56 protein-coding genes (2 of these 56 cut by a window edge) are annotated in these 57,671 nt (G+C 38.8%); 32 read left to right on the top strand and 24 right to left on the bottom strand.

Features of this window, described 5'->3' with window-relative positions; genetic code table 11:
- The 8 genes from nosZ to CWD91_RS08785 all read left to right on the top strand — a co-directional run.
- A protein-coding gene (nosZ, locus tag CWD91_RS08820; protein WP_103440626.1) for a Sec-dependent nitrous-oxide reductase crosses the window boundary here: on the top strand, positions 1-261 show its 3' end. 1,701 nt of this gene lie to the left of the window's left edge; 261 of the gene's 1,962 nt are visible here — the last part of the coding sequence; its start codon lies beyond the left edge, outside the window; it ends in the stop codon at positions 259-261.
- Between the two features lie 132 nt (positions 262-393).
- On the top strand, positions 394-1,038 hold the full coding sequence (locus CWD91_RS08815; RefSeq protein WP_103440625.1) for a hypothetical protein: 645 nt from the start codon (positions 394-396) through the stop codon (positions 1,036-1,038).
- A 17-nt stretch (positions 1,039-1,055) separates the two neighbouring features.
- Complete coding sequence (locus tag CWD91_RS08810; RefSeq protein ID WP_103440624.1) at positions 1,056-1,490, top strand: nitrous oxide reductase accessory protein NosL; 435 nt, start codon at positions 1,056-1,058, stop codon at positions 1,488-1,490.
- Positions 1,491-1,618: 128 nt separating this feature from the next.
- Positions 1,619-1,912, top strand: a complete 294-nt coding sequence (locus CWD91_RS08805) for a cupin domain-containing protein (RefSeq protein WP_103440623.1) — start codon at positions 1,619-1,621, stop codon at positions 1,910-1,912.
- Positions 1,912-3,150, top strand: a complete 1,239-nt coding sequence (locus tag CWD91_RS08800) for a nitrous oxide reductase family maturation protein NosD (RefSeq protein WP_103440622.1) — start codon at positions 1,912-1,914, stop codon at positions 3,148-3,150. The genes CWD91_RS08805 and CWD91_RS08800 overlap by 1 nt, the downstream gene beginning before the upstream one ends.
- Entirely contained in the window at positions 3,147-3,857 is a 711-nt protein-coding gene (locus CWD91_RS08795) for an ABC transporter ATP-binding protein (protein ID WP_103440621.1), read from the top strand. The genes CWD91_RS08800 and CWD91_RS08795 overlap by 4 nt, the downstream gene beginning before the upstream one ends.
- Positions 3,850-4,632, top strand: coding sequence for an ABC transporter permease (locus CWD91_RS08790; RefSeq protein ID WP_103440620.1), 783 nt, complete (start codon positions 3,850-3,852; stop codon positions 4,630-4,632). The genes CWD91_RS08795 and CWD91_RS08790 overlap by 8 nt, the downstream gene beginning before the upstream one ends.
- Before the next feature lie 29 nt (positions 4,633-4,661).
- Entirely contained in the window at positions 4,662-5,879 is a 1,218-nt protein-coding gene (locus CWD91_RS08785) for a hypothetical protein (RefSeq protein WP_103440619.1), read from the top strand.
- Here the strand turns inward: CWD91_RS08785 and CWD91_RS08780 are convergent.
- The 9 genes from CWD91_RS08780 to CWD91_RS08740 all read right to left on the bottom strand — a co-directional run bounded on the left by CWD91_RS08780 (position 5,876) and on the right by CWD91_RS08740 (position 10,725).
- Complete coding sequence (locus CWD91_RS08780) at positions 5,876-6,274, bottom strand: group III truncated hemoglobin (protein ID WP_103440618.1); 399 nt, start codon at positions 6,272-6,274, stop codon at positions 5,876-5,878. The genes CWD91_RS08785 and CWD91_RS08780 overlap by 4 nt on opposite strands.
- A 287-nt stretch (positions 6,275-6,561) precedes the next feature.
- Positions 6,562-6,903: a 2Fe-2S iron-sulfur cluster-binding protein gene (locus tag CWD91_RS08775; protein ID WP_103440617.1), complete on the bottom strand. Its 342-nt coding sequence runs from the start codon at positions 6,901-6,903 to the stop codon at positions 6,562-6,564.
- A 5-nt stretch (positions 6,904-6,908) separates the two neighbouring features.
- Positions 6,909-7,193, bottom strand: a complete 285-nt coding sequence (locus CWD91_RS08770; protein WP_103440956.1) for a hypothetical protein — start codon at positions 7,191-7,193, stop codon at positions 6,909-6,911.
- Between the two features lie 18 nt (positions 7,194-7,211).
- Complete coding sequence (locus CWD91_RS08765; protein WP_103440616.1) at positions 7,212-7,673, bottom strand: cation-binding protein; 462 nt, start codon at positions 7,671-7,673, stop codon at positions 7,212-7,214.
- A 189-nt stretch (positions 7,674-7,862) separates the two neighbouring features.
- Positions 7,863-8,588, bottom strand: a complete 726-nt coding sequence (gene ric, locus CWD91_RS08760) for an iron-sulfur cluster repair di-iron protein (RefSeq protein ID WP_103440615.1) — start codon at positions 8,586-8,588, stop codon at positions 7,863-7,865.
- A 5-nt stretch (positions 8,589-8,593) separates the two neighbouring features.
- Complete coding sequence (locus tag CWD91_RS08755; protein ID WP_103440614.1) at positions 8,594-8,890, bottom strand: cupin domain-containing protein; 297 nt, start codon at positions 8,888-8,890, stop codon at positions 8,594-8,596.
- Positions 8,844-9,806 carry a tryptophan 2,3-dioxygenase family protein gene (locus tag CWD91_RS08750; protein WP_103440613.1) on the bottom strand — a complete coding sequence of 321 codons (963 nt, stop codon included), beginning with the start codon at positions 9,804-9,806 and terminating at the stop codon, positions 8,844-8,846. The genes CWD91_RS08755 and CWD91_RS08750 overlap by 47 nt, the downstream gene beginning before the upstream one ends.
- A 3-nt stretch (positions 9,807-9,809) precedes the next feature.
- Entirely contained in the window at positions 9,810-10,247 is a 438-nt protein-coding gene (locus tag CWD91_RS08745; protein ID WP_103440612.1) for a hypothetical protein, read from the bottom strand.
- Between the two features lie 43 nt (positions 10,248-10,290).
- Positions 10,291-10,725 carry an RrF2 family transcriptional regulator gene (locus CWD91_RS08740; RefSeq protein WP_103440611.1) on the bottom strand — a complete coding sequence of 145 codons (435 nt, stop codon included), beginning with the start codon at positions 10,723-10,725 and terminating at the stop codon, positions 10,291-10,293.
- A gap of 277 nt (positions 10,726-11,002) precedes the next feature.
- Here CWD91_RS08740 and CWD91_RS08735 point away from each other — a divergent pair, with 277 nt between their 5' ends.
- The 3 genes from CWD91_RS08735 to CWD91_RS08725 all read left to right on the top strand — a co-directional run bounded on the left by CWD91_RS08735 (position 11,003) and on the right by CWD91_RS08725 (position 14,547).
- Positions 11,003-11,377: a hypothetical protein gene (locus CWD91_RS08735; RefSeq protein ID WP_103440610.1), complete on the top strand. Its 375-nt coding sequence runs from the start codon at positions 11,003-11,005 to the stop codon at positions 11,375-11,377.
- A gap of 225 nt (positions 11,378-11,602) precedes the next feature.
- Positions 11,603-13,666, top strand: a complete 2,064-nt coding sequence (locus CWD91_RS08730) for a TonB-copper family protein (protein ID WP_239985713.1) — start codon at positions 11,603-11,605, stop codon at positions 13,664-13,666.
- A gap of 17 nt (positions 13,667-13,683) precedes the next feature.
- On the top strand, positions 13,684-14,547 hold the full coding sequence (locus tag CWD91_RS08725) for a hypothetical protein (RefSeq protein WP_103440609.1): 864 nt from the start codon (positions 13,684-13,686) through the stop codon (positions 14,545-14,547).
- A 70-nt stretch (positions 14,548-14,617) separates the two neighbouring features.
- On the opposite strand, the gene nagB is transcribed toward CWD91_RS08725, so the two are convergent.
- The gene (nagB, locus tag CWD91_RS08720) at positions 14,618-16,546 is read right to left on the bottom strand and encodes a glucosamine-6-phosphate deaminase (RefSeq protein ID WP_103440608.1); all 1,929 of its coding nucleotides are present in this window, start codon (positions 16,544-16,546) and stop codon (positions 14,618-14,620) included.
- A gap of 266 nt (positions 16,547-16,812) precedes the next feature.
- Here nagB and uxuA point away from each other — a divergent pair, with 266 nt between their 5' ends.
- Positions 16,813-18,000 carry a mannonate dehydratase gene (gene uxuA / locus CWD91_RS08715; RefSeq protein WP_205164621.1) on the top strand — a complete coding sequence of 396 codons (1,188 nt, stop codon included), beginning with the start codon at positions 16,813-16,815 and terminating at the stop codon, positions 17,998-18,000.
- 124 nt (positions 18,001-18,124) lie between these two features.
- Here uxuA and CWD91_RS08710 read toward each other — a convergent pair whose 3' ends face one another.
- Positions 18,125-18,793, bottom strand: a complete 669-nt coding sequence (locus CWD91_RS08710; protein WP_103440607.1) for a bifunctional 4-hydroxy-2-oxoglutarate aldolase/2-dehydro-3-deoxy-phosphogluconate aldolase — start codon at positions 18,791-18,793, stop codon at positions 18,125-18,127.
- A 16-nt stretch (positions 18,794-18,809) separates the two neighbouring features.
- Positions 18,810-19,832 (bottom strand): sugar kinase, encoded by a 1,023-nt coding sequence (locus CWD91_RS08705; RefSeq protein WP_103440606.1) that lies wholly within the window; start codon positions 19,830-19,832, stop codon positions 18,810-18,812.
- A gap of 329 nt (positions 19,833-20,161) precedes the next feature.
- Between CWD91_RS08705 and CWD91_RS08700 the strand changes: the two genes are divergently transcribed.
- The 8 genes from CWD91_RS08700 (at position 20,162) to CWD91_RS08665 (ending at position 30,506) form a co-directional block, all read left to right on the top strand.
- Complete coding sequence (locus CWD91_RS08700) at positions 20,162-20,893, top strand: carboxylesterase family protein (RefSeq protein WP_103440605.1); 732 nt, start codon at positions 20,162-20,164, stop codon at positions 20,891-20,893.
- A gap of 139 nt (positions 20,894-21,032) precedes the next feature.
- Entirely contained in the window at positions 21,033-23,093 is a 2,061-nt protein-coding gene (locus CWD91_RS08695; protein ID WP_239985711.1) for a thioredoxin domain-containing protein, read from the top strand.
- Between the two features lie 381 nt (positions 23,094-23,474).
- A complete protein-coding gene (locus tag CWD91_RS08690) occupies positions 23,475-25,193 on the top strand; it encodes a GMC family oxidoreductase (RefSeq protein WP_103440603.1) in 1,719 nt (572 codons plus the stop codon).
- A 4-nt stretch (positions 25,194-25,197) separates the two neighbouring features.
- Entirely contained in the window at positions 25,198-25,905 is a 708-nt protein-coding gene (locus CWD91_RS08685) for a gluconate 2-dehydrogenase subunit 3 family protein (protein WP_103440602.1), read from the top strand.
- A gap of 43 nt (positions 25,906-25,948) precedes the next feature.
- Positions 25,949-26,782 carry a sugar phosphate isomerase/epimerase family protein gene (locus CWD91_RS08680; protein ID WP_103440601.1) on the top strand — a complete coding sequence of 278 codons (834 nt, stop codon included), beginning with the start codon at positions 25,949-25,951 and terminating at the stop codon, positions 26,780-26,782.
- 377 nt (positions 26,783-27,159) lie between these two features.
- Positions 27,160-28,881, top strand: coding sequence for a GMC family oxidoreductase (locus tag CWD91_RS08675; protein ID WP_103440600.1), 1,722 nt, complete (start codon positions 27,160-27,162; stop codon positions 28,879-28,881).
- 3 nt (positions 28,882-28,884) lie between these two features.
- A complete protein-coding gene (locus CWD91_RS08670; protein WP_103440599.1) occupies positions 28,885-29,604 on the top strand; it encodes a gluconate 2-dehydrogenase subunit 3 family protein in 720 nt (239 codons plus the stop codon).
- A gap of 140 nt (positions 29,605-29,744) precedes the next feature.
- Positions 29,745-30,506: a M15 family metallopeptidase gene (locus CWD91_RS08665; protein WP_239985708.1), complete on the top strand. Its 762-nt coding sequence runs from the start codon at positions 29,745-29,747 to the stop codon at positions 30,504-30,506.
- A 147-nt stretch (positions 30,507-30,653) separates the two neighbouring features.
- Here CWD91_RS08665 and CWD91_RS08660 read toward each other — a convergent pair whose 3' ends face one another.
- From CWD91_RS08660 to tsaD, 7 genes are all read right to left on the bottom strand, one after another.
- On the bottom strand, positions 30,654-31,832 hold the full coding sequence (locus CWD91_RS08660; RefSeq protein WP_103440598.1) for a THUMP-like domain-containing protein: 1,179 nt from the start codon (positions 31,830-31,832) through the stop codon (positions 30,654-30,656).
- A gap of 7 nt (positions 31,833-31,839) precedes the next feature.
- The gene (locus CWD91_RS08655; protein WP_103440597.1) at positions 31,840-32,928 is read right to left on the bottom strand and encodes an AI-2E family transporter; all 1,089 of its coding nucleotides are present in this window, start codon (positions 32,926-32,928) and stop codon (positions 31,840-31,842) included.
- Positions 32,929-32,931: 3 nt separating this feature from the next.
- Positions 32,932-33,582: a DUF4159 domain-containing protein gene (locus tag CWD91_RS08650; protein WP_103440596.1), complete on the bottom strand. Its 651-nt coding sequence runs from the start codon at positions 33,580-33,582 to the stop codon at positions 32,932-32,934.
- 158 nt (positions 33,583-33,740) lie between these two features.
- A complete protein-coding gene (locus tag CWD91_RS08645; RefSeq protein ID WP_103440595.1) occupies positions 33,741-34,445 on the bottom strand; it encodes a 16S rRNA (uracil(1498)-N(3))-methyltransferase in 705 nt (234 codons plus the stop codon).
- A gap of 36 nt (positions 34,446-34,481) precedes the next feature.
- Positions 34,482-35,861 carry an outer membrane protein assembly factor BamB family protein gene (locus CWD91_RS08640; RefSeq protein ID WP_157943751.1) on the bottom strand — a complete coding sequence of 460 codons (1,380 nt, stop codon included), beginning with the start codon at positions 35,859-35,861 and terminating at the stop codon, positions 34,482-34,484.
- Positions 35,862-36,061: 200 nt separating this feature from the next.
- Complete coding sequence (locus CWD91_RS08635; RefSeq protein ID WP_103440952.1) at positions 36,062-36,409, bottom strand: TfoX/Sxy family protein; 348 nt, start codon at positions 36,407-36,409, stop codon at positions 36,062-36,064.
- Positions 36,410-36,525: 116 nt separating this feature from the next.
- Positions 36,526-37,551: a tRNA (adenosine(37)-N6)-threonylcarbamoyltransferase complex transferase subunit TsaD gene (tsaD, locus tag CWD91_RS08630; RefSeq protein ID WP_103440593.1), complete on the bottom strand. Its 1,026-nt coding sequence runs from the start codon at positions 37,549-37,551 to the stop codon at positions 36,526-36,528.
- Positions 37,552-37,659: 108 nt separating this feature from the next.
- Between tsaD and CWD91_RS08625 the strand changes: the two genes are divergently transcribed.
- The 4 genes from CWD91_RS08625 (at position 37,660) to CWD91_RS08610 (ending at position 45,109) form a co-directional block, all read left to right on the top strand.
- Positions 37,660-41,967 carry a translocation/assembly module TamB domain-containing protein gene (locus tag CWD91_RS08625; RefSeq protein WP_239985706.1) on the top strand — a complete coding sequence of 1,436 codons (4,308 nt, stop codon included), beginning with the start codon at positions 37,660-37,662 and terminating at the stop codon, positions 41,965-41,967.
- A gap of 193 nt (positions 41,968-42,160) precedes the next feature.
- The gene (gene pfkA, locus CWD91_RS08620) at positions 42,161-43,147 is read left to right on the top strand and encodes a 6-phosphofructokinase (protein ID WP_103440592.1); all 987 of its coding nucleotides are present in this window, start codon (positions 42,161-42,163) and stop codon (positions 43,145-43,147) included.
- A gap of 24 nt (positions 43,148-43,171) precedes the next feature.
- Positions 43,172-44,173, top strand: a complete 1,002-nt coding sequence (gene gap / locus CWD91_RS08615) for a type I glyceraldehyde-3-phosphate dehydrogenase (RefSeq protein WP_103440591.1) — start codon at positions 43,172-43,174, stop codon at positions 44,171-44,173.
- Positions 44,174-44,257: 84 nt separating this feature from the next.
- Positions 44,258-45,109 (top strand): N-acetylglucosamine kinase, encoded by an 852-nt coding sequence (locus CWD91_RS08610; protein WP_103440590.1) that lies wholly within the window; start codon positions 44,258-44,260, stop codon positions 45,107-45,109.
- Here CWD91_RS08610 and CWD91_RS08605 read toward each other — a convergent pair.
- The 3 genes from CWD91_RS08605 to CWD91_RS08595 form a co-directional block, all read right to left on the bottom strand.
- Entirely contained in the window at positions 45,102-45,482 is a 381-nt protein-coding gene (locus CWD91_RS08605) for a RidA family protein (RefSeq protein ID WP_103440589.1), read from the bottom strand. The genes CWD91_RS08610 and CWD91_RS08605 overlap by 8 nt on opposite strands.
- Positions 45,483-45,711: 229 nt before the next feature.
- Complete coding sequence (locus CWD91_RS08600) at positions 45,712-46,491, bottom strand: hypothetical protein (protein WP_103440588.1); 780 nt, start codon at positions 46,489-46,491, stop codon at positions 45,712-45,714.
- A 61-nt stretch (positions 46,492-46,552) separates the two neighbouring features.
- Positions 46,553-47,266, bottom strand: coding sequence for a class I SAM-dependent methyltransferase (locus CWD91_RS08595; RefSeq protein ID WP_103440587.1), 714 nt, complete (start codon positions 47,264-47,266; stop codon positions 46,553-46,555).
- 63 nt (positions 47,267-47,329) lie between these two features.
- Between CWD91_RS08595 and CWD91_RS08590 the strand changes: the two genes are divergently transcribed.
- Positions 47,330-47,827: a YkgJ family cysteine cluster protein gene (locus tag CWD91_RS08590; protein ID WP_103440586.1), complete on the top strand. Its 498-nt coding sequence runs from the start codon at positions 47,330-47,332 to the stop codon at positions 47,825-47,827.
- Between the two features lie 95 nt (positions 47,828-47,922).
- Positions 47,923-48,774, top strand: a complete 852-nt coding sequence (locus CWD91_RS08585) for a sterol desaturase family protein (RefSeq protein ID WP_103440585.1) — start codon at positions 47,923-47,925, stop codon at positions 48,772-48,774.
- Here CWD91_RS08585 and CWD91_RS08580 read toward each other — a convergent pair.
- Entirely contained in the window at positions 48,765-50,012 is a 1,248-nt protein-coding gene (locus CWD91_RS08580) for an exo-beta-N-acetylmuramidase NamZ family protein (protein WP_103440584.1), read from the bottom strand. The genes CWD91_RS08585 and CWD91_RS08580 overlap by 10 nt on opposite strands.
- Positions 50,013-50,015: 3 nt before the next feature.
- On the opposite strand from CWD91_RS08580, the gene CWD91_RS08575 reads away from it, so the two are divergent.
- The 4 genes from CWD91_RS08575 (at position 50,016) to CWD91_RS08560 (ending at position 54,000) form a co-directional block, all read left to right on the top strand.
- Positions 50,016-51,257 carry an ABC transporter permease gene (locus tag CWD91_RS08575; protein WP_103440583.1) on the top strand — a complete coding sequence of 414 codons (1,242 nt, stop codon included), beginning with the start codon at positions 50,016-50,018 and terminating at the stop codon, positions 51,255-51,257.
- Between the two features lie 71 nt (positions 51,258-51,328).
- Complete coding sequence (locus CWD91_RS08570) at positions 51,329-52,108, top strand: aldose epimerase family protein (RefSeq protein ID WP_103440582.1); 780 nt, start codon at positions 51,329-51,331, stop codon at positions 52,106-52,108.
- A gap of 10 nt (positions 52,109-52,118) precedes the next feature.
- A complete protein-coding gene (locus CWD91_RS08565; RefSeq protein WP_103440581.1) occupies positions 52,119-52,751 on the top strand; it encodes a Crp/Fnr family transcriptional regulator in 633 nt (210 codons plus the stop codon).
- Between the two features lie 70 nt (positions 52,752-52,821).
- Positions 52,822-54,000 (top strand): cytochrome-c peroxidase, encoded by a 1,179-nt coding sequence (locus tag CWD91_RS08560; protein WP_103440580.1) that lies wholly within the window; start codon positions 52,822-52,824, stop codon positions 53,998-54,000.
- An 18-nt stretch (positions 54,001-54,018) separates the two neighbouring features.
- On the opposite strand, the gene CWD91_RS08555 is transcribed toward CWD91_RS08560, so the two are convergent.
- A complete protein-coding gene (locus CWD91_RS08555; RefSeq protein WP_103440579.1) occupies positions 54,019-54,897 on the bottom strand; it encodes a 3-keto-disaccharide hydrolase in 879 nt (292 codons plus the stop codon).
- Between the two features lie 147 nt (positions 54,898-55,044).
- On the opposite strand from CWD91_RS08555, the gene CWD91_RS08550 reads away from it, so the two are divergent.
- Positions 55,045-56,769 carry a SulP family inorganic anion transporter gene (locus tag CWD91_RS08550; RefSeq protein ID WP_103440578.1) on the top strand — a complete coding sequence of 575 codons (1,725 nt, stop codon included), beginning with the start codon at positions 55,045-55,047 and terminating at the stop codon, positions 56,767-56,769.
- Positions 56,770-56,874: 105 nt separating this feature from the next.
- Positions 56,875-57,671, top strand: the 5' portion of a protein-coding gene (locus tag CWD91_RS08545; RefSeq protein WP_103440577.1) for an MBL fold metallo-hydrolase. 613 nt of this gene lie beyond the right edge of the window; only the first 797 of its 1,410 coding nucleotides appear in the window; its start codon is at positions 56,875-56,877; the stop codon falls past the right edge of the window.

Below are 57,671 nucleotides of genomic sequence, written 5' to 3'. Positions count from 1 at the left end.
GATAAGGTTTATTTTCATATAACGAATCAAGAGCAGGATTTTGATGTACCACACGGTTTTGCTGTGATAGGAGCAAATACCTCAGAATTGTTGGTTATGCCCGGGCAGACCAAGACAATAATTTGGGAGCCTAAGCAAGTTGGGGTATGGCCGTTTTACTGTACCGATTTCTGTTCGGCACTCCACCAAGAGATGCAAGGTTATGTTAGGGTTTCACCAGCAAGTTCCAATATAGAACTTTCATGGTCCCTAGGCGATTAGCTTTACTTATTTTTAGTTTTTAATAGAAAAAGCGGGTCTGGTTTAACTAACTGCCCGCTTTTTTAACAAATTGAAGAATAGGAAAACCATCCAAAACATTTTTTTGATTTGTAATTTATAAAGACCATAGTAATGAAAAAAGCAAGTTTATTAATGATCATTGGCCCATTGTTTTTATTGGGTTTGTTTGCCTTTCCTTTATGGAACATCATGTTGGGCGCACCACAGTATCCAGAGCCCTTGGGCATGAATATACATATCACGGGAATTCAGGGTGTCTCTGAATTTGATTTGCAGAATATAGACGGACTCAATCACTATATAGGTATGAAGACCATACCCAAACCTGGAGAAATGTGGGAGTTTAATATATTTCCTATGGTTATTATCGGAATGGTAGGCCTCGGAGTACTTATAGGGTTATTGGGTTTTTTTGGAAAAGTAGGCTACAGATGGTTTTTGGGCTGGTTTCTACTTATGTCCATTTTAGGAATCTTAGGCATGTATGATTTTAATGTATGGTTAACGGACTATGGCTCAAATTTAGATCCCCACGCCATTATAAAAGTGGTTAATGAGGATGGGACGCCCATGACTTATAAGCCGCCTTTGTTCGGGAATCAGAAAATGTTGAATTTTGATGTAACTTCACTTCCGAGCACTGGTGGTTACATGATGTTTGTTGGAATGACTCTTACTGTGGTAGCGTCATATTTAGGTTGGAAGAGCAAGAAGTCAGAAGAAAAACAGGGGTCAAAAGAGGCAGTGGCCGCATAATTTTAAAAAATAAAGATATGGTTAACTACAGAATAGTTATGTTATTATTCTTATTATTTGCAACTTCCTGTAGAATTGGTCCCCAACCTATAGCTTATGGATCTGATGGCTGTCACTTCTGTAGTATGACCATAGTAGATAGGCAACATGCAGCTGAAATAGTTACGGATAAAGGTAAAGTCTTTAAGTTCGATGCAAGTGAATGTATGATGAATCATATCAAGGATATAGACCAGAAGCAAATTGCCCTTTATTTGGTAAACGACTTCGATCAACCCGGGGAGTTAATTGATGCCACAATGGCAACTTATCTTATAAGTGTTCGTATTCCAAGCCCTATGGGCGAATTTTTAACGGCTTTTAAGACAGAAAAGGCCGCTGTGGATGCCCTTATGACCTATGAGGGAGACTTATTGACGTGGGAACAATTAAAACTAAGATTTCAGTTATAGTAAGTAATTAAATGTCTTATAGGTATCAAACTTAGGGCAATTGATAACTGTAATGCAAATGTTGCATTATTCCGCCCTTCATGCTTATAAAAATTTAAGAAATTATTCATTAAAACAATACAATAACTATGTACGCCATTAATAATCAGATCAAAAACCAAGAATACAATAAGCTCCAGGTAAATAAATTGGTGAAAACTGAGGTTTTGGAAATTTTGAACATCAGTTTGGAAAAAGGGGCTATTTTTCCGGAACATATTGCTCCAACCGATGCGCAATTGATTGTTTTGGAAGGTGAAATTATGTTTCATATCAATGGTAAATCCTATCCCATTAAAGAACAACAACACTTTAGTTTCCCCAAAGAAGTTCCACATTGGGTGTCTGCCGAAGAAAACTCCAAATTTTTGATCATTAGATAATGGGAAAAATTAGTGTCTTTGTAGGTTTATTATGGCTATTCTTTGGGAATCATTTATGGGCAGGAACAATTACAGTCTGCAATTCCTGCGAGGTGAAAACTATTAGGGAAGGCATAGCTGTGGCCGCTGATTTTGATACCCTATTAATTAAAAAAGGGACATATAAGGAATATAATATTCAGGTAAACAAACCCTTGACCATTATAGGGGAAAACTATCCTGTAGTTGACGGGGAAGATCAGGGGGAAATCATAACTATAGTTTCAAATAATGTTACCATAGACGGATTGTTTATTATTAACGTCGGAACCAGTTACACGGCAGATTATGCCGCCATAAGGGTAGTAAAGAGCGAAGATTTTCTGATACAGAATGTGGTGCTTGAAAAGTTGTTTTTCGGTATTTATCTGGAAAAGTGTAAGAATGGAAAGGTATACAACAATAAGATTATTGGAGATGCCGTGGATGAATATAATTCTGGCAATGGCATACAATTATGGTATTCCCAAAACATTGTTGTGGAAAGAAATATAGTGCAGCATGTACGGGATGGTATTTATTTGGAGTTTTCGGACAACATAATAATTGAAAACAATATCAGTTCCAACAATCTTCGTTATGGGTTGCATTTTATGTTTTCCAATGATGACATCTATAAGAACAATACCTTTGAGAACAATGGGGCAGGAGTTGCGGTCATGTTTTCCAAAAGAATAAAAATGTTGGGCAATACCTTTAAAAAAAATTGGGGTACCGCCTCATTTGGAGTGTTGTTGAAGGAGATAAATGATGCCGAAATTACTGGCAATACATTTGAAGAGAATACGATAGGTATCAGTATTGAGGGGTCCAACAGGATAAATTATTCTAAAAATAACTTTATAAAAAATGGTTGGGCCATTAAAGTACGTGGGGCCTGTTATGCCAATACCTTTATCCACAATAATTTTATGTACAACTCCTTCGATCTTGCCTACAATAGTAATTTGAACGATAATATATTTGAAGAAAACTATTGGAGCAACTACACAGGCTACGATTTGGACAGGAACGGCATGGGCGATGTTCCCTACAGACCCGTAAAATTATTTTCCTATATCGTAAACAGAACACCAGAGACCATTATACTGTTGCGCAGTTTATTTATGGATATTATCGATTTTTCGGAAAAAGTATCCCCTGTATTTACACCGGATGCGTTGGTTGATGCAAAACCGTTAATGAAAAAGATCAAATGATACACGTTGAAAGCTTACATAAGAAATTCGGCAAAAATGAAGTACTGGCCGGATTGGAACTCGATATCGATCAAGGGGGTATTTTTGCTATCCTTGGGCCCAATGGCTCAGGTAAAACAACCCTGATAAAAACAATCCTAGGAATGGTGATTCCCAATAAGGGGACTATTTCTGTGATGGATTTAAAGATAAAAAATAAGTGGAGGTATCGTCAGGATATAAATTATCTCCCCCAAATAGCTAATTTTCCCGGAAACTTAAAGGTCAAGGAATTAATAGCAATGATAAAGGACATAAGGCAAAAACCCAGTGATGAGAAAAAGCTTATCAGCCTATTTGGATTGGAGCCTTTTTTGGATAAAAAATTGAGCAACCTTTCCGGTGGTACCAAACAAAAGGTGAATATAGTACTCACCTTTATGTTCGATAGTCCTTTGATTATTTTGGACGAACCTACAAATGGTCTGGATCCCTTGTCCATGATTCGACTAAAGGAACTTATTTCCGAGGAAAAGGCCCAAGGAAAAACCTTTTTGATTACCTCCCATATTATGCAGTTCGTAGAAGAAGTTTCCGATGAGATAGTTTACCTTCTTGAGGGTGAAATTTACTTTAAGGGAAGTATTGCCGAGCTTAAGACCAAAACAGGACAAACTAATTTTGAACATGCCATCGCGGCAATATCAACTCACAACAAGAATGATTAAGATATTAAAATACAGTTTTTACGACCTAATGCGCAGCAGATGGAGTTATGTTTATTTCCTGTTCTATCTGTTATTGGGGTTCGTATTGTTATTTTTAAACAACGAGCTGTCCAAGGCAGTTATTACCTTAATGAATGTAATTATAGTACTGGTACCTTTGATAGGGACCATATTTGGGGTAATGTACTATTACAACTCCAAGGAATTCACTGAGCTTCTTTTGGCACAGCCCATTAAAAGATCTTCCATATTTTTGGGTCAGTATTTTGGAGTGGCAGGTTCGCTTACTATGAGCTTGGTTCTAGGTTTGGGAATCCCCTTTGCCTTGTATGGATTGTTTGAAAGTAATGCCATTTGGGATTTTTCACTATTGTTGATTACTGGAGCCTTTTTAACCTTGATCTTTACTGCAGTTGCTTTCAACATTGCCCTGTCCAATGAAAATAGGATAAAGGGTTTTGGGTATGCCGTATTGGCCTGGCTGTTTTTGGCCGTTATCTATGACGGACTCTTTTTAATGTCATTGATCGTTTTTGAGGAATATCCCTTGGATAGTTTTTCTTTGGTAGCCACTATGTTCAATCCTATAGATCTATCCAGAACCCTAATATTGTTAAAATTGGATATTTCCGCTCTATTGGGGTATACCGGAGCTATTTTTAAGCAGTTTTTCGGCACCAATTTTGGGCTGGTCATGTCTATTTGTATGCTGCTGCTATGGACTATAATCCCCGTTTGGCGGTTGAGTTACGTGGCTAAAAGAAAGGATTTTTAATAGTACCTTTAGCAGAATTTCAATCAAGCGTGATTAACACTAAAATCCATATTAAGGTATCCTTAGGCTATTTTTTATTGGCGGCACTACTAGGGGTTGTATTGCGTACTTTTGTGGTTGCCCCAATGCCGATTAATTACCGCTTTATAGTGCATACACATTCCCATATAGCGCTTTTGGGCTGGGTTTATATTGCGCTGACCACCTTGCTCTATCACCTTTTTTTGAACAAGCAGGAATTGCAAAGGAAATATCGAAGGATTTTCTGGTTTACACAATTTTGTTTGTTGGGAATGCTGCTTTCCTTTCCCTTTCAAGGATATGCATTGTTTTCCATTGTTTTTTCTACCTTATTTTTGTTGGCCTCCTATTGGTTTTCGGCATTTTTTATAAAAAACGCTCCCAACTCCTTAAAGAACACCAAGGCCTATATCTGTGTTAAGGCTGCCCTTTGGTTTATGATAGTTTCCAGTCTTGGGCCTTGGGCACTGGGTGCTATTATGACCATTTTGGGACCCGAATCTATTTGGTACAGATTGGCCATCTACTTTTACCTACATTTTCAATATAATGGATGGATGATACTGGCGTTGGCCGGACTCCTTTTTTATCTGTTGGAAAAGCAGCAAATTATTATTTCTCCTTCGATTTTTAAGAAATTTTTCTGGACCACCTTAGTGGGGATAGTACTGAGCTTTTTCCTGTCTACCCTTTGGACACAACCAGAATTGATATACTATATTCTGGGGGGATTGGGCGCATTGCTGCAATTGATCGGATTTGGTATTTTAATAAAGATCTTTTACGGAAATAGGTTGGTATTGCAATCGTTTATTTCCAAATTCCAATTTGGAATTCTAAAATTGGCGACTGTATTGTTATTTGTCAAAATGACATTGCAATTGCTCACTGCCATGCCCTACTTTTCCAACTTGGCTTCAACGGTGTTGGATTTCACCATAGGCTATTTGCATTGGACTTTTTTAGGGGTCATTACTGTGGGCCTGTTCTTCTTTTTGGAATTTTTGGGATTGATAAAGCTCTCAAAATCCAGCTATATAGTTTATTTATTGGGCTTTGCAATAACGGAATTACTTATTTTTTATAAGGGCATTGCAGGTTGGTTGGGCTGGCCATTATTTGAAGGGCACTTAAAATTCTTGGTCATAGGCAGTGTTCTAATTCCTATTGCTTTGATATTGATACTTTGGCAATCAAAGGGTGAAGTTTCAAAGGCAGGGATTTAAGCTCCCTTATTTCTATGCTGATAAATCTGCATATACAGCATGGTAGACATTTTTTGGGCCCTGTTTTTCGCTATCCATGCCACCTCTCCTTCAAAATGTTCATCAATCGTCGCAAACCATTCGTTTAACCAAAGTCCAAAATGCTCAGGGGTTATAGTATGGTTCATTTTCTCGTCTACCTCTTGGTGGACTACAATGGGGTTGCCCATATATTTTCGTTGCAGCAATAATTGACTCTCCCAAAAATCGGTGAGCAATTCAAGGTGACTGTCCCAATCTTTGATTATGCCATTGAAAATGGGTCCCAATATTTGGTGTTTTCTAATTTTGGCGTAGAAATTAACCACCAAAAGATTAACATCCTGTCTCGTTTTAATTTCAGATCTTAATGACATAAGTTTAATTTAACTTCTTTGGACAAATCACAAAGGTAATCTGTTCAATTTTTAGTTGGTGATAATTATTCTTGTTTAAAAAAGTTTATAAAAACGGCTTTAGGTATTCATGGTCACAATTATTTTCACTCACTAAGTGAGATTTGAATGCTCCGACGCTTGTTCGCCTGTACCGTTCGGGCGGGCCTGCCCGTTCTATTGAGGCGGGCATCGAAATGTTTCAGCGTTTTCCATCCGATGCCTCATTGGCTTGCCCTGAGGTAATTGACCTTTTGCCGGGTTGACAATTAGTTGGTTCCGAAATCGTTTTCCGTTATTACTTTAAATACAATATTATGTAAATCAGCATTAACAGGGATTTGACATGCCAATCTGCTTTGTACTGTGACACCATCCAATTTGGACAAAGTATGTTTTTCATCGCTCTGCATTTTTGCACTTAATGTCCCTTTTAGAATTTGTATATGACATGTTCCGCACCATGCCCTGCCTTTACAATCTCCCCATTCCTGTAGATACTTGTCAAAAAGAAGATCCATTAGGCTATGGTATTCATTTAGTCTGAATTCTGCAGAATTACTATCCCCAAATTCGTCGATATACGTAAAGTTATACTTCTCTTTTAACATTTATTCTAAACAAGATTTCCAATAATGGTCATGATACTAAAAAGGACGCTTAAAACGAGAAGGTTAAAGGTTGTTTTGGCACTTAATTGGGCCAAAACCGCACCATTATAGGCCATACAGAATATGGTAACCAGAAAAAGTAAAGTCAATTTGATAAAGGTCGGCATTTGGTTCATTAGTAATACCATAGCAGCTACAGATCCAATACAGCTCTGACCAATAATAGCAATGGTGGAATACCCTGTTTGTTCCCTTTTAAACTCGTTCAACAACTGGTTGTAAAGTTTCATAATGTTCATTTTTTGTTTTTATTCCCAAAAATTATCCGTGGTATTATCCAAAAATTTGGTTTCTGAATGATGTTCCAAAATAAATTGTAACTGCTGTTCTGTGGCTACTTTCTGGATTTCATTAAAAAGCACCCTTTCCTCAAATCGGATATGCTGTTCCAATTCTTCCTCTATTCTACTTAGAGACTTTTTTAATTCCAAAGGACTACTGAATAGGCGCTCCAGCCTTCTGTGCTGTGCAATGGCCTTTTTTACCAATTCATTATCATTTCCCAAAATGGGAAAGATGTATTTTTCCTCTTCCTTGAAATGTGGTGTTAAATGGTTTTTGTAAAACCAGTCGGTGTAGTTCTTTATGCGATCTACAGATATGCCTTTGGCAAAACCAGTCCTAATTTTCCAAGATAATAGTAAACCTTGATGATGGTCCCTGCTCAAGGGTTGCAGGGCCTGGTGTCTTTTAATAGGTTTGGTTTTCATAGTCACTGTTTTTAAGTTATCGTCTATTTATCTTGTTGGGCATTTTCTTAATAATGATCTTTGATGGATGATTGGGAAAACAGGGACCAATACGGTTCGGTTGGGGGGACTCAATGGTAAAGTCATTAACCGTGCCGGATTGGTTTTCCTGAATATTTCCTCAAGCATTTTATTAGTGGAGGACTAGATTTATTGGTTTAATTCTTTTTCCAAGGCTATGGCTTTTGGGAAGAGAATGTTATTTTCCAAATGTATATGTCTATGCAGATCCTCCTCGAATTCCTGTAGCAGTGAAAATGTTACACGGTATGTGTTGCAGGCATCGGCAGGTGGATTGTAGTTATTGCTTAATTCATCAATAATCCTAAAACGGTCCCCTTCGTTTTCATGCTCTTGCATCATCATTTGTATTGGATTTTGGATGGTGCCAAAATGTTGCTCGTCCAATGGATTGCCATAGTGTTTGCTCTGTATCATTTTGCGTACGGCAGGGAAAACAATCAGTTCCTCTTTTTTCATATGCATGGCCAGTTCTCCAGCACTTTTGTTGAAATGTTCGGTGATTTCGAATAATTCAGGATGTCTATCTCCATGAACACGGCATAATTTGGCCAGATATTGATTTAAAATTGGTATCTGTGCCTCCACGTAGCGATGATGTTTTTTCTCAATGTAATCTGCCAGTAGGTCCAATGGCCAAGTTTTAAAATCGATATTGTTATCGCCTGTTTGATGCTGTACTGTTTCAATTTCCTGTAACAGAAGATTGGCATCCAGCTTATTTTTTTCGGCCACCTCTACGATGCTTCTGTTTCCCTTGCAGCAAAAATCTATTTTATGGTTTTTGAATATTTGCGCTGTGCGATAGTTTTCAGCTACTATTTCCCCAATGTTTTTGGTCATTAAATTTTCCATGATTATTAATTGTTAAAATTTATATTAGAATCTTTTGCCATTATGGCAACTGCTTCAAATTCCTCTAGTATGGCAAGACTGTGTTCCAATCCAGCAGGCACCAACATTGAGGTTCCTTTCTCCAAAAGATATTCAGTATCCTTGGTTTTAAGGATTGCTTTACCTTCTAGAACAACGATTACTGCTTCCCTGGTACTGTGATGCTTAGGCATGCCCATACCGGTCAAGGCCTTAATTTGTAGGATTTTAAGATTTTTACCTACCTGCAGGTGCGTTAATTCGGGTCTGTTCAATACTTCCATAGTCTTCATATTTGTTGTTCATACCCCAGTTTTGCTTTTCGGTTTCCGTCCACAAAGCCGGGAAAAATTTGCGCTGCTGATATTTCGGATGGAGGTATTTTTTCCATTCAGAGCCTCCAGTTGCTGCTTTGTTGTGACCTTTTTTATCCAAGTAATGTTCTGCGGTGTGTAAATGGACCAATGGCCATTCAATGTTGTAAAGCTGGTCAAATTTGCGAAGTCTGTTTCTTAGGGCATCAGGTATATAGGGTAGTTGTGCCAACTTGTCCTCCAGGGTGTTGCCCATTAAATTTTTAGCGGTTTTGGTATACTGTGTTAGGTACTTTTCTTCAAAAAGTTCTAATGTCAATGATTTTTCGGTCGTTTTGGGATTGGTACCTGCATCTTTCCAATAGACATGTTCCAAACATTCCCTTAAATCGGGATTATTGGATAGTTTGCTTTTCTTTCCAATGCTTATTAGGTTGGTCAAGGATGTACAATGAAGTTCTATAAACCTAAATTGTGCAGATTGAAAACCGCTGGCGGGGGTAAGGGTAGTGCGAAAAGCATTGTAATCGTCATAGTCCATGCCCACTGTCATAATATCAAAGGAAGTGATCAACATAGTGGTGTATTTTATAAGTCGATCCAGTTTGGTAGTAAGAAATTTCGTGGTAGGATTTGGTTCCGCTACTATTTGCTCAAGTTCATGCAGCATCATTTTTAGAAATAGTTCGGTTGCCTGATGGTACATTATAAAAATGGACTCATCCTTAAAATTGGTACGTGGTTTTTGAAGGGAGAGTAAGGTGTCAACTTCAACGTAATCCCAATAGGTGATTGGTTTTGAATGGAGAAGACCCTGAAGATAAGTATCCGGATTCTCCCCAAGGGATTGGTATTTTTCTGTTATTTTCTGGATAATGTCCTTCATGGTTTAGGTTTTATTGAAATTAATTCCATAAATGAATAATGCTGTTACTTTGACCACTTCCAGACCTATATAATATAGATGGGCATTGGACATGGGAACAGGATTATTTTCAATAATTGCCATAGCCCTGGTGTCCAAGATGGGTAGGAGAATTATGGTCTGAAAAATTAGAATGGCCAAGGGAATGAAAAAAAAGAGATTTCTCCATGAAAACATCTCTTTAGAAGTCCTGTATAACGCAAGCAAAATGATTATAGCCAAAACCAATTCCACTTTATTTAATGCATTGAACACTAATTTACCTATGCCCAGTCCCACTGACAATGTAAGCGTGGGTACTTGGAATTTTAGCCAAGCCTCCATAAAACTTATGGCCCCTACAAATCCGATCCATAAAAAAACGGAGGCTATTATTGGTAGATTACGTGTTAAGTTTTTCATATAAAGAGTTTAATACCTTTTTATCTTTTAATAATTTAAAAAATTATCTTTTCAAATGGGTTAGACCAATATCCAAGCCTATAGCCAATTCGTACAAGCTGGTATTCTGCAGCATTATCTTTAGATTGTCCCTAATCACTACAAATTTATGATGAACCGGACAAGGCTGACTGGCATCGCATTGTTTTAGTCCCAGACCGCAGCCATTAAAAATATTATCGCCGTCAATGGCATGTACAATATCGTGTAATTTAATGTTATCTATTCTGGATTCATCGATCTGAAACCCTCCTGTTGGACCCTTATGGGAATCAATAATGCCACTTTTGGCCAACAACTGTAATATTTTAGCTGTAAATGCCACTGGGGAATTCACTTCTTCCGCAATCTCTTTAAGGCTTACACGTTCTTGGTGCATAGACTTGACGGCTATATATATAGTGGCTTTTATTCCGTATTCGCAGGCTTTGGAAAACATAGTGACTCTAAATTAGATCGGTACAAATATAAGGCATAATCTTATTTCGGACAAATTTATCCTAAATAAAATTAATTCCCATTGATAATCTTGTTTTTAGTATTTTTTGTTTAAACCCAAAAATTCAAGGTTCATGATAATTGTCATCTTTTTATGTTTATAATATGATTTATCTTTGTTCAGGATTATAAAAAGCAGGCCCTATATCATTCGATCCTGCGTTCCTAAAAAATTACGGCCAGATAACAGTTGTAATTTAGAAGTTTAAAAATAAATAATGAAGCAAGTTATACTCTTTGTTGCCTTGATCATGCTGATAAAGCCCTTGTGGCCCTTAGCTGAGTATGCTGTAAATTATACCTATATAGTGGAGAATCTTTGTGAAAATAGGGATACTCCCTCTTTACATTGTGATGGTAAATGTTATTTGGCAAAACAGTTGGCAAAAGAATCTGAAGGGAGTGATAAAAATCCGTTTGAAGGCAAACGATTCAACTTGGAAATCCAGTTTATCTCTTCATTCGAGCCATTGACGGTCTTAGGAACTGGAAATGAATACCGAAATAGCATTCAGAATAACTATAAAAGTACCCAGATTCTAATTACTGGCTTATATACTACAGATATTGCACAGCCTCCCGAGCTGGGATAATACAATTATCGCCATGGTAGTTTGGGAATTATTGTAATTCCCTTGTCACTATTATGGCTTCTAAAGCAATTGTATTATCTAAAAAATCAGAAAACTGTCGTTAAGGGATTTTAAAAATTTATTCTCAAATAGATTAATTAAATTTTTAATGTGAGAGCATAGTGCTTGCACCTCTTCTTAATTCTACAATTCTTTTTTTTAGACAATTAACTTAAACTTAAAGGTGTGAAAATTATTAGATGTGCCCATAAGGTATGCACAATACTTATGGCAACGAGCAAACCAATATCTTGGCGGGTGCTTTTGTTAGGGATATTTCTATTTCCTATTTACATTGGCGCTCAGGAATTAATTTTACAAAGGGATTCGATTATTACGATCAATTTGGACGAAGTTATCCTGATATCGGCAAGAAAGGCTTTGGATTACCATCGCCAGCCAAAACCCTTATCAACCTTGGACGAATATTTGGAATCGTCAAAAAAAGTGGATATGGTGAAACGGGGTGCCTATGCTTGGGAACCTACTTTGAACAATATGTTCTCGGAACGACTTTCGGTTACTATAGATGGGATGAGGATTTTTGGTGCCTGTACGGACAAGATGGATCCCATAACATCTTATGTGGATGTGTCCAATTTGTCAAAAGCCCATATAGCTTCTGGCCAGCAAGGCGCCGAGCACGGAACCACCATTGGTGGCGCCATTGATTTGGAGTTGGATAGGGGCAATTTTAAGGAGACTGGATTTTACGGCGGTTTGGAGACCGGTTTCGAAAGCAACAACCAGATGAGTATTGTTGGTGCCGAGCTTAATTATTCAGATTCCAACTTCTATGTGGATACCGATATTATTTATCGCAAGGCAGAAAACTATTTTGCAGGAGGTGATGAGGAAGTTCAGTTTTCCCAATTTGAAAAATATAATGTTTCAGCCAACGGTGGTTATAAAATCGCCGAAGATCGGGCACTAACAGCGAGTATTATTTTTGATGAGGCCAGGGATGTAGGTTATCCGGCATTAACAATGGATGTTTCATTGGCCAGGGCTATCATTGCATCCGTTGGTTTTGAACAGGATGATTTATGGGGCAGTTTAAGGGATTGGAAATCCAAGTTGTATTTTAATAAGGTTACTCATGTAATGGACGATACTAAAAGGCCCGATGTACCTATTCATATGGATATGCCCGGTTGGAGCGATACTTATGGATTCTTCTCGCAAGCCTTCTTAAGGCTGAAAAAACATCAATTTTTGTTCAAAGTGGATGGTTATTACAATAAGTCATTGGCAGAAATGACCATGTATCCCAACGACCCCAACGAGTTGCCCATGTTTATGCTTACTTGGCCAGATGTACGTACCACCAATGCCGGGGTGTATGTAGAGGATGAGCTCAATTTAAATGGAAGCTTTTTAAAAATAGCGACCAGAATGGCCGTGCAGAATCAGAATGTGGCGGACGAATTCGGATTGAACAGTCTAAGAATTTTTTATCCGGAGATGGAAAAATCCAAAACCCGTTTCCTGAAAAGTATTTCTGGGCAATGGCATAAAATGTGGATGCCATGGCATTTCAATGCCGGACTATCTTATGGGGATAGGGCGCCTTCCGTTACCGAGGGATATGGGTTTTATTTGTTCAATAGTTTTGATAACCACGATTATATTGGGGATCCCGGACTTGTCAACGAAAAATCAATGGAGGCCAATGCCAAGATTTCTTGGGAGAAATCCAAATTTAAGTTGACTGCGGAGGCTAATTATTTTCACATTAAAGATTACATCATTGGAGAGGTTGATCCTTCACTTAGTGTAATGACTATTGGTGCGGATGGAGTCAAGATTTATAAAAATTTGGAGTACGCCAATTTGTTCAACACTTCATTGGATATGGAATACGCAGTTCTGCCAGAATTGAAATGGACTGGATTAATTTCCTATCATCGAGGTACCGACAATAATCAGGAAAATATTCCATTTATAAGTCCATTTTCATATCGATCAGGTCTTCAATATAACGGCAGATCATTTTCTGCCGGTTTAAGGATAACCGGAGCAGCAAAACAAGTCAACTATAATCCAGATTTTGGGGAAGACCTGACTCAGGCGTATACCGTTTGTTCCTTGACCTTTGGGAAGACATTTAATTTTAATAACGATTCAATGTATGCGAAATTCGGGGTAGAGAATATTTTTGATGAAAATTACTCCACTTACACCGATTGGAAGAACATTCCGCGCATGGGAAGAAATTTCTTTTTAACACTTTCTTATTCAATAAATTAACTTAATAATAAACAAAAATGAAAACAATTAAATCATTTATAGTAACATTCATTGTAGCATTGGTATTAGGTTCTTGTACATCAGATGGGGACGATACCCCAAAAATGGATGAAAATCCAATGGCAGAATTTAATTTACTTGCAAGCATCGCTGCCAATGGGCACAGTTTGGAGCTATATTCCGAAGGGAATAATGGTTTTACTACCGGGTATAATGAGATCTTCGTACGTATAAAAAACAATGCAGATGAAAGCTACTTTGCCAATCCTCAAATAACATGGTTGCCCGTTATGCATATGTCGAGTATGAATCATTCCTGTCCTAAATCCGACCTAGCCGTTACAGAGGAACATAACACGGTTGCCAAAGGATACATCATATTTCAAATGCCAGGAAACGCGGATGAATTTTGGGACATAACTTTTACTTATACGGTGGAGGGGCAAGAATATTCTTTGACGGAAACCATAGATGTTGCAGCTCCCAGCGATGGTAAACAAAAGGTGACCTCCTTTATGGGAAGTGATGATATAAGGTATGTCTTGGCCATGGTTGAACCCACAGACCCACAAGTGGCGATTAACGATATACGGGCAATGTTATTTAAAATGGAAAATATGATGAGTTTTCCCATTGTGGAAAATTATTCCGTAACACTTGATCCACGTATGCCTAGTATGGGTAACCACAGTTCCCCTAACAACGTGGATTTGACCTATGATAGCAATGCTAAAAGTTACAATGGAAAATTGTCATTGACCATGACAGGGTATTGGAAGCTTAATCTGAAGTTGCTGAATGACACTGGAGTGGTGTTGAAAGGCGAAGATGTTACCGTTGAAAACGAAGCCAGTTCGCTGTACTTTGAATTGGAATTCTAGATAAAACTTACCTCCATAAAAAAGGCTGCCCGATCAGGCAGCCTTTTTGTGTTTATAAATAAATTTTAGTTTAAAATTTATAACGGACAAATGCTTCCATAGCAGCGTAATGCGCCAATCCCAATTCATCGTATTTGGCTGCAGTTTCCTTGTTCCTATCCTCTGCACGTTGCCAAAATTCCCTGGAATCAGATCCTTGGAAAACCACGCCATCCTTTTGGGATTGATGCTTGAAAATTCCATATCTCTTTGCCAAAACCTGACTTGGGCTCATTGGAACGGCCATTTCTATGTCCTCAATATCCCATTCTTGCCATGCTCCCCTGTACAACCATAACCAACAATCTTTCATATAAGATTTTGATTTGAGTCGTTTTAAGGACTCAAAAACAATGTCCAAACACACTTTGTGTGTGCCGTGTGGATCTGCTAAATCTCCAGCGGCGTAGATTTGATGGGGTTTAATTTTTTCGATCAAATCCATGGTAATCTTGATATCTGCCTCTCCTGGAGGGTTTTTCTCAATAGTACCGGTTTCATAAAAAGGTAGATCATTAAAATGTATCTGATCGTCCGTAAGACCAACATAATAACTGGTAGCCCTAGCTTCACTTCTACGTATAAGTCCTTTGATATTTCTTACCTCTTCAATATCAATTTCACTGGTCTTTTTGTTTTTTATGAACTCAGTGGCCTTTTTGTAAATTTCAACTGATTTTTTATTGTCTAGTCCAAAGGAACGGTTGTAATCGATCACGAAATCGGAGAAGCGCAAAGCTTCATCGTCGGCAACAGCTATGTTTCCAGAGGTTTGATACGCTACATGTACCTCATGTCCTTGGTTCTGCAAACGCATAAATGTACCACCCATACTAATTATATCATCATCTGGGTGTGGACTAAAAATAAGTACTCGCTTTTTCGCCGGATTTGCTCTTTCCGGTCTATTGCTGTCTTCCGCATTGGGTTTTCCTCCTGGCCAACCGGTAATGGTATGTTGTAGTTTATTAAAAATTCTAATATTAATGTCATAAGCGTCGCCAACTTCTGTCAATAAATCGCTCATACCATTTTCAATATAGTCGGCCTCTGTAAGCATAAGTACTGCTTTCTTCAATCTTAGTGCCAACCCAACAACGGCTTTCTTGATCATTTTTTCATCCCACTCTACCTTCTCTACTATCCATGGGGTACTAATCCTTGTAAGTTTGGTAGAAGATCCATTATCTAGGATAAACACACTATTAGGATGTTCCTGTAGATAGGATGCAGGCACCTGTTCCGTAATAGGTCCCTCAACGGAAGCTTTAATGATAGACGATTTACCTTCACCCCAGGCCATAAGGATTACTTGCTTGGCCTGCATAATTTGTTTTATTCCCAGTGTTATCGCTGTTTTGGGGGTATTGTACAGACCTTGGAAATCTTTACTCGCCGCAACTCTGGTAATATGATCCAGAGTAACCAATCTTGTCTTGGAATTGGGAAGGGAACCGGATTCGTTGAAACCAATATGTCCGTTACCACCAATTCCTAAGATTTGTAGGTCTATACCACCCAAGGCGTCTATTTTGGCCTCATACTCTTTACAATAATCCGCTATATCCTTTTTCTCCAATGTTCCATCTGGAATATGATAATTTCCAGGTTCTATATCTACATGGTTAAATAGCAATTCCTTCATGAATCGCACATAACTTTGTATAGCATCCGGTTCCATTGGATAGTATTCATCCAAGTTGAAGGCTATCACATTTTTAAAACTAAGGTTTTCTTCCCGGTGTAAACGAACAAGTTCGGCATACAGTCTTTTTGGAGTGGAACCTGTGGCGAGTCCAAGGACACACATCTCCTTTGCTTTTTGTTTTTTCTTAATTAATGTCGCAATTTCAGCCGCCGCTGCTTTGGACGCAACCTCTGAAGATTCAAAGATGACCGTGTTGATTTTTTCAAACCTTTTTTCAAAACTGGTAACCTTGTCGATTTTACTTTTAATCATGGATAGCTAGATTTTTTGTTCATTTTTGGTTGAATCGATAAAAGTAGTACAAACTATTCAAATGCCTAAAAAAGATAAGGAAATTTAACCAAGTTTAAGTATAAAATATATTTTGTTATACTTTTAATCTTTCTCAAGTATGGTCTTTACAATACTTTTAAAATTAATATATTGGTGAATTATTTATTTTCAGGAATAGCCGAATTGAAATAAATTTGTCGAGTTGCCGCTTTTGGAGTGATATTTTACTTAAAAAAATAAAATTAATGAGTTTGACTTTAGAAAATACATGGAGGTGGTATGGACCCAAAGATCCTGTTAGCCTGATGGATATTAAACAATCAGGAGCTACTGGGGTAGTTACTGCCCTCCATCACATTCCCAATGGGGACATTTGGCCTGTGGAGGAAATTAAGAAACGAAAAGCGGCGATTGAATCGGTTGGATTGACCTGGTCGGTAGTAGAAAGTGTTCCCATACATGAAAGTATTAAGACACAGCAGGGCAACTATCAGGAATATGTGGAAAATTACAAGATAACGATAGCCAATTTGGCCTCCTGTGGAATTGATACAATTTGTTACAATTTTATGCCTGTTTTGGATTGGACACGTACCAACCTGGATTTTGAGTTGGAAGACGGATCTACAGCCTTGAGGTTCGAAAAGGCTGCTTTTGCCGCATTTGAACTATTCTTGCTAAAACGTCCTGGAGCGGAAAAATCATATACAACGGAGGAGCAGAAAGCAGCCAAGGAGTATTTTGAAAAAACTTCCGAAAAGGATAGGAAGAAATTGGTCCAAAATATTATTGCTGGCCTGCCAGGGGCAGAGGAAGGTTATAGCCTAAAGGAATTTAATAAGATATTGGCCACCTATGATCGTGTTGGAGCCAAAGAATTAAAGGAAAATCTGTTTTCTTTTTTAAAGAGTATTATTCCGGTTGCCGAAAAAGGAGGGGTACGGATGTGTATTCACCCTGACGACCCACCTTATCCCATTCTTGGGCTGCCAAGGGTGGTGAGTACTGAGCAGGATATTTTAGATCTGTACAATGCAGTGGATAGCCCCAATAACGGACTAACATTTTGTACCGGGTCTTTTGGCGTTAGGGCGGACAATGATTTGGTGGGAATGGTAAAGCGCTTAGGTCATCGTATTCACTTTATGCACTTGAGAAGTACAGCGCGGGATGAAAAGGGTAATTTTCACGAAGCCGATCATTTGGCCGGGGACGTTGATATGTATGGAGTACTGAAAGCTTTGGTGGAAGAGCAACTAAAAAGAAGTGCTTTTGGAAGGAAGGATTTGAGAATGCCGATGCGTCCAGATCACGGTCATAAAATGTTGGATGACCTTAGGAAAAAAACAAATCCAGGGTATTCTGCCATTGGAAGGCTTAGAGGTCTTGCAGAATTAAGAGGGCTAGAATTGGGAATAAGAAAGTCTTTATAAGATAAATTAAATTCCACGTATTGGAAAAATACTGAAGAAGGTATAAAGAAAAACCTCCATTTTTGAACAAAATTGGAGGTTTTTCTATTACTAATATATTAGGAAGCCAATTATAGGCTCAAAACTAATTCCGGATTTTCTTTATCAGGGCAAGAGTTTCCCGTACGGTCTGTTCCAGACCCTTGTAATCCTTGTTCTCCAATACCGATTTGCTTATTAGGTTAGAGCCCATGCCTACACAGGTGACCCCTGCACTGAACCAACCTTTTAAGTTTGACTCTTCCAAGGTTACCCCGCCCGTAGGCATCACGTTGGTCCATGGTTGAGGTCCTCTAATTGCCTTGACAAAACTTGGTCCGTAATTGGCGCCAGGAAATAGTTTTATGATTTCACAGCCCAGTTCCTCTGCTCTATTTATTTCTGTCAGGGAGCCACATCCAGGACTCCATAAGACTTTTCTGCGATTGCAGACTATGGCAATATCTTCGCGAAAGGAAGGAGTAACAATGAAATTGGCGCCCATTTGCATATAAAGCGAAGCGGCTGCCGCATCGGTTACGGATCCCACACCTACGGCCATTTCCGGTAATTCATTAATGACAAACTTGTTTAATTCTGCAAATACCTCGTGGGCAAAATCTCCACGTGCGGTGAATTCTATTAATCTTGCGCCACCGTCGTAACATGCTTTTAATATTTTTTTTCCTAATTCCACATCTGGATGATAGAATAGGGGTACAAGCCCAGTTTCCTTCATTAATGTGGCAACTTCAATTCTTGTAAACTGTGACATATGAATCTACTTGTTTTTATCTGCTTACTTTTCCCGAAGATTCCCCTCCTGCCAATTGCTCTACCTCTTCAAGACTGGCTAAGTTGAAATCTCCAGTAATGGTGTGCTTTATACAGCAAGCTGCTGCAGCAAAATCGATAGTGTGCTGATTGTCTATTGAATTTTGCAATAGACCATAAATCAAACCTCCCATAAAGGCGTCGCCACTACCTACACGGTCTACCACGGGAGTTACTTCCCTGATTTTTGCGTAATGTATTTTTTTTCCATCATATAGGATACCTCCTATTTTTTGGTGCGAAGCATTTACCGAATAGCGTAGGGTAGTAGCCACATAACTTAGATTCGGAGAGTTTTTGTATAAGAGATCGTATAGTTCGGGCAACGAGTCCATATCTTGATAATCCGGGTCTTGCTTTTCCTGACCTGTCATAAAAAATGCAGTATCCAAATCACCTAAAATAACATTGCTGTACTTTAGCAGTTCCGGCATAATATCTTTTGGTTCTTTCCCGTATTTCCATAATTTGGAACGGTAATTTAAATCGGAGGAAATGGTGATTCCCATCTTATGGGCAGCCTTCACGGCTTCCAAACAAACTGCCGCTGCATTGCTTGAAATGGCAGGTGTTACCCCGCTCCAATGAAACCAATCGGCGCCTTTAAAAACAGCTTCCCAATCGATGGTGTTCGTCTCTATCTCTGCAATGGCACTGCTGGCCCTATCATAGACTACTTTGCTACCGCGCGTACCTGCACCAGTTTCCAAAAAATAAATGCCCAAACGCTCACCGCCAAACTGTATGTTCGTAGTGGCTACGTTGTATTTCCTTATCTCTTGTAGGGCACAATCACCAATATCGTTTTTCGGCAAGCGCGTAACGAATTCGGTGTTAAAACCATAATTGGCAAGAGATACCGCTACGTTAAACTCTCCACCTCCATAGGTAGCGTTGAAATTGGTTGCCTGCGAAAAACGAAGGTGTCTTTCGGTTGATAATCTTAGGAGTATTTCTCCGAAAGTGATGACTTTCTTCATACTAAAATGTTTGTTATCCTCGATAAAAGTACCAAAGTAAAACTGAAAACTCTAATAGAAAACACTTTTTGACTTTTATAACTATTATCCTGTTTTTTGTTTAAGGAATGATCTAGAATGTTAAATAAACGTATATACACGGTAATTTGAAAAAAATAACATCAATTTGCCGATTACAGTACAAATTGGAACGGTGTGTGATAATTACAATAATTCCTTTGGAATATCAATAAAAATAGCATGAAATGAGTCGTATTAAGAAGTTGATGACATGGATATTTTTTTAGGTAAATTCCATTTGGCCTAGAATGAAGAATAAATTTAACTAGATGAAACAAATAGTATTAATTTTTTGCTGCCTATTTATTTTTGAGGGTTGCGCCTCCCAATCATCCCCAGAATTGGTACATTCCGAAATGGAGGTTACTACTTCGGAAACATTGCGCTACTATCTTTATTACCCTGAAAATTATGAGGTAAATGCGGACGAGAAGTTTCCTATATTACTTTTTTTACATGGTGGAGGTGAATCGGGAGGGAATTTAAAATCCGTTAAACGAAATGGTCCTCCAAAACTCATTGCCCGTGGCAAGAAATTTCCTTTTTTAATTCTAGCTCCCCAGAATCCCAACGAAAAAATGTGGTGGAACACTAGAGCTGTAAATAAACTCTTGGATACCATTATTGCCCAAAATAAAGTGGACGAAAATAGAATATACCTTACCGGACTTAGTAGGGGCGGTGGGGCAGCCTGGGAAATGGCCGTTCAATATCCGGATAAATTTGCCGCTTTGGCCGTTGTTTGTGGAATGACACCGGTACCTTATGCCTCATGGATAAATAAAAACATGCCAATTAGAGTCTTTCACGGGGATCAGGATAAGTCGATTGCCATCTCGGAATCTGTAGAAATGGTAGCCAAATTAAAGGAAATGGGTTATAATGTGGATTTTACAATTTATAAGGGTGTTGGACACAACGCTTGGGACAAGGCCTATGAAAATGATGAGCTTTATGAATGGTTTGTAAGGCAAAAAAAGGAGGATTTATCCAAAAATTAACAATCAAATAGAGGTAGAACTTTATCTGATTCTACCATAATTGAAATCAATTGTTGTATTTTTCAAAACTGAACAATATTTAGTCTTTATGATGCGAAGTTACTGCCTTAGGTTTTCTTTTGTTAATCTATTTTTCTTGATGACAATGATCTTATTTTCATGTGCCGATATAAAGGGTCAGAAAAACGACCACAAATACACCAATGACCTTGTTCATGAAACGAGTCCCTATTTATTACAACACGCCCATAACCCTGTCAATTGGAGACCATGGAGTCCAGAAGCTCTTGAAGATGCCAAAAAGGAAGATAAGTTGGTCTTGGTAAGTGTGGGTTATTCTTCCTGTCATTGGTGTCACGTTATGGAAGAGGAAACTTTTGAGGATGAGGAAGTGGCCAAGTTAATGAACGAAAATTTTATCAGTATAAAAGTAGATAGGGAAGAAAGACCGGATGTTGATCATGTGTATATGACCGCCTTACAGCTTATCAATGGCAATGGTGGATGGCCTCTGAATGTAATTACGTTGCCTAACGGAAAGCCCATTTATGGGGGTACCTACCATACCAAAGAACAATGGAGCAAGGTTTTGTCCGAGGTTAGCAAGCTATATAAGGATGACCCTAAAAAAGCCAACGAGTATGCTGATATGGTTGCTCAGGGGATACAGGAAGTAAATATAATAGTGCCTGGTTCAGATCTTGGAGTTTTGACTCCCGAGGTTTTAAATAAAAGTGTTGAAAAATGGAAGGATAACTGGGATTTGAAATGGGGCGGAAATAATGGATCACAAAAATTTATGATTCCAGTTAATTTGGATTTTTTGTTGGATTATGCAGTTTTAACAGATGATGAGTCCGCCAGAAGCTTTGTTAGAACCACATTGGATAGGATAACCTGGGGTGGGGTCTACGATCATATTGCGGGTGGATTTTACAGGTACAGCACAGATTCCCAATGGAAGGTGCCACATTTTGAGAAAATGTTATATGACAATGCACAGTTAATAAGCCTTTATTCCAAGGCTTACAAGGTGTTTAATGAGCCACTTTATAAAAAGGTGGTGGAGGAAACCATTTCTTTTTTGGATAGGGAGATGAAAAACCCTGATGGTGGTTATTATGCAGCTATCGATGCGGATAGTGAAGGTGAGGAGGGTAAATTTTATGTTTGGAAAGAAGAAGAGCTAAAATCTATACTAGGTTCGGATTTTGAATTGTTCTCCAAATACTTCAATATAAAGCGTTCCAATATATGGGAAAACGATGCCTATGTTCTTTCTAGGACCACTGGCGACGCGGAATTTATTAAAGAAAATAATATTTCCAATGAAGATTGGGAAGCCTATCTAGGCCGATGGCAAGAAAAATTATTAACCGAAAGAAATAAAAGAATTAGGCCCAATACGGATGATAAAATCATTACTTCATGGAATGCCCTATTAATTACTGGCTTTGTAGATGCCTATAATACTTTTGGCAAGACGGCTTATTTGAACAAGGCGGAAGAAGTGTTCCGTTTTATTGAGAAAAATAGTTTGGACAAAGATCAGTTGCTACATACCTTCAAAAAGGGAAGTAAAAAGAGTGATGGTTTTTTGGAGGATTATTCCTTTTTGGCCAATGCCAGTTTAAAATTGTACGGTTCAACAATGGCTTCCAATTATTTGGATTTTGCCAAAAACATGAATAAAATTGCCAATAATAAATTTGCAGATGAAAATTCGGGCATGTACAGTTTTAACTCCAGTGACGAACTAATTGCCAAAATAATTAAGACCGATGATGGGGTTTTGCCCTCACCCAATGCCGTTATGGCAGAGAATTTACTCCTTTTAGGGCATATAGATTACAATAAAGAAGCTACACTTAAGGCCCGGTCAATGCTTTCGTCCATGATTCCAGTGTTAGAGGAAAATGCCTACAACTATTCCAAATGGAATTCCTTATTGCTCAAATCGGCATTGCCCTTTTATGAAATTGCCGTTGTGGGCGATGATGCCAAGCAGTTATTGGCCGAATTACAGCAGCAAAATTTACCAAATACCTTAATTGTAGGAAGCAATAAAAGTAGTGAGTTGCCTTTGTTCAAAGGGCGCTATGCCGATGATGGAACCTTTATTTATGTTTGCCAGGACCACACCTGTAAATTACCGGTGGCCACTACACAGGAAGCTCTGGAACAATTGAAAAATTTCTAGGCAGCAGTTTTTTTAATTAATGGCAAGGCAATTTAATTTTTGTAACCCCTTGGAGCATTTTTAATGTCTCTGGGTCAACAGATACCGGGGTAATTGCTAAACTTGCCCTACTTTAAATATTTTTATTCACTAAGTGGGATTTGAATGCTCCAACGCTTGCCTGTCCCATTCCATTTAGGCGGGCCCGCCCGAAAGGAACGGGCGTGCGCCTAAATGTTATCATTGGTTTCCATTCGATGCCTCATGGACTTGTTCAGAAGTATTTGACGATTTTCAATGGTTTTGTGTCAAATTACATGAATTTTAAGGTTGTTCGGATAAAAAATTTTAATTTAATATCGTTTAAACTTATATTGAGCTTCAAAATTAATTCTTAAGAGTATGCAGATAAAAGAATCATCAACTATTTATGATGTCATCATAGTTGGGTCCGGTGCCGGTGGTGGTATGGCCACAAAAGTGTTGTCCGAGGCGGGGCTAAAAGTGGCCGTTGTAGAAGCGGGTCCGTTTTTTGATCCCAAAAATCCTGAACAGATAACACAATTGAAATGGCCATATGAATCTCCTCGGAGAGGTGCCAGTACCACAAGGGCATTTGGGGAATATGATGCTGCATATGGCGGTTGGGAAATTGACGGGGAACCTTATACTCAAAAAAATGGATCAAAATTTTCATGGTTTAGGTCACGTATGTTGGGGGGTAGAACCAATCACTGGGGACGTATCTCCCTGCGTTTCAGTCAACGCGATTTTAAGCACAAGGATATTGATGGTCTTGGGGAAAACTGGCCTATAGGTTATGAAGATGTAAAACCTTACTATGATAAGGTAGACAAGTTAATTGGTGTTTTTGGGTCAAAAGAAGGTTTGGAAAACGAGCCGGACGGGTTTTTCCTTCCTGCCCCTAAACCTAGATTGCATGAACTGTACTATATAGATGGAGCCAGGAAATCCAATATTCCCGTCATCCCCTCAAGGATGTCCATGGTGACAAAAAAGATAAACAACGATCGCGGAGTCTGTTTTTATTGCGGACAATGTAGCAGGTCTTGTCAAATATATGCCGATTTTTCATCAGGAAGTTGTTTAATCTTCCCCGCGCAAAAGAATGGAGGCCAAATAGACCTTTTTGTGAACGCCATGGTACGGGAGGTAACTACCAATGAGGAAGGTAAGGCCACCGGGGTACTTTATGTCAACAAGGAGGATCGCAAAGAATATGGCTTAAAGGGGAAAATTGTTGTCCTGGCTGCATCGGCCTGTAGTACCGCAAGAATCCTATTGAATTCCAAAAGTAAGCAACATCCTGCCGGACTGGGCAACAGTAGCGGAGTTGTAGGAAAGTATCTGCACGACTCCACGGGAGGGGGAATGACCGGATTTGTCCCTGAATTGATGAACAGAAAGACATACAACGAAGATGGTGTAGGCGGTATGCACGTGTACACACCTTGGTGGTTGGACAATAAAAAACTGGATTTTGCCAGAGGTTATCATATAGAAATATGGGGCGGTTTGGGGATGCCGAGCTACGGCTTCGGATTTAACCCAAATGCGCTGAATGAGTTCTTAGGTGAAAAAGTTGGAGGCTATGGCAATGTCCTTAGGGAGGATGTAAAGAAATATTACGGAGCAATGATCGGTTTTGCCGGTCGTGGGGAATCCATAGCTTTGGAAAGTAACTATTGTGAAATTGACCCAGGAAAGGTTGATGAATTTGGTATTCCAGTATTGCGCTTTAATTATCAGTGGTCCGATCACGAACGTCTACAAGCCAGGCATATGCAAGGAACCTTTGAGGAAATAATTGACAATATGGGGGGACAGGTCATAGGCAAACCGGCCGGAAAAGATAGGGATTATGGTTTGCTAAACCCTGGAGAAATTATTCATGAGGTAGGTACCACAAGGATGGGGGATAATCCTAGAACTTCCGTAGTCAATAAATGGGAACAAATGCACGATGTGGATAACGTTTTTATTGTTGATGCAGGTCCCTTTGTCTCGCAAGCGGATAAGAACCCTACTTGGACCATCTTGGCCTTGGCTTGGAGAACATCAGATTATATAGTTGAGCAATTGAAAAAACAAAATATCTAGTATTATGGATAGAAGAAAAAGTATAAAGTCCATTATTCTTGGAGGTGTAGCAGGCGGATTGGCAATAAATGGATGTAAACCAGGAACCGAAGGTGAGGCTGGAGCTGCCGATGCTCTGGTACAGGATGAAAAACATTTTGGGCGTACCCCGGAAGAAAAGGAATTGTTGAAAAAGCTGTATGCGGAACAGTTTTTTAATGAACATCAAATGGAGTCTTTGGGAGTATTGTGCGCTTTAATAATACCGGCCAATGGCTCATATGGTAATGCAACAGATGCTGGGGTACCAGATTTTATAGAGTTCATGGCAAAGGATATTCCTGAATACCAAACTCCTCTTGCAGGGGGACTTATGTGGTTGGACCATAAAAGCAATAAGGAATATGGAGTGGAATTTAAAACTGCTACTGAAGCCCAACAAAAGGAGATTATGGATGCCATTGCTTTTCCTGACAAGGAAAATCCAACATATGAACAACAATTCTTTTCACTGATCCGCAATTTAACCGTAACGGGATATTATACTTCCAAGGAGGGTATTGAGGATTTGGGGTATAAAGGTAATTCCCCCAACGTTTGGGACGGAGTACCGGAAGATGTGCTGGCAAAGCATGGAAAATCCTATGATCCGGAGTGGATTGCCAAATGTGTGGACCAAAGTAAGCGCAACGTAATGGCTGAATGGGATGACGAAGGTAATTTATTGACCTAGAAGGTCTTAAGTTGTACAGGGAATTTAAGTAATTAAACAAAAGATGAATAAATTAAAGCTCCTATCGCTATTTTTATTGGCCATGGTTTTTTTCGGTACTCCAACTGTAACGGCCCAAGAGGTGGGATTACAATTGTACAGCCTTAGAAATCAGTTTAAGGAAGATATTCCAAGCACCTTAAAATTGATAAATGACTGGGGTATCTCCGTTCTGGAAGGAGGAGATAGCTATGGGATGCCCGAGGAGGAGTTTAAAGGGTTACTTGCCAAAAACAACTTAAATGTGGTCAGTATTGGTGCCGGATTTAACGATTTGGCCAATGCACCGGAGGAGGTTGTAAAAAAGGCCAAAAGTTACGGCGCCACCTATGTGATGTGCGCATGGATACCACACGATGGTAATAATTTTGGTATATCGGATGCCCAAAAGGCTGTTGAGGTATTTAACACGGCAGGAGAGCTTCTTAGAAAAAATGGATTAAAATTGGCCTATCATGCCCATGGTTTTGAATTCAGGCCCTATAAGGCCGGAACCCTTTTTGATTATATGGCAGAGAATGCCAAATATTTCGATTTTGAAATGGATGTTTATTGGGTGCATCACGCAGGTGTCGACCCGCTTAAACTGCTTAAAAAATATCCTTCCAAATTTATTTTAATGCATTTGAAGGACATGCAAAAAGGGACCAAAAAAGACAATACCGGCCATGCCGATGTGGAAACAAATGTGGTTTTGGGAACTGGGGAAGTAGATATAGCGGGAGTTGTTGCAGAGGCCAAGAAGTTGGGCATCAAGTATATGTTCATTGAGGACGAATGTTCCAGGGTTGTGGAACAAGTACCCAAGAGTTTAGAGTATTTAAAGGGATTAAAATAATCTCCCATCCATTCAAAATATTATTGATATTAACTCAAAGGCCTCTATTTAGGGGCTTTTTTATTTGTTTAAGGGAAGTAGATGGGCTGAATGGAAGTAGGAGGCATGAAATCTTTGGAGACTAAACTGAAGATTATGGTAGCTTAATGCTATGAGGATGGGTAAAAATATTTTTTTATTCCATAGGGTTATTAGTAAAGGAATTGGAACCTTAATCTTCAGGGTTGCTTTCAAAGAATTGTCTCTTCTAATAATATTTTATCAAATATCAATGGTTTTATACCAAATTACATGAATTTTGAGGTTGTTTGGTTAAAAAAATCTAATTTGACTACATTTTAAACTTATATTGAAGTTCAATATTAATTTATTCCAATATGCAGATAAAAGAATCCTCAGAAATTTATGATGTAATAATTGTCGGCTCGGGTGCAGGTGGCGGTATGGCCACGAAGCAGTTGGCCGATGCCGGTCTCAATGTGGCGGTTGTTGAGGCTGGACCGTTTTTTGATCCGGCAGATCCCAAAACTATGAACCAATTAAAATGGAATTATGAATCTCCTAGAAGGGGGGCTGGAACAACTAGGGCATTTGGCGAATTTGATGCCGCCTATGGCGGTTGGGAGATAGAAGGAGAGCCGTATACCCGTGAACCAGGTACTGAATTTGATTGGTTTAGGTCACACATGTTAGGGGGGCGTACAAACCACTGGGGGAGAATTTCCCTGCGTTTTGGACCAAAGGATTTTAAGGGGAAGACCAGGGACGGTCATGGTGAGGATTGGCCTATAGGTTATGATGATGTAAAACCGTATTATGATAAGGTAGATAAATTAATCGGGGTATTTGGAACGAATGAAGGACTGGAAAATGATCCAGACGGATTTTTCCTTCCTCCCCCAAAACCAAGATTACATGAGGTTTTCTATATAAATGGAGCCAAAAAGGCAGGAATACCTACTATTCCAGGTAGACTTTCCATGTTAACCAAAAGAATTAATGCGGATCGTGGCGTCTGTTTCTACTGTGGACAATGTTCACGCTCCTGTTCTGTATATGCCGATTTCTCATCGGGAAGTTGTCTTATATTTCCAGCGCAAAAAAGCGGTGGCCGAATTAAATTATTTGTCAATTGTGTAGTGCGGGAAGTGACTACCAATGAAGAAGGCAAGGCAACAGGCGTGTCTTACATCAGTAAGGACGATAGAAAAGAATACAAATTAAAAGGCAAGGTTGTGGTTTTGGCAGCCTCCGCCTGTAGTTCCGCCCGTATTCTCTTGAATTCCAAAAGTAAACAGCACCCTAACGGATTGGGAAATAGTAGTGACGTTGTTGGGAAGTACCTGCACGATTCTACCGGGGCCAGTAGAGCTGCCTTCGTTCCGTCATTGATGAACAGAAAAGTATCTTATAATGAAGATGGGGTGGGCAGTAACCATGTATACTCTCCTTGGTGGGGAGATAATTCCAAATTGGATTTTCCTAGGGGATATCATATAGAAGTCGGCGGTGGCATGAAGATGCCTGGCTATGGTTTTAGTTTTAACCCCAATGAATTTAATAAGTTCTTTGGGATAAAAGTAGGAGGTTATGGGGATAGCTTGCGCGATGATGTAAAAAAATATTACGGGTCCGTACTGGGTATTGCCGGAAGGGGCGAAGGTATTGCCCGTAAGGAGAACTATTGTGAAATAGACCCTACTACAGTGGATCAATTTGGCATTCCCGTATTAAAGTTTAATTACAAATGGTCCGATTTGGAGAAAAATCAGGCCAAGCATATGCAGGATACTTTTGAGGAGATCTTCCACAATATAGGGGCAGAGCCTTTAGGGGAAAAGCCCGGCAAAGATCGCGATTATGGACTGGAGGCTCCAGGTCGTATTATACATGAAGTTGGTACTACAAGAATGGGCAATGATCCCAAAACATCGGTCACGAATAAATTCAATCAATTACACGATGTGGACAATGTCTTTATTGTAGACGCAGGGCCCTTTACTTCCCAAGCGGACAAGAACTGTACTTGGACCATTTTGGCTTTATCCTGGCGTGCCAGTGATTATATTATTGAACAATTAAAACAGCAAAATATCTAGACCATGGATAGAAGAAAGAGTATACAAACAATAATTCTTGGTGCGGGAGCATCCGCCATGGCCTTTCATGGCTGTAAGACCGATGGAACGGATACGGCAAACGAAGCTGTTGCCGCAGCTGAAAACACCCATTATTTTGGTCGTACTCCAGAGGAGTTGGAGCTTATTGAAAAATTAAATGCAGAACAGCTATTTACGGAACATGAAATGGAGACCATAGCGGTATTGAGTACCGTAATACTTCCCCCTAGGGAACCTAACGGAGGACCCATTGAAGCAGAGGTTCCGGAATTTATAGAATTTATGGGTAAGGATATCCCTGAGCTGCAGCTTACGCTTAAAGGGGGGCTAATGTGGTTGGACCATAAGAGCAATAACGATTTCGGAACCGAATTTAAATTGATTGATTTGGAACAACAAAAGCAGATATTGGATACCATATGTTATCATGATCCTGAAAAATCGTTGGACGGGCAACCGCTCGAAATACAATTTTTCTATTTGATGCGCGGATTAACGGTTTGTGGTTATTATTCCTCCAAAGTAGGAGTTGCCGAACTGGGCTATAAAGGAAATACGCCCAATGTATGGGATGGTGTTCCGGACGATGTGTTGGAACAGCATGGGGTGTCCTACGATCCCGAATGGGTCGCAAAATGTATCGATCAAAGTACCAGAAACGAGATCGCTACTTGGGACGATAAGGGCAACCTTTTAACCTAGGTCCAATAAAATTGGTTTTAAGTAAGGATCGGTATTTATTTACGATACCCTATTGGATATATTAAAAGCCCCTATTTCGGGGCTTTTTTGTTTATTTGTTGTTGGGAACGCTACGTTCCCGGAGATTAAAGGAATAATTATTGGCACAGGAATATATGAATGGGAATTGGACAGTTTTTAAAGGAATGGCCATTTTGGCAATGGCTCTTCTTTTTGGGTGTAAGGAGGTAGCTGTAAACAAGAATATAAAGAATGAGATTGAAACCGAATTGAAGGGAGACGACTCATTGATAATACAAAATGGGGAGAGGGAAGAAGTGCCAGGCCCCAAATTGAAATCCCTTGAGGGCCTGGCGGATACCCTATTTGTTAGGCTAGCCGATTACAGTGATGATTTTGTATATGACCTGCGATATGCCACCGAAAATAATTTTTTAAAGGCCAAGGTATACGATTGTGCAGAGTGCTATACCAGAGTAAAAACGGCGCGGGCACTTCTTTTGGTCAACACGGAATTAATGGGCAAGGGGTATAAAATAAAATTTTTCGACTGCTATCGTCCCAATGATGTACAATATAAAATGTGGGCCATAGTTCCTAATCCACAATATGTGGCAAACCCAGTAAAGGGGTCGATCCATAATAAGGGTGGTGCAGTGGATATTACATTGGTTAGCTTGGAAGGTAAGGAACTGGATATGGGTACCGATTTTGATTTTTTTGGAAAAAGGGCTTATCATGATAACTTGGACCTGCCAAAATTAATTCTAGACAATAGGTTGTTGTTGAAGGAAACCATGGAAAAATATGGTTTTTGGGCCATTCGAACGGAATGGTGGCATTACAATCTTGGAACCGCATCCAATGATAAAGTGGCTAATTTTAAATGGGATTGCGATTGAAATTGTTTAAGGGATTCCTGGATCTTTTAAGTGACTCCAAGTGAAATCCAGACCATAATAGTCACTTCGACAGAGCGAGGAATGAACGACGAGAAGTCTCACATATTAGGCTACTTAATTGTAGCTATAAAATGCTGCGTACGGCCCTTATAATTTATGACAATGAACTACAATTTTTTCACCTTCGGGATTGGTGGTAAAAAATAGATATACCTCCCCTCCGTCCTTGATCTTGTATTTTTTTCTTATTTCGGCGACGCTCATAGGAAAATTACGCACTGTAATATTGGCTTTGTTCAGGTTAAGTTTTTGGATTTCTTTTTTGTTGAAGGGAATGGTTTTTGAAATTTTAAAGGTTCGCCCCGGAAATTCCAAGAGATAGCTATTGGTGTATAAGTGTGAATGGTCGTGTAGTTTGAACAAATTAAATTTATTCCCAAGGGTTTTAAAAGCGCCTGACTTTAGGATGGCTGAATTGGGCTCGTATAAATATTCCTGTGGATCGGAGAAGTTGGAAAGCGCCAATTTTTCTTCCTCAAGCCCAATGTCAAACCGTTCTATTTCTATTCCGGATAGGTTTACCGTTTTTATTAGTACTTCATTTTCGTAAGCATGTTCCAAAACCCACAGGATTTCCTTCACTTCATTTTTAACTGCAACAATGTGAATCTCCTTAACAAAGCCCAACTCCTTAAGACCTGCCGATATATCCAGTAGAGGGGAGGTTTTTATCATTATATTCTTTGCCCTACAAAGAATGGTGTCTAGATTACGGGGGACATTTGGAAGGCAATCGGACAATAAAAAAACCTTTCCCTTTAAGTCGTGCCGGCGAGAGGGATCTATAAATACCCAATCGAAAGTAACTTCGGAATTTTTTAATAAATCTATGCCGTCCATTGAATGGGTATGGATGTTGGTCCTACCCAAAATCTTAAAATTATAATCGGCTATTTTGGAAAGGTCCCTGTTCATTTCACAATGATGAACCCGCTCCATACAAAGACTAAAAAAATAACTGTCCACCCCAAAGCCGCCTGTCATATCCAAAACCGACTTACCTCTTAACAGACCTGCTTTATATTGGGCTGTGATTTCGGAAGAGGTCTGTTCTATATTTAGTTTGTTGGGGTAATAAATGTTTGGTGTGCCAAACCAAGTGGGAAGTTTAGACTGGCATTTAACCTTTGCTTCAATTTGTTCAGCAATTTCCTTGTTGGTTACACCTTTGAAATTTAACGGTTTCAATAAAATGGATATAAGGTCCGTCCTTAAATTTTCACTTATAAAATCTTGAATTTCAGATGTTAAAATATTATTATTCAAGGTGGAATTATAAATTTTTTGTAATGGATTTTACGATCTTATTGTCGGAGAAAAATTCCTTTAAAATTACCTTTATGGCCGTATATCCTGGTACGGCAATAATCATACCCGTAACTCCAAGAAGTAATCCACCAATAATGATGATCAGAAAAATTTCCAATGGGTGCGACTTTACACTGCTGGAGAAAATAAAGGGTTGGGAAAAAAAGTTGTCTACCAATTGGCCAATAATAAATCCTATCATAACATAGCCGGTTTTGGGTAAAATCACCGTACTAAAATCTGCCCCTACGTTGCTGGTCATGGTTAAAACTGCCATCAATATTCCCCCTATTATAGGGCCTATATAAGGAATAAGGTTTAGAAGGGCGCAAAGGAAGGCGATTACTATGGCGTTTTCTATCCCAAAGATGAAAAGGACAATGGAATAAATGACAAACAAGATCAGGATTTGAAACACGAGACCGACAAAATATCTGGAAAGTAGATTTTTAATGGTTTCCATGGAATGTTGAAATCTATTTTCATTGTTCTTAGGGATTAGGGTGAGGATGGATTCCTCAAAAAGCTTGCTGTCCTTTAAAAAGAAGAAGGCTATAAATAATACAGAAAATAGACCTACACTAAAACTGCCCAATATACCGATTACTGAATTTAGGAAATCAGGGAGAATCCCAAAGTTAAAGTTTGAAAACAAATGAGAATCCTTAATGCCCTGCTCCAAATCTTCTGATTTAACACCAAAATATTCCAAGAGCTGTCCGTATAAATCCTCTAAATTTCCCTGTAGGGCTTCAATGTTGAGCAGGGATAAGTTTTGGCCCTGTTGAATTAACAATGGGACAAACAAGGCTATCACCCCAGCAACAATTCCAACAAGGAATATCATGGTTATAATAACGGCTATGGTATTATTGAATTTTAACTTCTGACGAAAAAATAAAACAATGGGCCGTCCAATTAAGCTGGCCACCGCCGCTATGGCAATGTATATTAAAACAGCGCTTATTTTATGCAGGAAAATCAAAAGGATTACAATTGCCACAACAATTCCAAGAGCCCTTAAGATACCTTCGGCAATAGTCTTTGATGTCATAACTTAACTTTTAAAAGCGTATGAGATTATATTGGCCCCCATTTGTAGAGCCTTTATGCGTACCTCCTGAGGGTCGTTATGCACTTCGGGATCTTCCCATCCGTCCCCAAGATCGCTTTCAAATGTAAAAAGTAGGATTAGGCGGTTTTGATCGAAGATTCCAAAGGCTTGGGGCCGTTGACCATCATGCTCGTGTATCTTGGGCAATCCTTTTGGGAATTGGAATTGTTGCTGAAATATAGGGTGATCTGCCCCTAATTCGGTAAGTTCCTTATCTGGAAATACTTTGGTCAGTTCTTTGCGTAAGTAAGGTTCCATTCCAAAGTTGTCATCTATATGTAAAAATCCACCTGCCATTAAATAGGTTCTAAGGTTATCTGCCTCTTCCTGGGAGAAAAATATGTTTCCATGACCCGTCATATGTAAAAAGGGATACTGAAATATATTTGGGCTGCCTACTTCCACCGTTTGCGGTTTGGAATCTATTGTAGTCCTTAATTGTTGGTTACAGAATTTTATGAGATTGGGAAGTGCAGTGGGATTGGCGTACCAATCCCCACCACCACCATATTTTAAAATAGCAATTTCCTGGGCGTGTAAAGATGTAGCCATATAAAAATTGAAAATAATAAGGATCGCAATCAACTGCTTCATGTAAACGTGGAAAATTAAGGTATTCAAATTTAAGAATATTAACGAGTTAAAAAACTATTGCGATAGGTATATCCTACTAGGGTGTGCTGCCAAGTAGTTTTGTTTGAGCCCATTGGATTTAATTAGTATTCTTTTTAAATGTACTCTAATGAAACAGTTTACAAGTTAATTAAGGCCATGGATGTACAGGCTACAATGGCAGCAGTTTCTGTGCGCAATCTTGTGTTTCCCAAAGCAACAGCCTGAAATCCGTTTCCAAGGGCCAATTTTATCTCTTCAGGAGAGAAGTCGCCTTCTGGCCCAATTAAGATGGTATATTTTTTTTGGGGGGTTGCCAAATGGGATAATTCCTTTTTTTTATCTTCCTCGCAATGCGCTATGAAGAGCTCACCATTTTTTGGTTGTACGAGGAACTCCTTAATGGGCATGGCCGGATTTAATTGTGGAAGGTAGGCCTGTAAGGATTGTTTCATGGCCGATTGGATTACTTTTTCCATCCGGTCCATTTTAATTATTTTTCTTTCGGAATGGTCGCAAATAATTGGTGTTATTTCATGAACACCGATCTCTGTGGCTTTTTCCAAAAACCATTCGAAGCGATCGTTCAATTTTGTAGGTGCCACAACCATATGAAGTTGATATGGTTTTGGAGCTATTTGGGTTTTGGAAATTATTTTAGCGGTACATTTTTTATGGTCTGGAATCAGAATTTCGGCTTCAAAAAAAATGCCCCTGCCGTTGGTAATTTGTAGGATATCCCCTGATTTTTTGCGTAAAACCTTGGATATGTGCCTGCTTTCATCGGTTGGAAAAATAAATTGGTCCGCGCTGTTTTCTAATTCAGGATGGTAGAACAGTTGCATAATTTTAGGAAATTTCAATTTTAGGAAGACATGGTTTTAATGGTCATACACCCCATTGTAATTACTGCCCATATAACTTCCCCATTTTATTTTTTGACTTATTGGGATGTCTGTGTCTATCCTGTTTATTTTTAATCCGTCAAAGGTATAGGTTTGTTTGAGATTTGTACCATGAATATAAATGATATCCAAAAATCCGTTATTGTCCAAATCTCCAACCCATGGCGTGGAAGATAGATTATTGCCTTCGTAATTTAAATTTAATTTGGTGGTTTCTTTTTTGGAGAAATCGATAACGGCCAGATCATTGTAAAAGTATTTCATTTGCAGACTGTCAATCACTTGGTAGTTCATTGGTAGAATGGCCTCTTCCTTTCCGTCATTGTTTAAATCAACCGCTATGGGCGTGCTCATTTGATAATACCCCAACGAATCCATTAATTCTACTTTGCCATTTTTTCCGTTGACCATTATTTGTTTGGACCATTCCAAATTAGGCCACTGACCTTGAGCGTAGGAAGTAAAAAAATCCGGGATGGAATCGTCTGTGAAATTCCCTATCGCAATGGAACCGTAGGCCTGCGTATCTGGCATAACCATGTTCCAAATGGGTTTATAGGTTATACCATCCAATGCTATCATTCTGCCATCAAAAGTATTGGCCACAATGTCATGCACTCCATCATTGTTTATATCCACCCAGGCAGCGGGCCCTATGAACCCTGAGGAGTTTCCAGAGGCCAGGGTAATGGAGTTGGATATATCCCCTGTCATTATATCTTTGATGGATGTTGCATAAAGGTTGCCAGCCATGGTTTCTCCACCGGTCCCATAGATTACATTCCTAAAATTTTCGGATACATTAGGCAATACGGTTACGGACATATAGGTCTCTTTTCCATCCGGCATTGGCGCTTTCTGAATTAACGCACCATTTTTACTGTTTAAGATTACCAAATAGCCCACAGGTCTATCAGGGTCATATGGTCCTTTCAGTACATTTCCACCATTGGAGACCAGTAGATCTTCCTGTCCGTCATTATTCTGATCCGGAATAAATTGTGGATTGTAAAAGTTGAACCATTCTTTTTTTTGATTCTTTGGAGGTTCAAATCGCCAAATTATTTTGCCTGTTTTCCCGTTAATAGCCAATAATTGAGCTGATCGGCCTCCAATAAAAACATCATATATTTTGTCGTTGTTAATGTCTTTGAGAGTGGCCGAACCAAATATTTGATCCTTTGCCGACACTTTCCAAAGTAGCTTTCCGTCTATTCCGCTTACGGCAATGACGGCAGAATCGGAGCGCTTTAATTCCTCTTTTCCGGCCCCTATGATAATATCGCCAGTACCATCTTGATTTAGGTCTGCTATTCTCGGAGAGGAAAAAGTCCCGATACCAGGTAATTTTTTCACCCAAGACTTTTGAGAAAATACAGAATTCTGATTTACCAAAACCATGAGTAAAAGGCCAATGAAAAATTTATTGTACCTCATATTAATTTAAAAACATTAAAAAAACTATTTTCTTAAGCCTTTTGGTTCTGAAAATTATTTTGGTCGGTGTTGCTTCCTAATTCGGGACGGTAGAACAATTGAATAGTTAATAGTAATGATTACAAACTATTCAGTTTTTGTTTTGCGTGTTCAAGTCCCAATTCAATATAATTTAATAGCTGTTCCTCAGTGGCAATTCCTTCTTGCGAAACATAAATGAATTCTTTCATGGGGCGTTTTGTGAAATCCATGGGTCTCACATGTTTGGATTTTAGCGTTTTTTCCATTTTTTGGGTAACAATCCTTACCATAAGGTCGTCCTTTACTATTCCGACGGTCATTTTTCCGCCATACAAAAAGGCAAGTCCACCAAACATTTTCTTTTCGGAAATGTTGGATCGGATAGATTGGGGTTGAAGTTCAAAACTAGCCCTAAGCCGTTTTGCCAATTGTTCATTGAATGCCATAACATTTAAAAATATCAAGATACAAAATCCATGTAAATGAATTGGTTCAAAGTCATAATATCTGTTTTCTGAAACAAGAACCATTTCCCAAAATGAACTATCAGTCGGGAGCCTTTTCATTCAATCGCATATCTAGCCTTAACGGTAATGCTTTGATCTACAAAGTTTAATTCTTTGTATTTTAAATATCCTACGATACCGATCATGGCAGCATTATCCGTACAGTATTCAAATTTGGGAATAAAAGTTGTCCATCCCCATTTATCCTCAGCATTTTGCAAGGCCTGTCTTATACCCGAATTTGCCGAGACACCACCTCCAATGGCTATTTGTTTAATACCAGTTTGTTTTACCGCTTTTTTTAATTTATCCATTAAGATATTGATGATGGTAAATTGGATGGAGGCACAGATATCGTTCAGATTTTCGGAAATAAAGTTGGGATTATTTTTTGTTTCGCGTTGAATAAAGTAGAGTATACTGGTCTTTAAGCCACTAAAACTAAAGTTGAGTCCGTCCACTTTGGGTTTGGGAAAGGGGAATGCCTTAGGATTGCCCAATTGTGCATATTGGTCCACCAATGGTCCCCCGGGATAGGGCAGACCCAATAGTTTTGCACTTTTGTCATAAGCTTCCCCTACCGCGTCATCCAATGATTCTCCCAAAATTTCCATAACAAAATGATCCTTCACCAATACAATTTGCGTATGTCCTCCGCTAATGGTCATTGCCAAAAAGGGGAAGGAAGGTATTTTATAATTTTCTTCTTCAATAAAGTGCGATAAAATATGGGCTTGCATATGGTTTACCTCTATTAAGGGAATGTCCAATCCCAAGGAAAGGGATTTTGCAAAGGAGGTTCCTACCAATAAAGAACCCATAAGTCCTGGTCCACGTGTAAAAGCTATGGCTGATAACTGATTTTTATCGATATTTGCTTTGGCTAACGCTTGGTGCACTACAGGAACTATATTTTGTTGGTGAGCCCTTGAGGCAAGTTCGGGAACAACCCCGCCATATTCCTCATGTATTTTTTGAGTGGCCACAACATTGCTCAGCGTCCTATTGTTGCATAATACCGCGGCAGAAGTGTCATCACAAGAGGATTCAATGGCAAGAATATAAATAGTTTTATTTTCCACTTTGTTTGGAATAAAATTTGAATGTACAAAGGTAAAACATAAAGCCCTATCAAAAAATTAAGAAAAATCCTGGTCAGAGTATTTTTGGTACTCGTTCTTATTTGCGTTTTGGGTAGTGTAATACTTTCTTTGCCTTTTGTCCAGACACTTTTTGCCAAGTATGCCACTACAGAAATCAACAAGGAATTTGGTACAAACATTAATATTGAGCGCTTAAGAATTTCCTTAATTTCGTGGGATACCTCACTTCAAGGTGTTTATATTGAAGATTATAAACAGGATACTCTATTTTATATTGATAATTTAAGTACTTCCATCCTAAATGTTCGCAATTTGGTGAACGGTAAACTGGAGTTTGGTGATATAGCTATTGAGCGACTCAATTTTAAGCTTAAAACCTACCAGGACAACAACAATACCAACCTTGAGGTTTTTATTGATAAATTGGATGATAAAAAACCGCGCAAACCCGGAACGCCCCCATTTTATTTTTCTTCCGCTGATGTTGAAATAACGGATAGTAAATTTAAGCTCATTGATGAAAATCGAGAGACTACTGAAATGCTGAATTTTGATAATCTAAACATCTCGGCCTCGGAATTTACCATAATTGGCCCTGACGTAACTTCTAATATTCAAAAGATGTCCTTTAGGAGCACAAGGGGTGTGGTGGTAGAGAAAATGGCTACCGAGTTTAAGTATACAAAACAACAAATGCGATTTGATTCCTTGAGTATTAAGACCCCTCAGTCCCATTTATTGGGTAAAGTAGTATTCGATTATGATAGGGAAGACTTTAGGGATTTTTTGAACAAGGTGAAAATTGATGCAGAATTCATTGAGTCTACAGTGGCCTTGAATGAAGTAAACTTGCTTTATAACCAATTTGGAAGCGATAAAATAGTAACTTTCTCTACCAAGGTAGACGGGGTATTGAACGATTTAAATACGAACGACCTGTTTTTAACCATGGATAATACCGGTATCCGTGGGGACTTTAATTTTGAAAATTTGTTCGCCAAGGATGGCATATTTGCCCTAACGGCAAATATGAAAAATATTACTTCCAACTACTACGAGCTCAGGGCATTGTTGCCCAATATTTTGGATGTGTTGCCGTCTTCAATACAGAAATTGGGCCAGTTTACGGTACGTGGGGAGGCCCTAATCACCGAATCTTCAATAAATGCCAAAGCCAACATTAATACCCTCATTGGGAGCAGTTATGTGGATCTGGAACTTACAGATATAGACCATATAGACGACGCCTCCTACAAGGGGTTTGTCTCATTGATCGATTTTGACCTGGGAAATCTAATTGAAAGAAAAGATGTGGGCATGGCCAATCTGGATTTTAATGTGGAGGGTAAAGGTGTTGTCATGGAATATCTAAATACTGAAGTAATTGGGCAGGTGTATTCCTTAAATTTTAACGGCTACGATTATAAGGATATAAGCGTATCGGGGATTATTAAAGAACAACTTTTTGATGGATCCCTATTGTGTAAGGACGAAAATATAATGTTTAGTTTTAAAGGATTGGCGGATTTTGCCGAAAATAGAAATAATTTCAACTTCATTGCCTCGGTAGATTATGCGGATCTCAAAAAAATAAACTTTATAAAGGATAGTGTTTCCATATTTAAAGGGGATGTAAATATGGATATTACCGGGAATTCCTTGGATAATATTGTAGGGGATATAAAGTTTACCAAAACCAATTATCAAAATAAAAACGACACCTACTACTTTGAGGATTTTAAAGTTTCGTCCACATTTGAAAATGACAGTACACGAATTATAGATATTAATTCCCCGGATATCATTACTGGATTTTTGAAAGGTAATTTCAAGGTAAAAGAACTGGGTAGGTTGCTACAAAATTCTTTGGGAAGTATTTACACCAATTATAGACCTTTCAATATTTCAAAAAATCAAAGGTTGGCCTTTAATTTTAAAATCTATAACAAGATTGTGGATGTGTTTTTTCCAGAGGTGAAATTTGACCCCAACACCTTTATTAGAGGAAATATCATAGCGGATGAAGGGGATTTTAAGCTCACCTTTAAATCGCCTAGTATAATGGCTTATGGCAATGAATTGGATAACATTGATGTAAAGATAGATAATAAGAACCCCTTGTTTAATACCTATGTTTCCATCGGTGATCTTGCAACGCCCTACTATGATGTAAAAGATTTTAATTTAATCAATACCACCTTAAAGGATACCTTATTTTTTAGAACGGAGTTTCGGGGGGGGAGCGAATATAATGATAGTTATAACCTGAATTTCTACCATACCTTTAATAAGGAAAACAAATCCGTTATCGGTTTAAAAACTTCGGATATTAGTTTTAAGGGGAATAAATGGATACTCAACAAGGACGGCAATAACAAGAATAAGGTAATTCTCAACAAAACACTGGATAGTATTACTATTGAGGAAATAGTAATGAACAATAATGAACAGGAGCAAATTCGGTTAAGAGGTCAATTGGCGGATTCCACTTATAAAGATGTTGAGCTGCAGTTTAAAATAGTGACCTTGGGCAAGATTACACCCTCTATAGATAGCCTAAAGTTACATGGGGAGGTCAATGGAACCTTGAACGTTTTGCAGAAGGACAATGTTTATCTGCCTTCCTCCAATTTAAATATTAAGAATTTTGGTGTCAACGATATTACTTTGGGAGATCTGGCTATTGGCATAGTTGGCAATAGGGATCTGACCGATTTTGTTGTGAATACCTCCTTAGTGGATAAGGGGTTTGAAAAGCTTAGCGTTGTAGGTAATATCTCAAACCGTGAGGAGATTCCCCAAGCCAATCTGATAGTTGATTTCAACAAGTTTAATTTAGAGCCTTTTAGTCCATTGGGCGAAGGGGTTATTACCAATATTAGGGGTTTATTGCAGGGTAGTGCCATACTAAGGGGACCCATAAATAATCCCGATATGAGTGGAGTGCTGTCCTTAAATGAAGCCGGCATAGCAATTCCGTATTTAAACGTTGATTATAGTTTTGCACCCTTCTCCAAGGTTAGGTTGACCAATCAAACCTTTAATTTTCAGAAAATTAAACTTACCGATGTAGCCATGAATACCAAAGCTACACTGGACGGTACAATTACACATAAATTATTTAGGGATTGGAGTTTGGATTTGGATGTTGATACCAATAATGACCGTTTTTTAATTCTAAATACACCGTTTAAGGAAGAAGTGTTGTACTATGGGGCTGGTTATTTAAATGGTACGGGGAGAATATTTGGGCCAACCAATGCCCTTACGATAAATGTGGATGGGGAAACGGCGCGGGGGACCTCCTTGAAAATCCCAATTAGCGATGTAGTTAGTGTTGGAGATTTTTCTTTTATCAATTTCGTGGGTAAAAAGCCAGAAAATACGGATACCGCCCAACGTGTTCTTAAAGAAGTGGAGGGCCTTGAGCTGGCCTTTAATTTGGATGTTACTCCCGATGCAGAGGTAGAAATTGTTGTGGACACCAAAACAGGCAGTTCCTTGAAAGGAACAGGTGCGGGGATTTTATTTATTGAAATCAACACTAACGGTAAGTTTAATATGTACGGTGACTTTGTAGTTGTCACTGGCCAGTTTCGCTATAAGTTTGGTGGTATAGTGGATAAAACCTTCAGGGTAAAGCCAGGAGGTAATATTACCTGGGAAAGGGAACCCTTGGCAGCTCAGCTAAATATGGAAGCCGTTTATTCCCTAAATGCCAATCCTGCTCCATTATTGGATAATCCTGGGTATACTAGACGAATACCGACCGACGTGGTTGTAAGACTTACTGGTGAGTTGGAAAGCCCGATCATAGATTGGAGAATCGATTTTCCCGGAACCAATTCCATTGTAAAATCGGAATTGGAATATAGATTGCAGGATCCTACAATTGCCGAAAGAAACGCACTTTTTTTATTGGCTCAAGGATCTTTTGTCAATGACCAAACAGGTATCAATCAGCAAGCTGTTACAGGGAACCTTCTTCAATCGGCTTCTGGAATTCTCAATTCCTTATTGGCGGGGGATAACGATAAACTGAATTTGGGCTTGTCCTATGAGCAAGGTATTTTGGATAGAAGTACCGATATACAGACGGAAAATAGAGTAGGGGTAACCTTGTCCACCCAAATCAGCGATCGGGTACTTCTAAACGGAAGGGTAGGGGTCCCGGTAGGCGGAGTAACGGAAACAGTGGTTGCCGGGGACGTGGAAGTACAGATTTTATTAAACGAAGAAGGGACCCTCAGCGCAAAAATATTCAACAGGGAAAACGAAATTCAACAATTTCTTGCAGATCGTCAGGGATACACCCAAGGTGTTGGACTTTCCTATCAGGTAGATTTCAATAGTTTTAAAGAGCTAATGCTTAAAATTCTAGGAAAGAAAAAATAGTTGATTTTAAGGCTGTTTTAATCCATTTTGGCAAAAAGGGAAAAATCACTTTTTGCTAAAGATTGATTATGAATTTAACAATTTTCAAGAAAATATTCAACGCAAACGTTTTAGTGCTCCACTATTGTCAAATTAAAGCCAAAGTCGCGTATTTATTGAAATAAGTTTGCTAGTTTTGCCTTTTAAAATTTTTATGGCTTCAGCAATAAAAAAAATTGGTGTATTTACATCAGGAGGAGACTCACCGGGAATGAACGCTGCAATTAGGGCAGTGGTGCGTACATGTGCTTATTTAAAAGTAGAATGTGTTGGTATCTACAGAGGATATGAAGGCATGATGGAAGGTGATTTTAAGGTTATGGACGCACGTAGCGTCAACAATATAATTAATAAGGGCGGAACTATCCTAAAGTCGGCCCGTTGTATGCCATTTAGGACCAAAGAAGGCCGGCAGATAGCATATGATCAACTAATAGCTGCTGGAATAGATGCTTTTGTTGTTATTGGAGGAGATGGTAGCTTTACTGGTGCATTGACCTTTAACAAGGAGTTTAATTTTCCTATAATTGGAATACCGGGTACAATCGACAACGATATTTTTGGAACTACCTATACGTTAGGATTTGATACAGCCTTAAATACAGCTGTCGAATGTATAGATAAAATTAGGGATACGGCCAGTTCACATAATAGACTTTTCTTCGTAGAGGTTATGGGAAGGGATGTTGGACATATCGCATTAAATGCAGGTGTTGGTGCAGGAGCCGAAGAGATATTGATTCCAGAGGAAAACCTTGGCCTTGAAAGATTATTGGAATCTTTAAAACGCAGTAAGCAATCTGGTAAATCATCCAGTATAGTGGTGGTGGCCGAAGGGGATAAAACGGGTAAAAATGTTTTTGAACTTAAGGAATATGTAGAAGAGCACCTTCCTATCTACGATGTTCGGGTATCCGTATTAGGGCATATGCAAAGAGGGGGGTCGCCGTCCTGTTTTGATCGTGTTTTGGCAAGTAGAATGGGAGTAAAGGCGGTTGAAGCGTTATTGGATGGGAAAACCAACTTAATGGTGGGTATACAAGATAATACTATAACATTGACGCCGATCAGTAAGGCAATAAAAGGACATACAAAAATTGATAAGGAACTTATGCGGGTTTCCGATATCATGACAACATAATTTTAAACATTAAAAACAAAGAAAATGTCAAACTTGAAAATAGGGATTAACGGTTTCGGTAGAATTGGAAGATTGGTCTTCAGGGCTACAGTAGAAAGAGATAATGTAGAAGTAGTTGCTATTAACGATTTGTTGGATGTAGAACATCTTGCTTATTTGTTGGAATATGATTCTGTACATGGAAAATTCAATGGTACAGTTGAAGTAAAGGATGGTAATTTGGTCGTAAACGGTAAAACGGTTAGAATTACTGCCGAAAGGGATCCTAAAAATTTAAAGTGGGATGAAGTTGGTGCGGAAATCGTGGCCGAATGTACCGGTATTTTTACTACTTTGGAAACAGCACAATCACATATCGACGGTGGTGCCAAAAAAGTGGTTATTTCAGCTCCATCAAGCAATGCGCCTATGTTTGTAATGGGTGTAAACCATAAAGATGCCAAAGCATCGGATAAAATTGTTTCAAATGCTTCTTGTACTACCAACTGTTTGGCTCCAATGGCCAAGGTATTGAACGATAGCTTCGGAATTGAAGAAGCCTTAATGACTACGGTTCACGCTACAACAGCTACTCAAATGACCGTTGATGGTCCTTCCAGAAAAGATTGGAGAGGTGGTAGAAGTGCCCTTTTGAATATTATTCCTGCTTCAACAGGTGCGGCCAAAGCCGTTACCAAGGTTATTCCATCATTGTTGGGTAAATTAACAGGTATGGCTTTCCGTGTTCCAACTGCTGATGTTTCTGTAGTGGATTTAACGGTTCGTTTGGAGAAGGAGACTTCTTATGAAGAAATCAAGAAGGCATTTAAAAAGGCTTCTGAAGGTGAACTAAAAGGAATTTTAGGATATACCGATGAAGCGGTAGTTTCCCAAGATTTTATTGGAGACCCAAGAACTAGTATTTTTGATGCAGGCGCAGGAATTGAATTAAATTCAAAATTCTTCAAAGTTGTTTCTTGGTATGATAACGAGTCTGGATACTCCAATAAATTGGTAGACTTAGCACAATACATACATAAATTATAGTCTTATTGGGTAATAATTTAATGAATCCTGAAAGTGAGCGATATTTTGCTTATTTTCAGGATTCTTTTTTAATAAACTTGTTATATGATATTGATTGTAGATAGTGGCGCAACAAAATCGGATTGGATTGCCTTGGATGACAAGGGTAACCAGTTATTCATGACACAAACTTTGGGATTAAGCCCTGAAGTATTGACCCGTCCTGTAATCGAAGACCGTTTGGCCAATAATTTTGAACTTTCCAAGAACAGGGAGAATGTTACACACTTATTTTTCTATGGCGCCGGATGTGGAACCGATAGGATGAAAAAGTTTTTAACAGAGATTTTTAACGATTTTTTTCCCAAGGCAAAAGCAGAAGTAAAGGAAGATACTTATGCCGCAATATTCGCCACAACAAAATTAGGGCAACATGGAATTGTTTGTATTTTAGGAACAGGTTCCAATTGCAGCTATTATGATGGTGAAGAATTACATCAAAAAGTTACCTCATTGGGGTATATTCCCATGGATGATGGTAGCGGTAACTTTTTCGGGAGAAAATTGATAAGGGATTACTATTTTAATAAAATGCCGCAAGATTTGGCTACCAAATTCGCCAAGGAATATAATTTGGATGCCGACGTAATCAAGGAAAATTTGTACAAGCAACCTAATCCCAATACATATCTTGCCACTTTTGCCAGATTTATAGTAGAAAATAAAAATCATCCATATTGCAGGGGAGTTATAGATAAAGGCTTTCAGCAGTTTATTAATAACTATATCATGCAGTTTGAATTGGCTACAAAAGTTCCTGTAAGTTTTGTGGGCAGTATAGCCTATTACCTACGTGAGGAACTGGCAACTGTGGTTGAAAGAAATGATTTGGTACTTGGTGTTATTAGGCAAAGACCAATTGAAGGTCTTGTTGAGTTCCACAGAGCTTCTATTTAAGCGCGATCATGGATATTTCCACGTTTACAAACTTGGGTAGATTTGCTACTTCAACTGTTTCCCTGGCTGGAGCGGTATCCGCATCAAAATAAGCGCCATATACCTCATTTATTTGTGCAAACTGATGCATATCCTTTACAAAGATTGAGGATTTAACAACATTTTCAAAAGTCATTCCTGCCTCGGTAAGAATGGCTTTTAAATTTTGCATGGATTGCTCTGTTTCCTTTTTTATATCCCCAGATACCAATTCCCCGGTTTTGGGGTCAATGGGTATTTGTCCGGAAATATATAAGGTGTTACCTGCCAAAATAGCCTGATTGTATGGTCCTATTGGCGCAGGGGCATTTTTTGTGGTAATTATTTTTTTCATTTGAATTGATTCAATATTAATGGATCGTAAAATTAGCAATTATTATCTTAGAAACTGGAAACTAGAAACTGGAAACTAGTTCCCAAGGTAAATCCGAAAGTGCCCAACAGGATTTTTCCGGGAATTTAAATTTATTCAGCTTTGTTCCTTTAGTTCTAGTGATTCTTTCTTGAAGAAATCTTTAGAGTTGATCAATACCTATATTTGGTTTTTGCCAAGGGTTTTATGGCTACTTTCCTCCATTGGCTTGAAGGTCTGCAATGCATTCCACTCCAAAATTAGGGACCGCTCCACCTTTTGAGGTCAACATTTTGGCCATTCCCCAGCCAAATTGTAGTTCTGCCCGCATTAGACAATTCTGAATATTACAGTGACTTTTGGCATCCGGATCTTGATGCTCGTTAACAGATGGTGTTCCCAGGTCGACCAAACCAAATAAATGACCTGCCTCATGGTTTAAAGTGGCAGTTTCTACAGTAGAATTACTAATTAGGGAACTCCTGGCGGCCAATTTTCTAACGGTAGCCTCGTAAATAACCATGGAGGTATTTCTGTAAACGGCTCCAAGTGTAACCAGATCTTCTTCAGGTTTATCATCACTGGAAGCTGCATCGGTAAAATAGATGTAAAGCCCTAAAGTGTCTTCATTATTGTAGATAGTTCTATTTTCTTTTTCCAGATCGGCTATTTCCTCCACATTTAGGCTATCCTTTTGTGGGGATTTCAATTCCTTGTAAATGATGCTAATATTATCCTTGTGGGTCCGTTCTTTAAGAAGGTCTACAAAATTGGTAATCGCTGTTTCTGTGGGTCTGAAATTAGTTACATAACCAATTTCAATCATTAAGTTTTTAAATTTGGAGTCGGAAAGGAATTCATTGGCCGAATCGCCTGGACCTTTTAAATTTGCTGTCTTGTCTACCTTTAGGGCGTCGCTTTCATTGGAGTCCTTGGAACAGCCTAGAATTAAGGCAAAGGTCAAGAAAATTAAAATGGATAACTTCTTCATTTTTAATAAATTTGGAATAAGGGCATGTTACTTTAAAGATAACGACAAATTTCCACAGGTATTACCTTAATTGTGTAAGTTTAGCTAGATAGTCGTAATGTTTTCCTTTGCTTACAAGCTCACAAGCCAAGTTATTGGCGTTAGCGGCACGTTGTAAGGTGTTGTAATCCATATACAACCAATCAAGAGGTTCACTTTTCTCGCCTTTATACTCCATTTCAAAGGTCACCTCTCCGTAATAATCTTGGTCGTCAGGAATCCAGTATCCCCCATCCTCATCCTCATCATACATATAAATAATATCACTGGAATCCAGAAGGATCTGCCCCTTAGGTTTTAAGAGCGATTTTAAATGTGTAAAAAAGGAGTCGATGTTTTTCAACTTTCCCACTATGCCTATTCCGTTCATAAGCATAAGAAGGGTGTCGTATTTATGAAGGTCAAAATCGTGGATGCCAGATAAAACAGTTTGCTCCAATCCCCTTTTTTGACACGTATCAATGGCTCCAGGGGAATTGTCCAAGGCCGTTACCGAGAATCCTTTTTTTTGTAAATAAAGACTATGGCTACCTGCGCCACAACCAATGTCCAGGACACTGCCTTTGCAATACTTCAGGGCCTTTTGTTCCAAAGGGGGCATTTTTTTAAAGTCCCTAAATAGGTAGGGGACAGGAATAATATCCTCTTCATCCAAGGAGGAATATGTCTTGATATCCTCAGTGTAATTACCTGATTGATAATCCAAGAGTGCATTGCCCAAAATGTCCTTAGCCATATAAATTTGTTATTTTGATGCAAATGTGGGACTTTTAACCAACTTTTAAAAGTTTATTCCATAATGGATGAGGTAATTAAGCAACTTCCCAAGCTTGCACAGGAGAAGCACAACGAGAATAGGAAATTCTTTGGAAAACTAAAGAGAAAACCGCCTAAAGACCTTGATTATATTATGCAGGACTTACATGAGGCAGAGTTTAAAAAGACCGATTGCCTAAACTGTGCCAATTGTTGTAAGACTACTGGGCCCCTATTTACCAATGCTGATGTGGAGCGTATTGCGAAGCATTTTAGGATGAAACCCCAAAAATTTATTGATGAATTTTTGAGGTTGGATGAGGATAATGATTATGTATTGCAAGGGGTTCCATGTACGTTTTTGGATGCGGAAAATTACTGCTCCATCTATGATGTAAGACCCAAGGCCTGCCGCGAATTTCCCCACACGGACAGAAAAAAGTTTCAGCAAATTAGTCATCTTACCCTGAAAAATGTGGCCATTTGCCCGGCGGCCTATAATATTGTGGAAGAAATGAAAAAATTAATACGTCTTAAGTAGAAAGGATTTGTTTTAGTTTTTATACCGGTATTTACAAAACTTTCAATTCACTTTTATACGTTTTATACCCGACAACTATTTTGTAAATTTAGACAATGGAATCAATTTATACTTATTTTGAAACTATACCTTCTGCACACCGAAGTATCATTTTGGTTTCAGGGATAGCCTTTTTTTGGATATTGGAGTACATTATTCCCTTGTTTCAATTAAAATACAGCAAGATAAGACATGCCGGAATTAATATTTTCTTTACGCTTACTACCATCTTGGTTAATTTTCCATTGGCTTTTTTACTTTTAAAAACCAGTGATTGGACCATAGCAAATGATTTTGGCGTGTTGAATTGGTTGCCCATTATGCCCATATGGCTAAAGGTATTGGTGGGAGTAATGTTGTTGGATTTACTTAGTGCTTGGTTGGCCCATTGGGTAGAGCACAAGGTTAAAGTGCTATGGGGCTTTCATCTTATTCATCATACGGATCACGAGGTAGACACTACTACTGCCAATAGGCACCACCCAGGAGAAAGTCTGGTCCGTTTTGCATTTACCTGCTTTGGGACTTTCGTGGTTGGGGCTCCAGTGGCCATAATTATGATATATCAGGCTCTTTCGGTTGTTTTGTCGCAATTTAACCATGCCAATATTTCACTGCCCAAAAAGGTGGATAATGTAATGAGTTGGGTTATTGTCTCACCGGACATGCACAAAGTGCATCATCACTATAAATTACCCTATACGGATAGTAATTATGGAAATATTTTTTCTATTTGGGACCGTCTTTTTGGAACCTTCCTAAAATTGCCCAACGATCAAATAGTATATGGAGTGGATACCTATCCCAATGAAAAGGAGAATTCCAATATAGGGGCCTTGTTGAAAATTCCTTTTAAGCGCTACAAATCTCCGGAAAAGATGGATTTGGAATCTACACGTCAATTGTAAATAAGGTATTTGGCCCTTATTTTCTTGAAACGGTTAATATCAATTTGCCAAGTCTTCTTAATTTCTTCATGGGAAAGACCTGTTTCTATCTGCTTTTGTAAAACTTCAGTCCCTGCATGTCTGGTGAAGCCACTGTTATTAAAGAACAGACTCTTGTCTTTAGTGTTTCTATAGGCGTCCAATATATAATTCAAATCCACAGTATTCATTTTTGGAGTCTGTGACAGGTCCTTGCCGTAACAAATTTTACCATTATGTTTTGGGTCCTTAGATCCAAAATTTGGGACGGGTATATATTTAAAGTTGTATTGGGTACTGTCCATAAAGGGGGCGCCATAACGCTGAAATTGAAATTCTGTTCCACGACCTGCATTAACATTTGTTCCTTCAAACAATCCCAAACTGGGATAAAGATAAATTGAGGTGTTATTAGGTAAGTTTGGAGATGGCCTAATAGGTAGAATATAATCCTTGTGATGATCGTAGTGCTCCATTGGTATTACGGTTAGGTTCGCTACAGCCTTATTTTCCAACCAACCCTCTTGATTGATCATATTGGCGTATTCCCCAATGGTCATACCATATACCAAAGGAATATTGGTCATTCCTAAAAATCCTCTATGTTCGGTTTCCATGGTGGGGCCATCTACATAGTGTCCGTTCGGATTTGGCCTATCCAAGACAATTACAGGAATGTTGTTTTGGGCGCATGCCTCCATGACCAATTGCATGGTGGCTATATAGGTATAGAACCTTACCCCTACATCCTGAATGTCGAATAGTACAACATCAAGGTTTTTTAATTGTTCACTAGAGGGCTTACGGTTCTTTCCGTATAGGGAAATTATGGGAAGCCCGGTTTTTTCGTCCCTGCCGTCGCTCACTTTTTCACCTGCATCTGCCTCGCCTCGAAACCCGTGCTCTGGTGCAAATACTTGTTTAATATCAATGTTTAGGGACAAAAGTGAATCTACAATATGGGTGTAGGATAGGGGTTCGGTATCTTTAAAGATAACACTGGTCTGATTGGCCACCACACCTACTTTTTTTCCTTGTAACAAGGGTAGATAGGCTTCGGTTCTATTGGCGGCTACGACTATGGGCAATTTGGTAGCCAAGGTGTCTTGAGCCACTTGGGAATTAAGTTCCTTATTATGGGCTTTGGTAGGGTTTCCACAAGAAGAAAGTGTAAAAAACAATAATAAAACTGTATTTTTGAAAACGGAAAAAACTGCCATAAATTGAATTTAGAATTTTTTATTGCCAAGCGCCTTGTTACAGGGAAGGAGCATAAAATTAGCATATCTGCACCAATAATAAAAATAGCTATTGCGGCAATTTCATTGGGAGTAATAATGATGTTGGTGGCCATTTCGACCGGAGTTGGATTAAAGCACAAGATACGCGAAAAAATAGCCGCCTTTAATGGCCATATCCAGATATATAACTATGACAACAACACTTCCGACGTGTCCATGGTCCCTGTTTCCCTTGATCAGGATTTTTATCCGCAATTTAAATCGGTTAGTGGAATACAGCATATTCAGGCAGTAGCTACTAAAGCCGGTATAATAAGAACGGAAGAAACTTTTGAAGGGGTTATAGCCAAAGGGGTTGGGGCCGATTATAATTGGGAGGTTTTTAAGGAGTTTCTGGTAGATGGGGCCTTACCCAATTTCGTAGGAGAAATCAATGATGAGACCTTAATTTCACGGGTACTGGCTAATCGACTAAGACTGAAAACGGGCGATTCGTTCGTTGCTATTTTCTTTAAGGAAGATGATGAATCCAAAATGCCCAATCAAAGGAAATTTACTATTACGGGAATCTACGATAGTGGTTTTGAAGAGCTGGATGGATCCTATATTTTTATCGACCTGCGTCACATTCAGCATATGAATAAATGGGCGGATAATGAAGTGGGTAACTTTGAGATATTTGTCGATAATTTTGATGAAATAGACAATAAGGCCAAAGAAATTTATGGAAAAACTTTGTCCGATCTGGATACTCAGACCATAAAGGACAAATACTATAGAATTTTTGAATGGTTGGGCCTATTCGATTTTAATATAGCACTGATCATTGGTATAATGATCATTGTGGGAGGTATTAACATGATTACGGCACTTCTAGTTTTAATTTTGGAACGCACCCAAATGATAGGGATTTTAAAAGCCTTGGGGTCTTCCAATTGGAGTATACGTAAGATATTCTTGTACAATGCTACTTATTTGATAGGTGTTGGACTGTTGTTGGGTAATATCATTGGATTGGGCATTATTGGGTTGCAGTATAAATTTCGTATGTTTAAGTTTCCAAACCCGAAGGAATATTATATAGATTATATTCCCGTGCACATTGATATTTTAACGGTTTTGTTCCTTAATCTTGGTGTGTTGGTTTTATGCCTACTGATGTTGCTTGTGCCGTCCTATATTATAACTAAAATTTCTCCGGTAAAAGCCATACAATTCGAGTAGAAGCATTGGATAATTATGTTGGTCCTACAAGGACTGTAAATAGTTGAATTTCAGATAAAAAGTGCAAGTACATGGTGAGTTTGAAACTACATAATCAAATAGTAGGTATCGATGCTGGTGAGTTGGTAGGCTATAAGGTGCATGGCCATGAGTATATTCATCAAAAGGGTAGCCCGGGATGGCGAAATTCCGATACTGAAATGTTTCCAATAATAGGTCCCACCATTGAGGCCAATTTTAGGGTTACAACTCCAAAAGGAAATGCAATACAGGATCAACATGGTCTATTGAGGGAAATGGAATATGAACTTGTTTCCCAAACCAAAACGAAAGCAGTTTTCAGTAAAATATATGTTTCCGGCACTCAAATAAAAAACTCTAAATTTCCAGCGAAATCCACGGAAGAATATTTAGCATGGCCCTATGATTTCGAATTCCTGAAATCTTACGAAATCATGGAAAAGGGACTTAAAATTCAATTTAAGATAAGGGGTGAAGAGGGAATGCCATTTATGTTGGGATACCATCCGGCCTTTAAGTTACATTCAGAAAATGTAACGATACAAGCCGGTGATAGAACAATTACCTTACAAGAGGTACTTGCAGCAGGAAGCAGGGCACTGCCAATTTTGGAATGCAATTCCATTACTTTATTGGATATTGGGGGACTTGGCATAAAAACGGAAGGTTTTGGAAATTTTATGTTGTGGACAGAGGTTCCCAATATGCTGTGTATAGAACCTATTTCCTTTTATCCCTATGCGGTTCGCCAGGAACAACTGCATACCGGATTTCTAAATATAAATAGGATGGAGAAGATTTTTTCGGTAATTATACAACCAAATATTTGATACGGTAAGTATGACAGAAGCATTGGAATTACATTATGGCTATCTTTTTGAACCAGAGTTGTTGGAGGAAATTAGGACAGTTGGTAGCTATAAAAAAGTTAGTCAAGGCCAAACTCTAATGGAAATCGGTGATAACATTAAGTCCATGCCCTTGTTGCTAAGTGGAGCTATTAAGGTATTAAGGGAGGATGATGACGGCAATGAACTGTTGTTGTACTTTGTTGAAAAAGGGGACACCTGTGCCATGACTTTTTCCTGTTGCATGGGAAATAAAAAAAGTGGAATAAGGGCTGTAGCAGAAACCGATACCGAAATATTAATGATTCCTGTAGGTTACATGGAAACTTGGATGGGAAAATATAAGACTTGGCAGCGGTTTATCCTGGACAGTTACAATGCAAGGATGATGGAGCTTATGGAGACTATAGATACTCTTGCCTTTCTTAGAATGGACGAAAGATTACTGAAGCATTTGCAGGATAAGGCCAAAGTTACCAATGATGACTTGTTGTACGCCACACATCAAGAAATAGCTTATGACCTTCACACCTCGAGAGTGGTGGTGTCACGATTATTGAAAAAAATGGAAAACGAAGGCAAAATAAAACTTTATAGAAATCAAATAAAAGTGTTGGATTTATAGATTTTGAAGGTTTAGTGTTTGTTATTGAGGATATTAAGTGCTAAACTTGTCTAGGAAAAAGTAGAGATTTATGAAGATTTATTTTTGTAAGAGTGCCATAATACTGTCCATACTGCTGGTGGGTTGCGGCAATTCTGCAAAGGAGAAGCATGGGGACTCCGTACAGTCTAAAGAAATAGCCAAGGTAGCGGCCTTACCAAAAAGCATTAAAATGCCCCTTGACAATCCAAATTCAAAGGAGAAGGAACTTTTGGGGAAACTATTGTTTTACGACCCCATTCTTGCAGGAGGCAAAGACATTGCCTGTGCAAGTTGCCATCATCCAGCTACAGGTTATGCCGAGTTCTTAGATCTTTCCATTGGTAGTAACGGTAGGGGATTGGGCAGCAAAAGAGTTTTTAAGGAGCCCAATAACATTCCCTTAATGAAACGTAATTCCCCGACTATTTTAAACACAGCATTTAATGGTATACTTGGAAAGGATGAGTATGACCCAGAAAATGCTCCCATGTTTTGGGACGACCGGGTAAAGAGCTTGGAAAAACAGGCCTTGGAACCCATTAAGACCATGGAAGAAATGAAAGGGCTTCATTTTACCAAGTCACAGATTTTAACGGAAGTGGCAACGAGGCTTCAATCTATTCCTGAATATAAAGACCTTTTTGAAGATGCTTTTGGGCCTAACACGGAAATAGACAGCATTCATATAGGAAAGGCGATTGCGGCATTTGAAAGGACTTTGGTTGCCAACAATTCACGTTTTGACCAATATATGGCGGGAGATGTAAACGCAATCTCCCATTCGGAAAAAGAAGGTTTTGAACTTTTTAAATCCGTAGGTTGCATCAATTGCCATAATGGGCCTATGTTTTCGGACTATAAATTGCACGTATTGGGAGTTCCGGAGAATAATAAGGTACCTGAACCGGATAGTGGATTTGAGGAAAGTTTCGCATTTAGAACGGCCTCACTCAGAAATTTGCGTTTTACGGCGCCCTATATGCACAATGGAGCCTTTCAAAATTTAAAACAGGTATTGGAATTTTATGAGGATATCTCCTTTGGGAAAACACGTAATCCTTCAGTATCCAAGGAAATGTTCGATCCCTTTGTTAGGGAACTACAACTCAGCGTTAAGGATATGTCTTTGATTATTTCTTTTTTGAACACCCTTAACGACGACAATTTTGATAAGGAAATTCCGGAAAAGGTCCCAAGTGGCTTGCCGGTTGGGGGAGACATTCAATAATCCAATGGTCCGGTAAAATTAGTTGTACTTGCAATCCTCTGGGTCTGGTTTAATATAGTATTTACGGTAATTTGAGGCTTTGGGATCCATACATCCCTTTAAGTTCTTAATTTCCACTTTTCTAAAATCTATGGGCTGTCCTTCGGCCTGTAAGGCAATAAAACCATCCTTTAACAATTTGCCATCGATCTTAATTGCTGGGTCATATCTGTTGGCAACACCACCTCCGATTTGTGGTTTGGTGTACTGTAATACTTGTTCGCCATTAACAATGTGGGTTACTATGGAGTCTCCTAAAACAATGGCCTCGGCACGTACCCATTGATCTCCGAAATAGGTTTTGGAAGAAGAATTAATACAATGTCTTGGGTCAATTTTACCTTCGTATACCACATCGGTTCCCGGGGAACACATATTTCCTGTAGGTCTTGATTTTCCTTCTTCCAATCCGGCCAATAACTGCAATTCCACTGAAATAGGCCAATCTTGTTCCTTGGGCATGTTCCTTGGGTCTTGGGAATGGAACATTACACCGCTATTCTTTATGGTGTAACTGGGTGCACCTGGATGTAACTCTCCCACAAAACGATATTCCACCACAAAATGGTAGTAAGAATAGGGGGTGTTATAGTAAAGGTGCCCATACCTTTCGTTAAAATCGCCCTCATATTTGTCATAACGTACTTTAATGATACTATCCTCCACTCTAAAGGTATCTCCATAATTATCCCCAACATCGTAATGGTGTATTTTAGTGGTCCAATCATCAATGTCCTGTCCATTGAACATAGAAATCCAACCATCGTTATTTTCTTGGGTAACAGATTTTACGGTACTGCACTGGCAAAGAAGAAATGCTAAGGAGAGGCCACAGATAACAGAATGGATTTTTTGCATATTATATGGAATTAATTGATTTTAAGGCACAAGATAAATTATTTAGACTATATAAATATCCAATTTTATGAAGGAAAGGATTTTTTCAGTTAATATTCTGTAACCACGGTTACACACAAATTAGGTATTAAACATTAAATTTGGTGAATGAGGAGATATTTGCCTTTTTTGGACTGGCTACCAAAATACAACAAAAACCTTTTTGGAAAAGATTTGGTGGCCGGCATAACCGTGGGTATAATTCTGATTCCCCAAGGTATGGCCTATGCCATGATTGCGGGACTACCTCCGGTTTATGGCCTATATGCCTCATTGTTACCTATTTTGGTGTATGCTTTTTTGGGCACTTCCCGGCAGATTGCAGTTGGCCCCGTGGCAATGGATTCACTTTTGGTCGCTGCCGGATTGGGAACCCTGGCTATTACGGGTGTTGAGAACTATATTGCCATGGCGTTGTTCCTTGCTTTTATGATCGGAGCTTTTCAGATGTTGTTAGGGTTTTTACGCATGGGTTTTTTGGTAAATTTTATGTCCAGACCGGTAATCAGTGGATTTACCTCGGCCGCAGCAGTAATCATTATTTTTAGTCAGTTAAAACATTTATTGGGAGCAGATATTGCCAGTAGCAATAAATTTCATCAATTGGTAATTAACGCATTTCAACATATTTCAGAAACCAATCTCTATGATTTTGGGATAGGGATTATTGGCATACTAATTATTGTTTCTTTTAAAAAGTGGTACAAAAAATTTCCGGCAATCCTATTGGTTGTCGTATTGAGCAGTTTGGTCGTTTACTTATTTAACTTGGAAGCCTATGATGTTCAGGTAGTGGGGGTGGTACCGGCAGGATTGCCTTCATTTACGATGCATAACTTTAGTATTGATAAAATCAGGGATATTTGGCCCATTGCGCTTACGCTGGCCTTGGTAGGGTATTTGGAGGCTATTTCCATTGGTAGGGCATTTGAGGAAAAAAATAAGGTTGAAACCATAGAACCCAATCAAGAGTTGATAGCATTGGGAGCTTCAAACATGTTAGGTTCATTTTTTCAGTCGTACTCCGTTACAGCCAGTTTTTCCAGATCGGCCATTAATTACGAAGCTGGTGCCAGAACTACTGTGGCCTCTATAATAAGCGTTATTATGGTGGCTCTCACCCTTTTGTTTCTGACCCCATTATTTTACAATTTACCAAAAGCTGCATTGGCCTCCATCATTATGGTTTCTGTTTTTGGATTGATAGATCTGTCCTACCCTAAAAATTTATGGGAACAGCGCAAGGATGAGTTCATGGTACTCTTGATCACGTTCTTAATCACTTTGGCCATAGGTATAGTGGAAGGAATTTTGATCGGAGTATTAATGTCATTGCTATTGATGGTATACAGGACTTCCAAGCCACATTTTGCCGTATTGGGAAATATAAACGGTTCCGACTACTATAAAAATATTGAGCGTTTTGGCCCAGAAGTTGAAGTTAGACCAGACCTTTTAATTGTCCGGTTCGATTCCCAATTGTATTTTGGGAATTCGGCCTATTTCAAAAGTCAGCTCTTTAAATATATTAAAGCCAAGGGGCCTGGACTAAGGGCAGTGATCTTAAATGCCGAAGCAATTAATTATATAGATTCTACTGCTTCCACTATGTTAATGAGTGTTATAGATGAGATTCATGAAATGAATGTTCAGTTCTACATAGCTGGAGCTATAGGTCCAGCAAGGGACATTATATTTGAGAGTGGAATCGTTAATTGTTTGGACAAAAAGTATCTGTTTGTGAAAATAAAGGAAGCTGTGGCCTATTATGATGATCCCAACACTATTACAAGTTTAAGGGATAAAATAGCATATCAGAACCTAAGTAACTAATGTTGCAGAAGCACAGGGATGGATTATCTACCTTTGTAAATGTGATTTTCCAATTAAAAATATTTTGATTATTTTATTTTAATCAGATCACAAAAAATTAAGATTATGAAAATAGAACAGATATATACTGGATGTTTGGCACAGGGGGCTTATTACATAGAAAGTGATGGAGAGGTAGCTATTATTGATCCTTTGCGTGAGGTAGAACCTTATTTAAAAAGGGCCAAGGCGGATAATGCCTCCATAAAATTTATTTTCGAAACCCATTTTCACGCAGATTTTGTCAGTGGTCACGTTACCTTGTCCAAGGAAACGGGGGCTCCCATTGTTTACGGACCCTCCGCCAATCCTTCTTTTGAAGCTATTATAGCTAGGGATGGCCAAGAGTTTAAACTTGGCAACATCACTATTAAAGCATTGCATACTCCAGGGCATACCATGGAAAGTACTACCTATTTACTAAAGGATGAAAAAGGTAAGGATTATGCCATATTTTCCGGCGACACCTTGTTTCTTGGTGATGTAGGTAGACCGGATTTGGCACAAAAAGCAGCCAATATGACCCAGGAAGATTTGGCTGGTTTATTGTTTGACAGTCTTAGAAATAAAATTATGCCTTTGGCAGATGAGGTTGTGGTTTATCCGGCCCATGGTGCAGGTTCTGCCTGTGGAAAGAACATGATGAAGGAAACAGTGGATACCTTGGGAAATCAAAAGAAAATGAATTATGCCCTTCGTGCAAATATGACCAAGAAGGAGTTTGTTGAGGAGGTTACGGAAGGCCTTTTGCCTCCGCCAAAATATTTTCCGCTTAACGTTAAGATGAACAAGGAAGGGTATGAAGATATTGGGGAAATTTTGGAAAGAGGTACTACGGCTTTGTCCCTAGATGAATTTGAAGA

Source organism: Arenibacter hampyeongensis (assembly GCF_002909255.1).
In the GTDB taxonomy this organism is placed as follows: Bacteria; Bacteroidota; Bacteroidia; order Flavobacteriales; family Flavobacteriaceae; genus Arenibacter; species Arenibacter hampyeongensis.
Note: the sequence above shows the minus strand (reverse complement) of the source record. Positions and strands in the feature narration are given on the sequence as shown.

Excerpts from the sequence above, each read along its gene's own strand:
- CWD91_RS08815 (WP_103440625.1), top strand. The coding sequence starts at position 394 with ATGAAAAAAGCAAGTTTATTAATGATCATTGGCCCATTGTTTTTATTG.
- CWD91_RS08810 (WP_103440624.1), top strand. The coding sequence starts at position 1,056 with ATGGTTAACTACAGAATAGTTATGTTATTATTCTTATTATTTGCAACT.
- CWD91_RS08805 (WP_103440623.1), top strand. The coding sequence starts at position 1,619 with ATGTACGCCATTAATAATCAGATCAAAAACCAAGAATACAATAAGCTC.
- CWD91_RS08800 (WP_103440622.1), top strand. The coding sequence starts at position 1,912 with ATGGGAAAAATTAGTGTCTTTGTAGGTTTATTATGGCTATTCTTTGGG.
- CWD91_RS08795 (WP_103440621.1), top strand. The coding sequence starts at position 3,147 with ATGATACACGTTGAAAGCTTACATAAGAAATTCGGCAAAAATGAAGTA.
- CWD91_RS08790 (WP_103440620.1), top strand. The coding sequence starts at position 3,850 with ATGATTAAGATATTAAAATACAGTTTTTACGACCTAATGCGCAGCAGA.
- CWD91_RS08780 (WP_103440618.1), bottom strand. The coding sequence starts at position 6,274 with ATGTCATTAAGATCTGAAATTAAAACGAGACAGGATGTTAATCTTTTG.
- CWD91_RS08775 (WP_103440617.1), bottom strand. The coding sequence starts at position 6,903 with ATGTTAAAAGAGAAGTATAACTTTACGTATATCGACGAATTTGGGGAT.
- CWD91_RS08770 (WP_103440956.1), bottom strand. The coding sequence starts at position 7,193 with ATGAAACTTTACAACCAGTTGTTGAACGAGTTTAAAAGGGAACAAACA.
- CWD91_RS08765 (WP_103440616.1), bottom strand. The coding sequence starts at position 7,673 with ATGAAAACCAAACCTATTAAAAGACACCAGGCCCTGCAACCCTTGAGC.
- ric (WP_103440615.1), bottom strand. The coding sequence starts at position 8,588 with ATGGAAAATTTAATGACCAAAAACATTGGGGAAATAGTAGCTGAAAAC.
- CWD91_RS08755 (WP_103440614.1), bottom strand. The coding sequence starts at position 8,890 with ATGGAAGTATTGAACAGACCCGAATTAACGCACCTGCAGGTAGGTAAA.
- CWD91_RS08750 (WP_103440613.1), bottom strand. The coding sequence starts at position 9,806 with ATGAAGGACATTATCCAGAAAATAACAGAAAAATACCAATCCCTTGGG.
- CWD91_RS08745 (WP_103440612.1), bottom strand. The coding sequence starts at position 10,247 with ATGAAAAACTTAACACGTAATCTACCAATAATAGCCTCCGTTTTTTTA.
- CWD91_RS08740 (WP_103440611.1), bottom strand. The coding sequence starts at position 10,725 with ATGTTTTCCAAAGCCTGCGAATACGGAATAAAAGCCACTATATATATA.
- CWD91_RS08735 (WP_103440610.1), top strand. The coding sequence starts at position 11,003 with ATGAAGCAAGTTATACTCTTTGTTGCCTTGATCATGCTGATAAAGCCC.
- CWD91_RS08725 (WP_103440609.1), top strand. The coding sequence starts at position 13,684 with ATGAAAACAATTAAATCATTTATAGTAACATTCATTGTAGCATTGGTA.
- nagB (WP_103440608.1), bottom strand. The coding sequence starts at position 16,546 with ATGATTAAAAGTAAAATCGACAAGGTTACCAGTTTTGAAAAAAGGTTT.
- uxuA (WP_205164621.1), top strand. The coding sequence starts at position 16,813 with ATGAGTTTGACTTTAGAAAATACATGGAGGTGGTATGGACCCAAAGAT.
- CWD91_RS08710 (WP_103440607.1), bottom strand. The coding sequence starts at position 18,793 with ATGTCACAGTTTACAAGAATTGAAGTTGCCACATTAATGAAGGAAACT.
- CWD91_RS08705 (WP_103440606.1), bottom strand. The coding sequence starts at position 19,832 with ATGAAGAAAGTCATCACTTTCGGAGAAATACTCCTAAGATTATCAACC.
- CWD91_RS08700 (WP_103440605.1), top strand. The coding sequence starts at position 20,162 with ATGAAACAAATAGTATTAATTTTTTGCTGCCTATTTATTTTTGAGGGT.
- CWD91_RS08695 (WP_239985711.1), top strand. The coding sequence starts at position 21,033 with ATGACAATGATCTTATTTTCATGTGCCGATATAAAGGGTCAGAAAAAC.
- CWD91_RS08690 (WP_103440603.1), top strand. The coding sequence starts at position 23,475 with ATGCAGATAAAAGAATCATCAACTATTTATGATGTCATCATAGTTGGG.
- CWD91_RS08685 (WP_103440602.1), top strand. The coding sequence starts at position 25,198 with ATGGATAGAAGAAAAAGTATAAAGTCCATTATTCTTGGAGGTGTAGCA.
- CWD91_RS08680 (WP_103440601.1), top strand. The coding sequence starts at position 25,949 with ATGAATAAATTAAAGCTCCTATCGCTATTTTTATTGGCCATGGTTTTT.
- CWD91_RS08675 (WP_103440600.1), top strand. The coding sequence starts at position 27,160 with ATGCAGATAAAAGAATCCTCAGAAATTTATGATGTAATAATTGTCGGC.
- CWD91_RS08670 (WP_103440599.1), top strand. The coding sequence starts at position 28,885 with ATGGATAGAAGAAAGAGTATACAAACAATAATTCTTGGTGCGGGAGCA.
- CWD91_RS08655 (WP_103440597.1), bottom strand. The coding sequence starts at position 32,928 with ATGACATCAAAGACTATTGCCGAAGGTATCTTAAGGGCTCTTGGAATT.
- CWD91_RS08650 (WP_103440596.1), bottom strand. The coding sequence starts at position 33,582 with ATGAAGCAGTTGATTGCGATCCTTATTATTTTCAATTTTTATATGGCT.
- CWD91_RS08645 (WP_103440595.1), bottom strand. The coding sequence starts at position 34,445 with ATGCAACTGTTCTACCATCCTGAATTAGAAAACAGCGCGGACCAATTT.
- CWD91_RS08635 (WP_103440952.1), bottom strand. The coding sequence starts at position 36,409 with ATGGCATTCAATGAACAATTGGCAAAACGGCTTAGGGCTAGTTTTGAA.
- pfkA (WP_103440592.1), top strand. The coding sequence starts at position 42,161 with ATGGCTTCAGCAATAAAAAAAATTGGTGTATTTACATCAGGAGGAGAC.
- gap (WP_103440591.1), top strand. The coding sequence starts at position 43,172 with ATGTCAAACTTGAAAATAGGGATTAACGGTTTCGGTAGAATTGGAAGA.
- CWD91_RS08610 (WP_103440590.1), top strand. The coding sequence starts at position 44,258 with ATGATATTGATTGTAGATAGTGGCGCAACAAAATCGGATTGGATTGCC.
- CWD91_RS08605 (WP_103440589.1), bottom strand. The coding sequence starts at position 45,482 with ATGAAAAAAATAATTACCACAAAAAATGCCCCTGCGCCAATAGGACCA.
- CWD91_RS08600 (WP_103440588.1), bottom strand. The coding sequence starts at position 46,491 with ATGAAGAAGTTATCCATTTTAATTTTCTTGACCTTTGCCTTAATTCTA.
- CWD91_RS08595 (WP_103440587.1), bottom strand. The coding sequence starts at position 47,266 with ATGGCTAAGGACATTTTGGGCAATGCACTCTTGGATTATCAATCAGGT.
- CWD91_RS08590 (WP_103440586.1), top strand. The coding sequence starts at position 47,330 with ATGGATGAGGTAATTAAGCAACTTCCCAAGCTTGCACAGGAGAAGCAC.
- CWD91_RS08585 (WP_103440585.1), top strand. The coding sequence starts at position 47,923 with ATGGAATCAATTTATACTTATTTTGAAACTATACCTTCTGCACACCGA.
- CWD91_RS08580 (WP_103440584.1), bottom strand. The coding sequence starts at position 50,012 with ATGGCAGTTTTTTCCGTTTTCAAAAATACAGTTTTATTATTGTTTTTT.
- CWD91_RS08570 (WP_103440582.1), top strand. The coding sequence starts at position 51,329 with ATGGTGAGTTTGAAACTACATAATCAAATAGTAGGTATCGATGCTGGT.
- CWD91_RS08565 (WP_103440581.1), top strand. The coding sequence starts at position 52,119 with ATGACAGAAGCATTGGAATTACATTATGGCTATCTTTTTGAACCAGAG.
- CWD91_RS08560 (WP_103440580.1), top strand. The coding sequence starts at position 52,822 with ATGAAGATTTATTTTTGTAAGAGTGCCATAATACTGTCCATACTGCTG.
- CWD91_RS08555 (WP_103440579.1), bottom strand. The coding sequence starts at position 54,897 with ATGCAAAAAATCCATTCTGTTATCTGTGGCCTCTCCTTAGCATTTCTT.
- CWD91_RS08550 (WP_103440578.1), top strand. The coding sequence starts at position 55,045 with ATGAGGAGATATTTGCCTTTTTTGGACTGGCTACCAAAATACAACAAA.